This window comes from Burkholderia sp. ABCPW 111 (assembly GCF_000773065.1).
Classification (GTDB): Bacteria; Pseudomonadota; Gammaproteobacteria; order Burkholderiales; family Burkholderiaceae; genus Burkholderia; species Burkholderia savannae.
Map to the genome: position 1 here is coordinate 1 of NZ_JPWT01000055.1, position 57,671 is coordinate 57,671.

General features: G+C 61.5%; 42 protein-coding genes (1 of these 42 running past the window's edge). 23 read left to right on the top strand and 19 right to left on the bottom strand.

The annotated features are described in order from the left end of the window. A partial coding sequence (locus X946_RS08550) for a YadA family autotransporter adhesin (RefSeq protein WP_038746256.1) occupies positions 1–880 on the top strand: 880 nt, incomplete at its 5' end. A gap of 75 nt (positions 881–955) precedes the next feature. Here the strand turns inward: X946_RS08550 and X946_RS08555 are convergent. The 3 genes from X946_RS08555 to X946_RS33490 form a co-directional block, all read right to left on the bottom strand. Beyond that, positions 956–2,440, bottom strand: coding sequence for a PhoPQ-activated pathogenicity-related family protein (locus X946_RS08555; RefSeq protein WP_052145034.1), 1,485 nt, complete (start codon positions 2,438–2,440; stop codon positions 956–958). A 224-nt stretch (positions 2,441–2,664) separates the two neighbouring features. Continuing rightward, the gene (locus X946_RS08560; RefSeq protein WP_231752818.1) at positions 2,665–3,258 is read right to left on the bottom strand and encodes a YfaZ family outer membrane protein; all 594 of its coding nucleotides are present in this window, start codon (positions 3,256–3,258) and stop codon (positions 2,665–2,667) included. Positions 3,259–3,268: 10 nt separating this feature from the next. After that, complete coding sequence (locus X946_RS33490) at positions 3,269–3,604, bottom strand: hypothetical protein (RefSeq protein WP_152611657.1); 336 nt, start codon at positions 3,602–3,604, stop codon at positions 3,269–3,271. 238 nt (positions 3,605–3,842) lie between these two features. Between X946_RS33490 and X946_RS08565 the strand changes: the two genes are divergently transcribed. The 17 genes from X946_RS08565 to X946_RS08645 all read left to right on the top strand — a co-directional run bounded on the left by X946_RS08565 (position 3,843) and on the right by X946_RS08645 (position 28,795). Next, complete coding sequence (locus X946_RS08565; protein WP_038745851.1) at positions 3,843–4,397, top strand: fimbrial protein; 555 nt, start codon at positions 3,843–3,845, stop codon at positions 4,395–4,397. An 82-nt stretch (positions 4,398–4,479) separates the two neighbouring features. After that, entirely contained in the window at positions 4,480–5,205 is a 726-nt protein-coding gene (locus X946_RS08570) for a fimbria/pilus periplasmic chaperone (RefSeq protein WP_038745853.1), read from the top strand. Between the two features lie 111 nt (positions 5,206–5,316). Beyond that, positions 5,317–8,061 (top strand): fimbria/pilus outer membrane usher protein, encoded by a 2,745-nt coding sequence (locus tag X946_RS08575; protein WP_052145035.1) that lies wholly within the window; start codon positions 5,317–5,319, stop codon positions 8,059–8,061. Next, positions 8,054–8,626, top strand: a complete 573-nt coding sequence (locus X946_RS08580) for a fimbrial protein (protein ID WP_038745855.1) — start codon at positions 8,054–8,056, stop codon at positions 8,624–8,626. The genes X946_RS08575 and X946_RS08580 overlap by 8 nt, the downstream gene beginning before the upstream one ends. 31 nt (positions 8,627–8,657) lie before the next feature. Next, complete coding sequence (locus X946_RS08585) at positions 8,658–9,347, top strand: DotU family type IV/VI secretion system protein (protein ID WP_038745857.1); 690 nt, start codon at positions 8,658–8,660, stop codon at positions 9,345–9,347. 2 nt (positions 9,348–9,349) lie between these two features. Then, on the top strand, positions 9,350–11,026 hold the full coding sequence (locus tag X946_RS08590) for an OmpA family protein (RefSeq protein WP_038745859.1): 1,677 nt from the start codon (positions 9,350–9,352) through the stop codon (positions 11,024–11,026). A gap of 347 nt (positions 11,027–11,373) precedes the next feature. Then, positions 11,374–11,913 (top strand): type VI secretion system contractile sheath small subunit, encoded by a 540-nt coding sequence (gene tssB, locus X946_RS08595; RefSeq protein WP_038745861.1) that lies wholly within the window; start codon positions 11,374–11,376, stop codon positions 11,911–11,913. A gap of 34 nt (positions 11,914–11,947) precedes the next feature. After that, entirely contained in the window at positions 11,948–13,447 is a 1,500-nt protein-coding gene (tssC, locus tag X946_RS08600) for a type VI secretion system contractile sheath large subunit (protein ID WP_038745863.1), read from the top strand. 199 nt (positions 13,448–13,646) lie between these two features. Next, positions 13,647–14,129, top strand: coding sequence for an Hcp family type VI secretion system effector (locus X946_RS08605; RefSeq protein WP_038745865.1), 483 nt, complete (start codon positions 13,647–13,649; stop codon positions 14,127–14,129). A 127-nt stretch (positions 14,130–14,256) separates the two neighbouring features. Beyond that, positions 14,257–14,799, top strand: coding sequence for a type VI secretion system lipoprotein TssJ (tssJ, locus tag X946_RS08610; protein WP_081989447.1), 543 nt, complete (start codon positions 14,257–14,259; stop codon positions 14,797–14,799). 5 nt (positions 14,800–14,804) lie between these two features. After that, complete coding sequence (gene tssK / locus X946_RS08615) at positions 14,805–16,154, top strand: type VI secretion system baseplate subunit TssK (RefSeq protein ID WP_038746267.1); 1,350 nt, start codon at positions 14,805–14,807, stop codon at positions 16,152–16,154. Further along, the gene (gene tssL, locus X946_RS08620) at positions 16,151–17,452 is read left to right on the top strand and encodes a type VI secretion system protein TssL, long form (RefSeq protein WP_038745867.1); all 1,302 of its coding nucleotides are present in this window, start codon (positions 16,151–16,153) and stop codon (positions 17,450–17,452) included. Before tssK ends, tssL begins: the two co-directional genes overlap by 4 nt. Before the next feature lie 14 nt (positions 17,453–17,466). After that, complete coding sequence (gene tssM, locus X946_RS08625; protein WP_038745869.1) at positions 17,467–21,375, top strand: type VI secretion system membrane subunit TssM; 3,909 nt, start codon at positions 17,467–17,469, stop codon at positions 21,373–21,375. Positions 21,376–21,541: 166 nt separating this feature from the next. Beyond that, positions 21,542–22,117, top strand: coding sequence for a hypothetical protein (locus tag X946_RS08630; protein ID WP_038745871.1), 576 nt, complete (start codon positions 21,542–21,544; stop codon positions 22,115–22,117). 100 nt (positions 22,118–22,217) lie between these two features. Continuing rightward, a complete protein-coding gene (locus X946_RS08635) occupies positions 22,218–24,983 on the top strand; it encodes a type VI secretion system Vgr family protein (RefSeq protein WP_038745873.1) in 2,766 nt (921 codons plus the stop codon). A gap of 79 nt (positions 24,984–25,062) precedes the next feature. Then, positions 25,063–25,332, top strand: a complete 270-nt coding sequence (locus tag X946_RS08640) for a PAAR domain-containing protein (RefSeq protein ID WP_038745875.1) — start codon at positions 25,063–25,065, stop codon at positions 25,330–25,332. A gap of 13 nt (positions 25,333–25,345) precedes the next feature. After that, positions 25,346–28,795 carry an RHS repeat-associated core domain-containing protein gene (locus X946_RS08645; RefSeq protein WP_038745876.1) on the top strand — a complete coding sequence of 1,150 codons (3,450 nt, stop codon included), beginning with the start codon at positions 25,346–25,348 and terminating at the stop codon, positions 28,793–28,795. On the opposite strand, the gene X946_RS08650 is transcribed toward X946_RS08645, so the two are convergent. The 8 genes from X946_RS08650 to X946_RS08685 form a co-directional block, all read right to left on the bottom strand. After that, complete coding sequence (locus tag X946_RS08650) at positions 28,688–30,055, bottom strand: GlcNAc-transferase family protein (protein ID WP_038745878.1); 1,368 nt, start codon at positions 30,053–30,055, stop codon at positions 28,688–28,690. The genes X946_RS08645 and X946_RS08650 overlap by 108 nt on opposite strands. Before the next feature lie 26 nt (positions 30,056–30,081). Next, complete coding sequence (locus X946_RS08655; RefSeq protein WP_038745880.1) at positions 30,082–31,098, bottom strand: fimbrial protein; 1,017 nt, start codon at positions 31,096–31,098, stop codon at positions 30,082–30,084. A 61-nt stretch (positions 31,099–31,159) separates the two neighbouring features. Next, complete coding sequence (locus tag X946_RS08660) at positions 31,160–32,230, bottom strand: type VI secretion system protein TssA (protein ID WP_038745882.1); 1,071 nt, start codon at positions 32,228–32,230, stop codon at positions 31,160–31,162. Positions 32,231–32,248: 18 nt separating this feature from the next. Next, positions 32,249–33,298: a type VI secretion system baseplate subunit TssG gene (gene tssG / locus X946_RS08665; protein ID WP_038746270.1), complete on the bottom strand. Its 1,050-nt coding sequence runs from the start codon at positions 33,296–33,298 to the stop codon at positions 32,249–32,251. Beyond that, positions 33,295–35,175 (bottom strand): type VI secretion system baseplate subunit TssF, encoded by a 1,881-nt coding sequence (gene tssF, locus X946_RS08670; protein WP_038745884.1) that lies wholly within the window; start codon positions 35,173–35,175, stop codon positions 33,295–33,297. Before tssF ends, tssG begins: the two co-directional genes overlap by 4 nt. Position 35,176: 1 nt before the next feature. Then, entirely contained in the window at positions 35,177–35,695 is a 519-nt protein-coding gene (gene tssE, locus X946_RS08675) for a type VI secretion system baseplate subunit TssE (RefSeq protein ID WP_038745886.1), read from the bottom strand. Then, the gene (locus tag X946_RS08680) at positions 35,682–36,488 is read right to left on the bottom strand and encodes a type VI secretion system accessory protein TagJ (RefSeq protein WP_038745888.1); all 807 of its coding nucleotides are present in this window, start codon (positions 36,486–36,488) and stop codon (positions 35,682–35,684) included. Before X946_RS08680 ends, tssE begins: the two co-directional genes overlap by 14 nt. 19 nt (positions 36,489–36,507) lie before the next feature. Beyond that, positions 36,508–37,575 carry a TagK domain-containing protein gene (locus tag X946_RS08685; protein ID WP_038745890.1) on the bottom strand — a complete coding sequence of 356 codons (1,068 nt, stop codon included), beginning with the start codon at positions 37,573–37,575 and terminating at the stop codon, positions 36,508–36,510. A 483-nt stretch (positions 37,576–38,058) separates the two neighbouring features. Between X946_RS08685 and tssH the strand changes: the two genes are divergently transcribed. Continuing rightward, complete coding sequence (tssH, locus tag X946_RS08690; protein ID WP_038745892.1) at positions 38,059–40,725, top strand: type VI secretion system ATPase TssH; 2,667 nt, start codon at positions 38,059–38,061, stop codon at positions 40,723–40,725. Between the two features lie 400 nt (positions 40,726–41,125). On the opposite strand, the gene X946_RS08695 is transcribed toward tssH, so the two are convergent. Both X946_RS08695 and X946_RS30655 read right to left on the bottom strand, forming a co-directional pair. Beyond that, entirely contained in the window at positions 41,126–44,170 is a 3,045-nt protein-coding gene (locus tag X946_RS08695) for an ATP-binding protein (protein ID WP_038745894.1), read from the bottom strand. Between the two features lie 708 nt (positions 44,171–44,878). Then, positions 44,879–45,100, bottom strand: coding sequence for a hypothetical protein (locus X946_RS30655; protein ID WP_226377267.1), 222 nt, complete (start codon positions 45,098–45,100; stop codon positions 44,879–44,881). A 299-nt stretch (positions 45,101–45,399) separates the two neighbouring features. On the opposite strand from X946_RS30655, the gene X946_RS35040 reads away from it, so the two are divergent. Next, the gene (locus tag X946_RS35040) at positions 45,400–45,621 is read left to right on the top strand and encodes a hypothetical protein (RefSeq protein ID WP_156440057.1); all 222 of its coding nucleotides are present in this window, start codon (positions 45,400–45,402) and stop codon (positions 45,619–45,621) included. Positions 45,622–45,692: 71 nt separating this feature from the next. Here the strand turns inward: X946_RS35040 and X946_RS08705 are convergent, their stop codons facing one another. The 5 genes from X946_RS08705 to X946_RS08725 all read right to left on the bottom strand — a co-directional run bounded on the left by X946_RS08705 (position 45,693) and on the right by X946_RS08725 (position 52,347). Then, complete coding sequence (locus tag X946_RS08705; RefSeq protein ID WP_038745896.1) at positions 45,693–46,355, bottom strand: response regulator transcription factor; 663 nt, start codon at positions 46,353–46,355, stop codon at positions 45,693–45,695. Between the two features lie 537 nt (positions 46,356–46,892). Next, the gene (locus tag X946_RS08710) at positions 46,893–49,277 is read right to left on the bottom strand and encodes a fimbria/pilus outer membrane usher protein (protein ID WP_038745898.1); all 2,385 of its coding nucleotides are present in this window, start codon (positions 49,275–49,277) and stop codon (positions 46,893–46,895) included. Between the two features lie 359 nt (positions 49,278–49,636). Then, positions 49,637–50,335, bottom strand: coding sequence for a fimbria/pilus chaperone family protein (locus tag X946_RS08715; RefSeq protein WP_038745900.1), 699 nt, complete (start codon positions 50,333–50,335; stop codon positions 49,637–49,639). Between the two features lie 485 nt (positions 50,336–50,820). Continuing rightward, positions 50,821–51,468, bottom strand: a complete 648-nt coding sequence (locus tag X946_RS08720) for a DUF1120 domain-containing protein (RefSeq protein ID WP_038745903.1) — start codon at positions 51,466–51,468, stop codon at positions 50,821–50,823. 222 nt (positions 51,469–51,690) lie between these two features. Beyond that, a complete protein-coding gene (locus X946_RS08725; RefSeq protein WP_038745904.1) occupies positions 51,691–52,347 on the bottom strand; it encodes a DUF1120 domain-containing protein in 657 nt (218 codons plus the stop codon). A gap of 1,147 nt (positions 52,348–53,494) precedes the next feature. On the opposite strand from X946_RS08725, the gene X946_RS08730 reads away from it, so the two are divergent. Then, positions 53,495–54,190, top strand: coding sequence for a response regulator transcription factor (locus X946_RS08730; protein WP_038745906.1), 696 nt, complete (start codon positions 53,495–53,497; stop codon positions 54,188–54,190). A gap of 492 nt (positions 54,191–54,682) precedes the next feature. Here the strand turns inward: X946_RS08730 and X946_RS08735 are convergent, their stop codons facing one another. Next, on the bottom strand, positions 54,683–54,976 hold the full coding sequence (locus tag X946_RS08735; protein ID WP_038745908.1) for an H-NS histone family protein: 294 nt from the start codon (positions 54,974–54,976) through the stop codon (positions 54,683–54,685). A 752-nt stretch (positions 54,977–55,728) separates the two neighbouring features. Here X946_RS08735 and X946_RS08740 point away from each other — a divergent pair. Beyond that, positions 55,729–57,054 (top strand): MFS transporter, encoded by a 1,326-nt coding sequence (locus X946_RS08740; RefSeq protein ID WP_038745910.1) that lies wholly within the window; start codon positions 55,729–55,731, stop codon positions 57,052–57,054. Positions 57,055–57,125: 71 nt separating this feature from the next. Then, positions 57,126–57,671, top strand: partial view of a glycerate kinase gene (locus tag X946_RS08745; RefSeq protein WP_038745912.1) — the start only. Its footprint extends 621 nt past the window's final position; only the first 546 of its 1,167 coding nucleotides appear in the window; the start codon lies at positions 57,126–57,128; its stop codon lies off the right edge, out of view.

The window sequence follows — 57,671 nt, forward strand, 5'->3', positions numbered from 1 at the left end:
CAGTACGGCAACGGGTCAGGACGCCAAGGCGTCGGGCGAATCGAGCACGGCGACGGGTCAAGGCTCGCAAGCGACGGGTGACAACAGTACGGCAACGGGTCAGGACGCCACCGCATCGGGTGAATCAAGCACGGCGACGGGTCAAGGCTCGCAAGCGACGGGTGACAACAGCACGGCAACGGGCCAGGATGCCACCGCATCGGGCGAATCGAGCACGGCAACCGGCCAAGGTTCGCAAGCGACCGGCAGCAACAGCACCGCGAACGGCGCCAACGCAGCGGCGACCGGTCATCAAAGCACCGCACTGGGTGCCGGCGCGCAGGCCATCGGCTCACAAGGCGTCGCGGCCGGCTGGAATGCAAATGCGTCGGGGGATCAAGGTGTCGCAATCGGCGGGAATGCTTCGGCGCAGGGCAATCAAAGCATCGCACTCGGAGCCAATGCATCGGCGACGGGTGAGCACAGTATGGCGTTAGGCGCCGGCTCGCAGGCGGCGGGCTCGAATTCGGTCGCGCTGGGGCAGGGGTCGATTGCGGACCGCGACAACTCGGTGTCGGTTGGTTCGGACGGCGGTGAGCGCAACATCACCAACGTGGCGAATGGATGGCACGACACCGATGCCGTCAATTTCCGGCAGCTGCGCGAAGTCGCCCGTTACGCGTACAGCGGCATCGCGGCTGCCACCGCGCTTGCAATGATTCCGGACGTCGACGCCGGCAAGACGTTTTCAATCGGCGTCGGGACGGGCGGCTATCTCGGATATCAGGCCGTTGCAGTCGGCGCGTCGGCTCGCATCGGACAGAATCTGAAGGTTCGGTTGGGGGCGGGCATCAGCGCGGCGTCGACGACGTGGGGCGCAGGCGCGTCGTACAGCTGGTAGCGCGCCAGGAAGCACCGGGCGAGCAGCGGCAGGCAGATGTCGATCGACTTCTGCTTGCGCCGCTCGGCTCCGAAATCATGAGTGTGTATCGCGACCGGGTAACGTTCGGCAGCCGTCGCCGATTTGCGGAGGAGCCGCGTTCGGGTAGCCGTCGCCGAGAATATACGTCTGGCTCGTCGCGATGAATCCGTCGTCGAATGTCGCTTCGACGAAGTAGGCGCGCCATCCGCTTGCCGGCCGAGCGAGAACCAACTGCTGCGATGGGGCGCCGGCCGTCGCGATGGGCGACGACGTATAGCGGATGCCGCACGCGTAACGAAAATCGCGCGCCTGTGGATTCGTCGCTTGCCACAGCAGCAACTGCCTGGGTCGTTCCGACGTGCGCAGCCGAAGTATCGTTTGACCGTTCATTTCGGTCTGCACCGCATCTACTTGCGGCAGGGGCTTGCCGTGCTGAATGCGTTTAACGAAGGGGATGAGCGAATCGCGCGTGGCACGGCGAATATCGGAGTGCGAAGAATTTGGCACCATGCGCAGTGCCTTCGTGCCGGGAAGCTTGTCGAAATAGAGACGCGAATTGTCCGGCACGAAAAAATCGTCGCCGCTTGCGTTGACGATGTACTTCGGAACGGTCAGGCGCGAGCCGTGCCGCGTGCCTAGATACGACAACGGATCTTCGATCTGCATCAGCGATCCGAACGCCCGGCTGTCGAGAGTTTGGTCGATACCCTCGGCGTAATACGGATAGAAAGCCAGCGGCCAATTCCCGCCGTATGACCGATACATGTTGTCGAGCGCTTCGCGCGTCGAGAGCAGATCGATCGCGAAGGGGGCGATCGCATCGATGCGCTTGTCGCCGATGAGCGCGAGCCAGGTGGTCCAAGCACGTTTCGAAATGCCCGAGACGATGAAGCGACGAATGCCGAGCGCGGTCAGTTCGCGTTCCGCGAGCGACATCGCGCGCCAGACGGACGCCGCCATCGGCACGTGTAACGGCATGGCGGCGCGCGTATGCGGCGACTGCATGAAAAGAGTCCAGCTGTGCGCCACGCTATCGTCTTCCGCTCTCGGCTTGCCGTCGTCCGTGTAGGTCAAAAGCTGATTGGGCACATCGCTCACCGAAACGACTACCGCGCGCGTGTTCCTGGCGATATCCGTCAGCGTGTCCGGCAGGAAATCGTTTGGCGCGATGGGCTCTTTCCCGGCACCGGAATGCCGCGTACCGTTATTGGCGACCACGAGCGCGCGATGCGGCAGCGCGTCCTGAGGGATGTACAGCGTGACATCGTGCAGCCACGCGTCGGGTTGCACGAGCTGCTCCGGCGACCACGATTGCGAAACAAGCCGGTACGTTCGCTGTTCGACCCCGGGCAGTTGCACGATGCTCGTCATCGTATAGTTCAACGGCTGGCTTTCCACCGTTTGTCTGTAACACGCGAGCGTGTCGGTTAAATCGCGATGCGCGTCGGCTCGACACGGAACGGCCATCGACGCGGCCTCGGCGTGCGAATAGACGATCGACAATGTCGATAGGGAAATTGCAACGACAATCTTCTTCATGTCCGGTTCCTCCGGGTGGAAACGATGTGATTCCGAGGGCGATCTTCGACGAAGCATAGAGCGCGGTTGGCGTCTTCAATCGGGAATGTCGACGACTGTTCGAGCCGCTCGCGTCTCTCTTTCCTACGCCGCACACGAGGCGACAAGACGAACAGCATGCCGCTTCCAGCGGGGACCGGCGTGCGGGATGCTTCGCATGCCTATCCGTTCGATGGGCGTGCCCATCAAAATGAAAACCCGGCCGCGATGTACGGGCCGTTCGTCAAACGGGTGTTCTGCGCGCCGTTGCGCCCCTTGAGTTCCTCGTAGCGCCATCCCGCCTCGAGATTGATCGGCTTGAACGCCCAGCGAACGCCTGCCGAGGCTTGTGTGTAGGCGCCGAGCCCTGCGTTGAAAGCCGAGCGAGGCGTGTAGAACGCTCGCCCGACGAGCGACAGCGACGGCGTGGTGCGAATGCGGGCGATGACGCCGACGGGAGTCGCCAACCCGCTTCGACCATCGGCGGATCGGACATAGAGGGCCTTGCCGGCGGCCGTCAGCGAAACGGCGCCCAGGGGAACCCCGAAACTCAGGCCCGGGCCGATTGAATAGGCGCCGCCGCTGCGCGTTGCGTCGAATAGAAAACCGAATCCTGGGCCTGTCGGCGTACGGGACAGGCCTTGATAGCCGTCTCCGATGGCGACGTTGTAGTCGCTTGCGCGAGCGTGAGACACGAACGCCGAGACGACGGCGATCGACGATGCGACAAGCATGATTTTCGAGAAAACGCGCGGCCGGCTCGATCGGATTGCAAAAATTAACGATTCAGTTTGATTCACGGAATTTAGGCTATTCCAAATATAAAAAAATCATTAAATGATGAATGGTGAATTTGATGCGGCCGGCGTCTTTTGAGCGGGACTCAATATTTTTCGGGTCCGCCGTGCGCGCGGTTTCATCCCGGAAGAATTGATCAAAGTTGCAGCGCCAGTGGTGCTTCCTGTTGCGAGAACGAACGGAGCGCAATCCGGGCTGAAGCTCTGTAACGAGGGGCGGCAGACGGGAGCCTCGTGGCGCGCGCGCTCGCAGCCGCAAGGACGATGGCGTCTCGTCCGCCCTCTGCTCCAGCACAGAGCGAATCGAATGGGACAAGTCAGGAAAAACGAAATCATTGATGACTTGCATGGCGTGTGGTGGTGAGCCAATTTCGACATCGAATGTTAAAAAAGTTCCATTCCGAGAATGGAAATTTCGCTATTTATCCCGTTTTGAGACTTGTCAGATACCGCATTGAGGAGGCGATCGCTAACATCGTCGGGGATTCTGTTGGGTCCCGATGAGATTCCGTCGTCATTCGACGTGCCATCTCATGGATTGAGCCGACGAGGTCGGCGTACTTTCATTACTTGAGCAGGAGTATTGAGTGAAGAAGAAGGTCGTAAGTTTCGCTGCTGCGGCATTGTTGGGTTTTGTCGCGGCGCAGAGCGCATTTGCGGAGTTTGCGCAGTCGATCGATCAGGGGAAGGTCAATTTCAAAGGTGAACTGACCACCAACACGTGCACAATCGACGCCGACAGCAAAGACCAAATCGTGCAACTGCCGAGAGTTTCTACGAGCGCACTCGCGGCGCGAGGAAATGTTGCTGGTTCGACGTCCTTTGAAATCAAGGTTTCGAAGTGTGCTGCAGAGGTCAACAAGGTCGCCGCTCACTTCGAAATGGAAAACGTAGATCCCGACACGCTCACGCTGAAAAACGAGGCCGCGGGAGATGGCGCGGCTACGAATGTGTCGGTTCAACTGGTCAATTCCGACGGCACCGCGCTGCCGGTGGGTTCGACTGGTCGTTTCTTCGATGTCTCCGGAACGGAAGACGCTCGTGGGGCGACCATGATCTATGGCGGCCAGTACTACGCATTGGATAAAACCACTGCCGGTAAGGTCGAGTCGCACGCGCTCTTCACGCTCGCCTACGAATAAATAAAACGAACGGAGATCCAGGGAACCAGGCGTTCCCTGGAAATGCAATCAATCACGGGAGGTATGCGTGCGGTTATGGAAAATGAGCGTCGCCGCGGCGACCATGGCGTGCTGCCTCGCTTCGACATTGTCCCACGCTGCAATTGTCATCACCGGAACACGCGTCGTTTATCCGGAAAGCAGCCGCGAGGTCAACGTTCGGCTCACCAACGTCGAGCAGTCGCCGGTGTTGGTGCAGGCGTGGATCGACGACGGAAATGCGGGCGCGAGTCCGAACGAAATCAAGGTGCCGTTCGTCCTCATGCCGCCCGTGTTTCGCGTTGAGCCCAAGAAGGGGCAAACATTGCGCGTCATGTATACGGGCGACGATTTGCCGAAAGATCGTGAATCTGTGTATTGGCTGAACGTTCTGGAAATTCCTCCGAAGCCGACCGAAGCGGCCGACCAAAACCTGTTGCAGCTCGCGTTTCGCACGCGCATCAAATTGTTCTTTCGTCCGTCGGCGCTGGAAGACGGAAACGCAGCGCAGGCGCGCGAGCAGCTTACGTGGAAGGTGGTGCGCAACGACAAGGGCGTCAGCGTGCTGCGTGCGGAGAATCGTTCTCCTTACTACATCTCGATTAGTCAGGCGACCGTGAAAAGCGGCGACAGGAGCGTGCGGCTCGATCCGGGCATGGTCGCTCCGTTCGGCAGCAGGGAATTCGTGAGCAAGCAGGACACCTCGAGGCTGTCCGCGCATGCCGAGATTTCCTACAAGCTGCTCAATGACTACGGAGCGGAAGTGGCGGGTACGGCAACCGCGGAATAAGCGGCCGGACGAACAAGGTTCGACAAGGGGGAACGAGTGGTCCGAGCAGCAAGTGGAGGAACGTCGGCGGATGATCGCGGCGGCGAGTCGCGACTGTCATGTCGCCGCCAAATGATGATCGCCGCCGGGGCTGTTGCATGCGGCGTTGGATCGCTGTGTATTCAGGCCAACGCGGCGGAATTCGACGGCATGCGTGCTGGCGACCATTTGCGGCCGGATGCGGCGAGCGCGGCGTCGCCCGACCGAGCGCCGCTGACGAACGACCGGAAGGCATTGCTGGTCGCTTCGCATGCGTCCGCTTCAACCGCCGCGGCCGTGACTTTCAATTCGCGCCTGCTCATGGGCGGCGGAATCGATCTGTCGCGCTTCGAGCGGGGCAATCCGGTGGTGGCCGGCATCTACCCGGTCGACTTGACGGTCAACGGAGAAAGACGCGGGAGGCTGGACGTCGAGTTCCGCAACGTGCACGGCAGCGACAGCGCGGCGCCATGCTTTACGCGCGCGACGCTGGATCGGCTCGGCGTGGACAGCGACCTCGTCGCGAAACGTCTCGATGCCGCGCGCGTCGCGACGGATGCGGAACCGGGCCGGCAACCGGCGATCGCGGAGAACGCGTGCATCGGCTTGCGCGATGCGCTGCCCGACGCGACGTATACGTTCGACGGCGCCGAGCTCACGCTCGATCTGACCATTCCGCAAGTGGACATGCGCAAGACCGCACGAGGCTACGTGGACCCGTCCCGTTGGGACAACGGCATCAATGCCGGCCTGCTGCAGTACAACCTCAGCGGCTATGCGAGCGAAAACAAATTTTTCGGGAGCAATACGAGCAGCCTTTTTCTCGGCCTGCAAGCCGGCGTGAACATCGGGGCCTGGCGCGTTCGCCAACGTTCGAACTTGATGTGGGGAAACCGCAGTGCCGGCATGAGCTGGCGCAGTCTCGAAACCTACGTTCAACGGGACCTCACGGCGCTGCGCAGCCAGATCACGCTGGGCGACAGCTACACGACTGGCGAGATCTTTGAATCGTTCGGCGTGCGCGGCGTGCAGCTGGCAAGCGATGACCGGATGTTGCCGGTGTCGCTTCAATCCTACGCGCCGACGGTTCGCGGCGTCGCGGACACGAACGCGCGCGTGGCCGTGCGGCAGCGCGGCAGCGTGATCTATGAGGCCAGCGTCCCGCCCGGGCCGTTCGAATTCGACGATTTGCCGCCGACCGGATACGGCGGCGATCTCGACGTGACGATCACCGAATCGGATGGCAGGACGAAGCATTTCACCGTGCCGTTCGCATCGGTGAGCCAACTTTTGCGGCCGGGCATGCAACGTTTCAACGTTACCGTCGGCCAGTATCGAGACGCGCTGTCGAACGGCAAGCCGTGGGTCGCGCAGCTGACCTATCAGCGCGGCATGACGAATCTGCTGACCGGCTATGCGGGGCTGCTGTCGTCGACGGGTTATGCGTCGGGCTTGATCGGCGTCGCGCTGAACACGCCGATTGGCGCTTTCGCTTTCGATGTCACGTCTGCGCGCACGAACTTGCCTGGACAAGGCGCGCGCAGCGGCTTCAGCTCGCATGTGTCGTACGGCAAGATGGTGCCGTCCACCGGGACCAATTTTTCCGTGGCAGCTTATCGATATTCGACGTCGAATTACTACAGCCTTGCCGACGCCGTCATGGCGCGCTATGGCTACGACGCGCAAGAGCGCTCGTGGCGAAGCGATTATCGGGCGCGCACCCGCTTGCAGCTGAACGTCAACCAGAGAATCGGCGATCGAAGTTCCGCCTATGTTTCCAGCAGCCTGCTGAACTACTGGAACGGCCGAGGAAGGGATCTGCAGTTTCAGGCGGGATTTTCGAGCACCTTCAAACGCGTCTCGTATACGATCTACGCGCAGCGCAGCCGCTCGAGCGACGATCGCGACGTGACCCAGGTCGGCGTGAATCTGTCGGTTCCGCTCGGCAGCAACGCTTATACGAAGAGAAATGCGTTCAGTTCGCTGATGACTTCGCTGTCTCGCGCGTCCAACGGCGACAGTTCGGTTCAGGCGAATCTGTCGGGCAGCACGGCGCACGCGGTGCCGATCGACTACGGCGTCAACGTGTCGCGTTCGGTCAGCAGCGACAGCAATTTCGCGTCGCTCGGGGTGTACGGCACATATCGCTCGCCGTTCGGCACGTACAACGGTAACGCGTCGGTCGACAATCGCACGCGCCAGGCATCGTTCGGTGCGAACGGCGCGGTCGTCCTGCATCGCGGCGGCGTGACTTTGAGTCCGCCGCTCGGGGCGGCGGCAGCGCTAGTCGAAGCGAAAGGCGCGAGAGGCGGCAAGCTGATCAACGGGCAAGGCGCGTCGATCGATCGCTTCGGCTACGCGGTGATTCCCTCGTTGATGCCCTATCGGGCCAACACGGTCGCCATCGATCCGTCCGAACTGCCGGACGACGTCGAACTCGCGAATACGAGCGAGGAGGTCGTGCCTCGCAACAATTCGATCGTGTTCGTGAAGATGGAAACCAAGCGCGGCAGGCCGGTATTCGCGGCGACGGAAACCGAAGACGGGAAGCCGTTGCCGATGGGCAGCGAACTGTTCGACCTCGACGGCAAGTCGCTCGGCGGTGTCGGTCAAGGCGGGATGGCGTTCCTGCGCGGTATCGAGGGTGCCGGCAATCTGGTCGCGAAGTGGGGGGCGGGTTCCTCCGAGCGATGCACGATGCCTTACATGGTGCCGGCAGCCCAAATGGAAACAAAAAAGTCCCGGGCGATCGTTCGCATCCGTTTGCGTTGCGAGCCGCGGTTGCATGACGAGACGAGCCAGGCGTCATCCGACGACAACGGAGCACGGAATGACTGAAATGACCGCCCGGAAATTCATGAGAAGCGCGATGCGCCGATGGTCGGCGATCACGGCCGCCGCAACGTTCGCCTGCTCGGCGGCCTGCGCCGCGCCACCGTCCCCGACCGTGACGATCAAGTTCAACGGGCGCTACAACCCGGTGGCGTGCACGGTCGTGGACGGCAACGAGAACAAAACGGTGACATTGCCGACCATCTCGACGTCGGCGCTGACGAACGCGGGACAAACCGCCGGCGCGACCGCGTTCGATATTTCCGTGCTTTGCGACGGATATGCGGGAAACGTAGTGACCTTTTTTGAGAATGGACCCACGACGAGCGAGAACGGCAATCTCGACGTGGAAGACCCGAGCGACGGACAGAGCGCCACCGGCGTGCAGATTCAGCTCGTGAACGGCGACGGCTCGCCGATCAAGGTCGGCGACGTGTCGACGATGAAGGGGGTGTCTGTCCAAGCGTCGACGCCAACGCCGATCCCCTTCTTTGCGCGCTACTACGCAACCGGAAAGACAGGTGCGGGCAAGGTGCGCACCTATGTGACCTTCGTGATCCAGATGCACTGAGCATTCGAGATCCGTTTATTCGAGTCGAGACATGTCGATTGAAATGCCCGCGCAATCGTTGCGCACGCTGCTGCAGGACACGATGCTCCACATCGCGCTATTGACGGAGGGTGCGCGCATTTCACGCGTGCATGATTGGCGCGCGCGCTGCATCGCGCTCGTCAAGCAGTTCGAGCAGGCCATGCAGGATGGCGGCTATCGTGGCGGCGTCGCGAACGAATTGGGACTCGCGCAATGCGTGTTGCTCGATGAAATCACGATGCGCAGTCTGTCGTCCGAACAACAGGACGAGTGGCTGCGCGAGCTCCTCCAGTTCCGCTTCCATTCCACTCGGGATGGGCTAAGCAAAGTGCGTGCGCGAGTCGATCGTCTGCTGAAGATGCATTCGGCGAACGCCGAACTGCTGGAGATGTATTCGCTCTTCTATGAGCTCGGCCTTCTGGAAGACAAGAAAGGGATCGTGCTTGCGGACGATCCGGCATCCGAAGCGAAGCCGATGTTCGGCAAGAAAACGCCGGGAGCGGGCGAGGTTTGGATTGAGGGGGGGGTATCGCACGAGGCAGCGCGCGGGCGGTCTTGGCGAATCGTAGGCAGTTTGCTCGCGTTCGCCGCGCTCATGACGATGTGGCTCGTCATCGACGAGCGCTTGAGTCATGAGGTGGAGCAGGTGGGAGTCACGTTGGCGGATGAAGCAACGATTCATCGGGAATCGGGAGATTGAGCATGTCGCATCAGATTCGATTTTGGCTCGTATGGGGCGCCATTCCTGTCGTGGTGTTCGCGAGCCTTTGCCTGCCGTTGAACATGCAGCCTGAGTGGCCCCATGTGCTGACCATCGTTCTGATCATTGCCGCCGTCGTGCTGGCGATCGAGATATTCGAACGCATGCGTGCGACGGGAGAAGATCGAACGGTCGAAGCCGACATCGACGATCACGAACTGGCGGTGATCGTCGTGGCCGGCCCTCACGCCTCGTCGCTTTTCGACAGCAAAGGAGACGATGCGATGCTGCGACGCGAAGCCGGCGCACTCTGGCTGCGCGCCGATACCGTCGAGCAACTGCGAGACGCGATGGCGCGCATCAAGGCGTCGCGAGGTCGCTTTCCTGACGCGGCCGTGCTGCCGCTCGTATCGGAAAGCGATGACGAAAGCGAAATGAGGCAGACATTCGCGAAGTGGCGAGCCGAGCTTCGCGAATCGCTTTGCTACCCCGATTCGGAATACGTTCTGCCGTGCTATCTCGCCGTCTACACGTGTCTCGGATTCAAGGGCGCCGACGGCGCGCGCCCGAAGTGGGTGGGCGATGCGATAGAAATTGGCGTGAGGCAGGCGAATGCCGCGTCGAAAGCAGGCGAGCTGCTCGCGACGGTCCGACAACAGCTGCTTCGGCCGTCGCGAGCCGGCTCGTCGGCGCACAGCGCGCTGGGGCTTGCGGTGTTCGACTGGCTCGACGCCACGGCGTTGCTGTCGTCGATGTCCACGCTGGCGAACACGCCGCCGTTCATGCTGAAAGGACTGACGCTCGCGGACGTCGGCAGGCAGCCGATACGTCCGGGAGCATGGACGCGGTGGCTGACCGTTCGAACCGGCCTTCATATCCGCACGACCAAATCGTCGGCTTCGCCGCTTCCCGTGCCGCGTGTGGCGAAGGTCGCCGAAAGCGGTATTCGGGAGGGATGGAGCGGTGCGCGCGATATCGTTTCCTGTCGCGCAAGCTTGGTGCCGGCTCTCGTGTTTTCGACCGTTTCGACGCTTGGCATTGCCGTTGCGGTATCGGCCTGGATGAATTACCGCATGATCCAGCGCGTGGCGAGCGACATGGCCGAATATCGGAGCGCACCCGACGAGTGGATCGGGAAAAAGCGTTTCGTGCAGGCTCGCCTCGAGCACGATCGCTCGACAATCGTGCATACGTTGCTCAATGGGGTGCCGGTCGGGGTCGGCTGGGGGCTCTATCGAGGACAGGAGTTGCTGGTCAAGCTCGATACGGCGCTGGTTTCGCGGCGCGCGGAGTCGGTCGCGATGCGCATCGACACGGTGTCGCTGTTCGCGACCGGTGAGGCGAAGTTTTCTCCGGGCGCCGCGCGGCGTGAGTTACAACATGCATTGCGGTTGATTCTCGCCAATCCGGAGCAGCGCGTTCTGATCGTGGGTCATTCCGATAGTGCCGGATCGGAAGCGAACAATTTTCAGTTGTCCAAAGCGCGTGCGCGCGTGATTCGCGACTGGTTCGTCGATCAAGGCGTGCTGAAGACGCGCTTCATCGTGCAAGGGGCGGGCGACACGCACCCGATTGCCGGAAACGAAAGCCCCTGGGGGCGCGCACAGAACCGACGTGTCGAGATCTTGCTGATTCCGGATGTCGCGTCGGACAAGAAAGCGATAGACACGGAACTGTAGGCGCGGCCGCGCGATGCGGGCGGCGCGGGAACGCCGCGACGGCCGGATGCGCGCCGATCGCTCAATCGAATAGTGACGAGGTCCGAAAAAGGCGGCTGACGAGAGCCCGCCTCGGCGTCGCACGCGCTTTGCAAGCGCGGCTCGGCGCGCGCATTCACGAATCGATTCGGAAACTTTCAAACTTGTCTGATTTTGAACCGCCTTCCGCTAAAGGAGAATTTGATACGACGTCAACGCCATTAAGAGGGGAAATTGAAGGCGTGACGTTCGGCGAATTTCTATTGCGCGGGCAATGCAGAGGAATACTTGTTCGTTGATTTTCATTCCGACTTCAAGCTGGAGAAGATATGGCTATATCCAATAGTTCACAGAAATTTATCGCGCGCAATCGCGCGCCTCGCGTCCAGATCGAGTACGACGTCGAGATCTACGGTTCCGAAAAGAAGGTCGAGCTTCCTTTCGTGATGGGCGTGCTTGCAGACCTGTCCGGCAAGCCGATCGAGCCTTTGCCGGCAGTCGGCGATCGCAAGTTCTTCAACATCGATATCGACAATTTTGACGAGCGCATGAAGGCGATGAAGCCGCGCGTGGCGTTCTCGGTGCCGAATACGCTTTCGGGCGACGGCCAGTTGATGGTCGACATCACGTTCGAAAGCATGGACGACTTTTCCCCCGCGGCGATCGCCAAGAAGGTGGACGCGCTGTCGCAACTGCTGGACGCGCGCACGCAGCTTGCGAATCTGCAGACCTACATGGACGGCAAGTCGGGCGCGGAGAACCTCGTGAGCAAGGTGCTCAAGGACCCCGCGCTGCTGAGCGCGCTCGCGAAGGCGCCGAAGCCCGCGGCGGACAAGGCGGAAAGCAGGGAATCGAAGGAAAAGCACTGATTCCCGAAACCGGAATCGATTCATAGGAGAGAAAATGGCTGCACGTGAATCTCAGGCGCGCTCCGCCGATGCGCAGATCGCTACGCAATCGGACTTCAATGCGCTGCTGTCGCGCGAGTTCAAACCGAAGACCGAGCAGGCGCGCGAGGCGGTGGAACACGCCGTCAAGACGCTGGCCGAGCAGGCGCTCGCCAATTCGGCGACGTTGTCGGACGACGCGTACAAGAGCATTGAAGCGATCATCGGCGAGATCGATCGAAAACTGTCCGAGCAGATCAATCTGATCCTGCATCACGACGATTTCCAGAAACTGGAAAGCGCGTGGCGCGGTCTTCATCACTTGGTGACGAACACCGAGACGGACGAGAAACTCAAGATCCGCTTCATGGACGTCTCGAAGGACGATCTGCGCCGCACGATGAAGCGATACAAAGGCGTGGCCTGGGACCAGAGCCCGTTCTTCAAGCAGATCTACGAAGAAGAATACGGCCAGCTCGGCGGTGAGCCGTATGGGTGTCTCGTGGCCGATTACTACTTCGATCACACGCCGCCGGACGTCGATCTGCTTTCGTCGATCGGCAAGGTGGCGGCCGCCGCGCATGCGCCGTTCATTACCGGCGCATCGCCGTCGGTACTCCAGATGGATTCGTGGCAAGAGCTGGCCAATCCGCGCGACCTGACCAAGATCTTTACGCAGAACCTCGAATATGCGCCCTGGAATTCGCTGCGAAATTCCGAGGATGCGCGTTACGTTGGTTTGGCGATGCCGCGTTTCCTTGCGCGTTTGCCGTACGGAATCGGCACGAATCCTGTCGACGAATTCGATTTCGAGGAATCGACGGACGGTTCCGATCATCGCAAGTACGTATGGGCGAATGCCGCGTACGCAATGGCGGTCAACATCAACCGCTCGTTCAAGCATTACGGCTGGTGCACGCTGATTCGCGGCGTCGAAAGCGGCGGCGTCGTCGAGAACCTGCCTTGCCATACGTTCCCGACGGACGACGGCGGCATCGACATGAAGTGCCCGACCGAAATCGCGATTTCGGATCGTCGCGAAGCGGAGCTCGCGAAGAATGGTTTCATTCCGCTGATCCATCGCAAGAACACGGACTACGCGGCCTTCATCGGCGCGCAATCGCTGCAGAAGCCCGCCGAGTACTACGACCCGGATGCGACGGCGAACGCGAACTTGTCCGCTCGCCTGCCGTACCTGTTCGCATGCTCGCGCTTTGCGCATTACCTGAAGTGCATCGTGCGCGACAAGATCGGTTCGTTCAAGGAGCGCGAGGACATGCAGCAGTGGCTCAACGAATGGATCATGAACTATGTCGACGCCGATCCGGCGAATTCGTCGCAGGAGACCAAGGCGCGCCGTCCTCTGGCTGCGGCCGAAGTGGTCGTCGAGGACGTGGAAGGCAATCCGGGCTACTACCAGGCGAAGTTCTTCCTGCGTCCGCACTTCCAGCTGGAAGGGTTGACCGTATCGCTGCGTCTAGTCGCGAAGCTGCCCTCGGTCAAGGAAGCGGCGTAACGGATGCCGTCCGGACGATCGTGACGGCGGGCGTACTCGGCCGCGTCATGCACGCCATTGTCGCGGGCGTACGCCACCGGGCGGCGCAAGAGCAAGCCGAATGGCGATGACCGTTGTTCGGCGGAGCGATGGGCAGGCGCTCGTTAAATCTCTCTGGCTCAGTAGTACTGAAAATTAACGCAATAAGAAGGAGTATGCCATGTCGCACGACATTTTCCTCAAGATCAACGGTATCGACGGTGAGGCGGAAGACACAACCCACAAGGGTGAAATCGAGGTCTTGAGCTGGTCGTGGAACGTCAGTCAGCAATCGAACATGCACCTGGGTTCGGGGGGCGGCGCGGGCAAGGCGACGATCGATGATCTGCACTTCGAACATTACATCGATCGCGCGAGCCCGAATCTCGTTCAGTACTGCTTGCTCGGCAAGCATATCGACGAGGCTCGGCTCGTGGTGCGCAAGGCGGGCGGCAGCCCGCTCGAGTACGTCAAGCTCACGATGAACGATGTGCTCGTCACCCAGGTGAGCCCGTCCGGCGTGGCTAAGGACGAGTCGCGCCCGCGCGAGGTCGTTCGGTTGTCGTTCTCCCGCCTGAAGCAGGAGTACGTCGTTCAGAACGCGCAGGGCGGCAGCGGCGGCGCAATCACCGCGACTTTCGACATCAAGAAGAACGCGGCTTAACCCTCAACGCCGGTTATCCGGAACGGGCCTCGTCGGCAACCGGCGAGGCCCGGAGGCTGCTGTCCATGGCGCTCGCGATACGGGCGCCACGAACAGCGGCTTGCCCCGGTGCGACAGGATCATCCAGATGGTTTCCCAATTTTTCTTTCGCCGCGAAGCGGCCAGGCGAACCGCTGTCAGGCGGATTGCGGCGGCAGCTGTGTGCGTGTCGCTCGCGGCTTGTGCCAGCGGGCCGGCACACAAGGAATCAGCCGATCTGACCGTGAAGATCAAGGTGAGCGACGGATCAAACCCGGATGAGTACGAACGCCCGGCACCCGTGATGGTGCGGCTGTACGAACTGAAATCGGCCGGTGCATTTGAAAACGCCGATTTCTTTACGCTGCAGAGCGACAGCCGGAAAGTGTTGGGCGACGACGCGATCGCCGTTGATGAATTCGTGATGCGCCCGGGCGACACCCGAGACGTTCATCGACGCGCCAATTCCGCAGCGACGTCGATCGGCGTGCTGGTCGGTTATCGAGAACTCGGCAAATCGGTGTGGCGGGCGGTTCATAAGCTACGGCCGGTTCCGGAGGACGCATGGTACCGGGCATTCATGCCGAGAGCGAAGGTCAAGTTGAACGTCGATGTCGGGCAGCGGACCGTATCGATTACAGAATTGGAATGATTGCGATGAGTTGGCATAACAAGGTGGTGTGGAACGAGGGGCTATTTCTTCTTCCCCAGCTGTTTCAGCAACAGGAACGTTACTTCGAATACTTCGCACACAAGCGAGCCGCGGCCCTCAGCCCGTTTTTCTGGGGATTCAGCCGCTATGAAATCGATCAGGAGTCGCTATCGTTCGGCAAGCTCGTCTTCAAGAGCGGGACGGGAATATTTCCCGACGGAACGCCGTTCGATGTGCCGGGGCACACGCCGCCGCCGCCGCCCTTGACGATCGCTCCCGAGCATCAGGACCAGGTGATCTATCTCGCGGTGCCGCTGCGTTTGCCGAATACGGAGGAAACCGCGTTCGGTGAACAGGCGGGATCGCTTGCGCGCTATTCGGCGTTCGAGATCGAATTGCGCGACAGCAATGCGATCGGCCAGGGGCCCAAGCCCGTGCAGCTCGCGAACATGCGGCTTCGGCTGATGCCTGAAAAGGAGCTGACCCAATCCTGGATCGGCATCGCGTTGACGCGCGTGAAGACGCTGCACGCGGACGGTTCGGTCGCGCTCTACGACGGCGATCACATCCCGCCCGTCAGCCAGTATGGGGCCAGCCCGCTGCTGCGCGAATGGGCGACCCAGTTGCACGGCCTCGCGAAACTGCGCGCCGACGCGCTCGCGACACGTCTGTCCGGCAGCGACGGCCGCGCGGGCGCGGCGGCTGAAGTGGCGGATTACCTGTTGCTGCAGGTGCTGAACCGGTATGAGCCGCTGCTCGAACACATCTGCAGGATTCGCGAGATGCCGCCCGTGACGCTCTATCGCGAGCTGTCGATGCTGGCGGGCGAACTGTCGACGTTCGTGCGTCCGCAAACGCGCCGGCCGCGGCCGACGCCCGGCTACGATCATGCGCAGCTGTACGCGAGCATTCGTCCGCTGGTCGACGAAGTGCATTACCTGTTGAACCAGGTTCTGATTCGCGGCGCTCAGCCGATTCCGCTCACCGAGCAGCCGCACGGCATTCGCGTGGCCACGATGCTGCCGTCCGAGCTTGCGGGCTATTCGAGTCTCGTGCTCGCGGTCGGCGCGCAAATGTCTCCGGACGTATTGCAGCAACAGTTCGCATCTCAAACGAAGATCAGCCATCCGCAGCGGCTGCCGGAGCTTATCCGCTCTCATCTGCCGGGCATGACGATGATTCCGTTGCCGGTGCCTCCGCGGCAGATTCCATTCAACTCCAGCTATATCTATTACGAGCTTTCCCGCACGGGGCCGTTCTGGGAACAAATTGCGCAGCAAGGCGGACTCGCGATGCACATCGCGGGCCATTTCCCTGAACTCAAGCTCGAACTTTGGGGAGTGCGTCACAAATGAGCTCGGGCGCCTTTGACGAAGCCGCGTTCGATTTCCTCACGTCGGACGAAGGCGGTGCGAGCGCCGCCGCGGATCGCGCGCGATCCGCGCCGAAGGCGGCTGCTGCGGAGCCGGTGCGCGACGGGACGGCTGCGTCGGTCAACGTTCAACATCGTCTCGACGAAGTTCGCGCGGCCGCGAATCCGTTCCTCGAAGCAGGGAATCCCTTGCTGAGGATGCTGGCCGACATGCCGGCGACGCTCGACACGTCCGAAGCCGTCGCGAGCCTTCGCACGCTTCTCGTGCGCGAGGTGGCCTTGTTCCAGAACTTGTGCGAAAAGGCCGATCTGCCCTGGAAGCACATGGCGGTCGTGCGTTATTGCCTGTGCACGGCGCTGGATGAGGCGGCCAATCGCACGCGCTGGGGCGGCGGCGGCGTGTGGGCTTCGCAAAGCTTGCTCATCACGTACGAAGGCGAGGTCGACGGCGGCGAGAAGTTCTTCCTGCTGATCGGGCGCATGGCGACCGATCCTCAGGAGTACGTCGACATTCTGGAAATTCTCTATCGCGTGCTAGGTCTCGGGTTCGAGGGGCGCTACAGCGTCGTCGCGGACGGCCGGCGGCATCTCGAACAGATTCGCCAGCGTCTGTGGACGCTCATTACCGGCGCGCGCGACGCGCTTCAGCCGGAATTGTCGCCGCATTGGCGCGGCGCCGAGCCCGGCAAGCTTGCGCTGTTGCGCAGCGTGCCTGCGTGGGCGACGAGTGCGTTCGTGTTTCTGTTGCTGTTCGGTTTCTTCGCGTTCTATCAATATCGGCTGCTCACCGAACGCAACGCGCTCGAAGCCCGCATTCTGGCGATCGCGAAGGGCGAGCCAACGGCGCCCGCGCAGCGCTTGCGCCTGTCGGTGTTGCTCAAGAACGAGATCGCGCGCGGTCTATTGACCGTCGACGAAGACGATAGGCGCAGCGTCGTGATCTTCAGGGGGGACTCGATGTTCCGTTCCGGCGAGAGCCGCGTGCTTCCCGAGATCGAGCCGATTCTCGACAAGGTTGCGCAGGAAGTCGCGCGCGTCGGCGGCAAGGTCACGGTCACGGGGCACACCGACAACCAGCCGATTCGGCGCGCCGATGTCCCGAACAATCTCGTGCTGTCGGAAAAGCGCGCGGCTTACGTTGCGCGAATCCTGGTTCAGCGAGGCACGCCGACCGATCGTATCCGCTCGGAAGGCCGGGGCGACGCGCAGCCCGTTGCGGATAACGCGACGCCTGCCGGCCGATCCCGCAACCGGCGCGTTGAAATCGCGGTCACGCTGTAACGCAGGAGTCCGGCATGTCTTACCTGAAACGTTTTTTTAAGTTCGTCTTTTCGTGGCAGATGCTCGCATGCATCGCGGTGCTGTTCGTCTCCGCCGCCGTATGGTTCGTCGGCCCTTTGCTCGCGTTCGACGAGTTGCGGCCCCTTGCGGGCGTCGTGGTGCGCGTCGCCGTCATCGTCCTGCTGGCGGCGCTCCTGGCGTTCCGGCTGATGCGGTGGCCGCTCAGCCCCGTCGGCGTCGCCGCGGTGTGCCTGTTGATCTGGCACGCCGGGCCGCTCTTCGCGTTCGGCGATCGTCACCCGTTCGCCCCGGTATGGGTGCGCGTGCTGATCGTCGCCGTGATTCTTTTCTGTTACGCCGCGTATGGCCTCTACCGCCTGTGGCTGGCGGTGCGGACGAACGACGCGTTGCTCAAGCGCATTCTCGATCCGGCGGCGGGCAAGGCCGACACGGCGGGGCGAGCGGAAATCCGTGCCGTGAACGTGGCGGTGTCGAAGGCGATCGGTCAGTTGAAGCGCCTGCGCGGCGGCGCGCTCGGCTGGCGGCGCTTGCTCGAAAGCGGGCGCTATCTGTATGAATTGCCGTGGTACATGGTGGTCGGCGCGCCGGGTGCGGGCAAGACCGCGGCGATCGCGCGTTCCGGTCTGAAATTTCCGCTCGCGGATCAAATGGAGGCGTCGTCAGAACGCGCGCGCGGCGGCACCGTCAATTGCGAATGGTGGTTCGCCAACGAGGCCGTGCTGATCGACACGGCGGGCCGTTACGTCCGGCACGACGTGCCCGGCGACGAGCAGGCGACGGCCGCCAACGAAGCAGAGTGGAAGAGCTTTCTCGGTTTGCTTCGCAAACATCGGCCGCGTGCGCCCGTCAACGGCGTGGTCCTGTCGGTCAGCGTCGAGGATCTCGTCGCACGGACGCAGGCCGAGCGTACCGCGCATGCGGCCGCGCTGCGCACCCGCCTCGGCGAGTTGCATCAGGAACTGGGCATTCGCTTTCCCGTATACGTGATCGTCACGAAGCTCGATTTGCTGCCGGGCTTTCCCGAGTATTTCCAGTCGTTGACGGCCGAGGGGCGAACGCAGATCTGGGGGTTCACGCTGCCCTACGACGCGGACAGCGGGAAGAGCGCGACCGGCGTTCTGCGCGAGCATTGCGTCGATGAAATGAAACGACTGGAGAGGCGTATCGACGCCGGGCTGAATAACCGGCTGCTCGAGGAATACGAAAACGATCGCCGCAAGAGGCTGTATGCGTTGCCGCAGGAATTCAGGAGCTTGTCGGCGGCGTTGACGGAAATGCTCGGCCTCGTGTTTCTCGATTCGCGTTACGACGACGCCCAGTTGCAGAATACGCTGCGCGGCGTCTATTTCACGAGCGCCGAGCAGACGGACCAGGTGATGGCCGCCGATCGCGAAACCGTCCTGCAGCGCTTGAAGCGCCAGCTCGGCAGAATGCTCGGCGGCGACGCAGGCGGGCAGGCCCGCGGCCATGGAGCGACGACCGGCAGCCGCAGCTACTTTCTGCGCGATGTGTTCCAGCACGTGATCGTGCCGGAGGCGCATCTGGTTCGGCCGAACGTAACGTGGGAGGTGCGCTTTCGCCTGATGCGCTGGGCGGGACATTTGCTCGCCGTGGCGCTGTTCGTTTGGCTGGCGAGTTCGCTTGCGGTGAGCTACGACAACAATCGCGGTTATCTCGACGCGATTTCGGAGAAGACGACCGCCCTCGCCGCACGAGTCGACGCCTACAACAAGGTGCCGAAGCCGGCAGCGGTTGCGGGGGTGCTGGACGGTTCCCGCGATCTTCCGCGATACCGGGATCTCGATCTCGATGCGCCCGGCGCGAGTTTCCGCTACGGCCTGTACGTCGCGCCCGGCATCGTCGACGCGTCCGACGCGACCTATCGGAGCCTGTTGCGCCGGATTCTCCTGCCGCAGATCGTGCGGCGCGTCGAGAATGTGCTGAGTGCGCAGATCGATGCGAAGAATGCGGACGAGGTCTATCGCACGCTGACGATCTACTTGATGCTCGACGACGCCGCGCGCCATGACGCGAAGGCGGTGAAGGATTGGGTCATGCGCGACTGGGAGCGGTCGGACAGCGCGGCCGAGATGGGCGGACGCAATTTGATGGCGCGGCACCTGGATGCGCTGTTCGTCGACGGCAAGCCGTTCGAGCCGAGCGGACGCCAGAACGCGGCGCTCGTTCAGCGCGTCCGGCTTTTTCTCAACGCGAATCCGGCGCCGAGGCGGCTATACGAGCGCGCGATGGCCGCGATCGAGAACGAGGCGCCGGAGAACTTCACGCTCGCGCGCGCGGTCGGGCTTCAGGGTGCGGGGATCTTCAGGCTCGTCGACGGCTCGCGATTCCAGCGTGGCGTGCCCGGCTTGTACACGTACGATGGCTACCATCAGGTGTTCAGCGCCCGGCTGCCCGAATTTCTCGCCCAAGCGCAAAGCGACGATGCATGGGTGATGGGGAGCGCCGGCTCCGCCGCGCGGTGGGGCGACGCGATCCGCAACGCGAAGGTCGTCGCAGGGCGGTCGTCGCTGGCCGACGACATTCGCCGCCAGTACCTGACGGATTACGGCAACTATTGGCAGCAGTATCTGGCGGACATTCGGCCCGCCTCGTTCGGCGAAGACGGCGCGGGCGGCACGCTCGCATTCGATTTGGCGACGCTGCGCGCGCTCGCCGCGCCCGATTCGCCGCTCGTGAGACTGGCGCGCGCCGTCGTTCGCGAAACATCGTTGTCGGTCGTCGATGCACGGGAAGATGCGTCGCTGGCCGACACGGCGCTTTCGGCCCTCGGGCGACGATCCGGCGCGGCGAAGGAAGTTGCCGACGGCGCGCGGAAACTCGCGGCGCGGCGGCCGGAACAGCGCCTCGAGAAGGAACTGGTGGACAACCGCTTCGCGGCGCTGCGCGAGATGGTGACGGGGCAGGCGGATACGGGAAGCGGCCCGACCATGACGGACGCGCCGATTTCGCCGGGCGGCAAGGCGCTGCAGCTCGACGCAATCCTCACGCTGATCAACGAACAGTACACGCGCCTCGTCGTGGCCGACAACGCGCTCTCCTCGCAGAGCATGCCGCCCGCGCTGGACATCGGCACCACGTTGCAAATGGAGGCGGAGAAGCTGCCCGCGCCGCTGCGAACGGTGCTGGGCGGCATCGCGGCGCAAGCGGCCGACAAAGTCGGGCGCGAAGCGGGTTCGCTGCTCGCGATGCAGGTGGATTCGAGCGTCGGCAAGGCGTGCCGCGCCACCGTCGAAGGCAAGTATCCGTTCGCGCGGAGCAATCAGGAAGTCGACATCGAGGATTTCAACCGCCTCTTCGCCGCGGGCGGCCTGTTCGACGAGTTTTTTCAGAAGGCGCTTGCGGCGCACGTCGACACCAACTCCAAGCCGTGGCGCTATAAGGCGCTGAATCCCGGCATGCCGCCGATTCGGGGGCCGAGCCTCGAGCCGTTTGAGCGTGCCGCCGCGATTCGCGACGTGTTCTTTCGCGAACAAGGCGCAAAGCGGATGGCGTGGAAGATGGACGCGAAGGTGGCGTCGATCGACCCCGAGATCACAGAGCTGATCGTCGACGTCGACGGCCAGTCGCAGCGCTATGTGCACGGTCCGGTCCTGCCGTTCTCGGTGGGCTGGCCCGGCCCGCGCGGCGGCGCGATTGCGGAAATCACCGCGAAGCCGCGGATTCGGCCCGATACGTCGACGATCGCAACGACGGGGCCCTGGGCGCTGTTTCGCCTGATCGAGCGCGGACGGTTGACGGGTACCACATCGGCGAGCCGCTTGATGCTGGATTTTGATTTCGACGGCCGGCGCGCGGCCCTCGAACTCAGAACGAACGCTCAGATGAATCCGTTGACGAGCGGCTTGCTGACGAATTTCCGCTGCCCGGGGAGCATCAGTTGAGCCGATGCGGCGCGAAGCGCGCCATCGGCCGCGCGTGCGTGGGCGGTGCGCATCGTCGCGGAGCCGCGATGCCGAGCGCGCGGGGTGGCCGGCGGCGCGAAAGCGGGATGCACGGAGCATTCCGCCGTGAAGCAGAGCAGGGTTTTCATGACGTTTGCGCACATTCATGAACATACGAAACGCCGACATCTACACCTACACGTTTGACAAGCTCCCGAGCCGCCACGAATTCTCCACGCAGGCGCTCGAGCGGGCAATCGCGTCGAACTGCACGACACTGCGCACGCGAATTCGCGAGTATCGCGAGATCGTCGCGTTTCGTCGGCAGCCCCATTCGAGAAAGCTTGCGCGAGCGTTATGGATCGCCGCGTGGCGCATGCCGGACGTCGACGGCGAAATGGTGGCCGCGTTGAGCAGTTGCGGCAACCTCGCGACGATCGCCGGCGTCCTTGGCGAATGGCTCGGCGCCCACGCGACGCCCGTCGGGCGGGTGGCCGCGATCGATCCGCCCGGAGCGGGTGACGAGATACCCGGGCCGCGGGCGGTCTACTGCATGCGATGCGTGGTCGAGTTTGGACGGAAGGTGGTCGACGCCCGCGTGTCGATCGATCTCGATCTGGCTGCGGACCATCTGGTCGACGCCGCGTTGAGCATCGGCGCGAATCTGCTCGTCGACGTGCTGCTCAGACGCGCTCGTGTGCGCATCAGACATCCGTCGAGCGTAGGCGGAATCGAATCTTGAACGGTGCATCGAATCGGTTCGGCAGCGGGCGACGCATCGGTGCGGACGCGCGCCTCGGTCCGGACATTTGTTTTTAGGTAAGTGGGAGCTAGAAGACTGCATGTCAAACCATCTTTCGAAGGGACGGACGAATCAGAACCGCACGGTGATGATCCGCAGCGGCGCGATGCCGCGGCTGCTCGGTCAGCCGGCGCTCGAGTTCCTGTCGTTGCGCGGTGAAGAGCACCTCGGAAAGCTCTACACGTACGAACTGCTCCTGCGAACGCCTGACGATTTCCACGTTCCGCTGGCCACGAGCGCGAATCTCGACCTGAAGGCGATGATCGGCACGGAGATGACCGTCGGCATTCAGCTCGACGGAATCGGAACGGGCGCGCAAGGGGGCGTTGGCGCGGGAGCGCGCGAAATCAGCGGTCTCGTGGTCAAGGCGGGCTTCCTTCGCGGCGAAGGGCGCTACAACGTCTATCGTATCGAGCTGCGGCCCTGGCTGTGGCTCGCGACGTTGACGAGCGACTACAAGATTTTTCAGGACAAGAGCGCCGTCGAGATCATCGACATGGTCTTGCACGACTACCCTTACCCGGTCGAGAAGCGGCTCGACATCGACAAGTATTCGGTGGCGGGCGAGAGCGCCCGAAACGAGCCGCGTGCGTTCCAGGTGCAATACGGTGAAACCGATTTCGACTTCATCCAGCGATTGATGGAGGAGTGGGGGATCTATTGGTTCTTCGAGCATTCGGACAACAAGCATCGCCTCGTCTTGTGCGATCACATCGGCGGGCATCGCAAAGCGCCGAGCGAGGCCTATCACGAGATCGCGCATCATCCCGAAGGCGGGAAGATCGACATCGAGTACATCAACTATTTTTCGACGGACGAAGCGTTGCGGCCGGGCCGCGTCGTGATCGACGACTTCGATTTCACGCGTCCGCTCGCGAGCCTCGTGACGTCCAATCACCAGCCGCGGGAAACGAACTGGGGGGAAGGCGAGCTGTTCGAATGGCCGGGCGACTACACCGATAGCAAACATGGTGACCTCATTAGCCGCGTGCGCATGGAGGAGCGCCGCGCTACCGGGTCGCGCGCATACGGCCGGGGCAATGTGCGCGGTCTCGCATGCGGCCATACGTTCGTGTTGTCGAAGCACAAGCACGACGACGCGAACCGCGAGTATCTCGTCATCGAATCGGCATTGATGTTGACCGAGGTTGCGGACGAAACGGGCAGCGGTTACCGCTACGAATGCGACAACGAATTGGTCGTGCAGCCGTCGAACGAGGTGTTTCGGATGCCGCGCGAAACGCCGAAGCCGACGACGAGCGGGCCGCAGTCCGCGATCGTGGTCGGACCGCCCGGCCATGAGCTATGGACCGACGAATTCGGCCGCGTGAAGATCCGATTTCTGTGGGATCGCTACGCACGCAACGACGCAACGGATTCCTGCTGGGTGCGCGTGAGTCAGGCGTGGGCGGGCGTGAATTTCGGCGGCATCTACATTCCGCGGATCGGTCAGGAAGTGATCGTCGGATTCATGAACGGCGATCCTGACCGGCCGCTGATTCTCGGCAGTCTCTACAACACCATTACGCCGCCGCCTTGGGATCTGCCCGGCGACGCGACGAAGAGCGGGTTCAAGAGCAAGTCGATCACGGGTGGCCGCGAGAACTACAACGGCATCCGTTTCGAGGACAAGCTGGGCGCCGAGGAATTCCACATGCAGGCGGAAAAGGACATGAACCGCCTGACGAAGAATGACGAGTCGCACACGATCGGCAAGAATTTTTCGATCGGCGTCGGGCTGACCCATACGCGAGCGGTGGGCGCCATGTTCAGCAGCATCGTCGGCGGAGCCGCGAGCTACGCGGTGGGCGGCGCGGAATCGACGATGATCGGCGGTGCGTATGCGTTGAACGTCGGCGGGGCGCATGCTGTCGCGGTGGGCGGCGCATCGTCCGTTTCCGTTGGGGGCGCATACGCGCGCAACGTCGGCGGCGCGTATGCGCTGACAGTCGGCGGCGTGTTGTCGATCGTCTGCGGCGCGTCTTCGCTCACCATGACGGCCGATGGCACCATCAAGCTCGTCGGCACGAAGATTCGCATCATCGGTAGCGATGAAGTCGTCGTGCAAGGCGCGCCGCTGCAACTGAATCCGGGCGATTCGGATTGCTGCGGCGGAGGCGGAGGAGGCGGTGGCGGCGGCGCGATTCCGCCGATTCCGGTGCCGTCGTTTTTCCTCGATATCACGAAGCCGATTCTTCCGCCGCCGCCACCGCCGCCGACGGAGGTGCCGCCGCCAAGCGAAGCGCCCCCGCCGACTGAAGAGCCGCCTCCGACTGAGGAACCGCCTCCGACCGAAGAGCCGCCTCCGACTGAGGAGCCGCCTCCGACTGAGGAGCCGCCTCCGACCGAGGAACCGCCTCCAACCGAAGAGCCGCCTCCGACCGAGGAACCGCCTCCAACTGAGGAACCGCCTCCGACCGAAGAGCCGCCTCCAACTGAGGAACCGCCTCCGACCGAAGAGCCGCCTCCGACCGAAGAGCCGCCTCCGACCGAAGAGCCGCCTCCGACCGAGGAACCGCCTCCGACCGAAGAGCCGCCTCCGACCGAGGAACCGCCTCCAACTGAGGAACCGCCTCCGACTGAAGAGCCGCCTCCAACCGAAGAGCCGCCTCCAACCGAGGAACCACCTCCGACCGAGGAACCACCTCCGACCGAAGAGCCGCCTCCGACCGAGGAACCGCCTCCGACCGAAGAGCCGCCTCCGACTGAGGAGCCGCCTCCGACCGAAGAGCCGCCTCCAACCGAGGAACCGCCTCCAACCGAAGAACCGCCTCCGACCGAGGAACCGGGCGAGTCGTGGGCGTAATCGAGTTATGGCTGCGCTTCATGCAAGCGCAGCGCACGAATGCACTTGTCATTCTCATTCCTGCAGGAGATTTACGAATATGAGCAATCCAGCTGCCCGAGTAGGCGACGCGATCGGCCACGGCGGCGCGATCGTCACCGGTTCCGGCGACGTCTTCACGAACGGGATTTCGGCCGCGTACGTAGCGGGCAGCGTTGCCGTATGCGCGCTGCACGCGTCCGCGCAGGCGATTGCTGCGGGATCGGGAACGGTATTCATCAACAACCTGCCTGCGGCATTCGTCGCCAGCGTGACCTCATGTGGCGCGCCAGTCGTCTCGGGATCGGGCGACGTCTTTATCGGCTCGTGAAGGGGGCGCTGACATGAGTGGTATTGGAGGGTTGGCCGGCGTGCTGGCTGGTCTCGAAGGCAACTTGATGGAATCGGTGGGCGTCGCTCCGGCAATCGGTCGCTATCGGCATCAGCCGGGGAACTGGGGGGCGCGCCATGGCGTCGAGCGTGCGCTGTCCGGGCTGCTGTGCCGCTCCGTCGACATGAAGTCGGGCAACAAGGTTTGCCTCGCGGACGATGAAATCGACTTCACTTTGCCCGGCCGGTTGCCCATCTCATGGGCGCGCTTTTACTCGAGCGCACTGAAGGAATCGGGGCCGCTAGGTTGCGGCTGGCGCACTGGATGGGAGGTCACGCTGCGCCGAGACGGAGAGCGGCTGATCTATACCGACGATCAGGGCCGCGTTTTGACGCTGCCGATGCCGCGCTGCGGCGCACAGATCATCGTGTCGTCCGAGCAACTGCACTTCGCGCATTTGTCCGATGGGCGAATGGTCGTTGCCGACCTCACGCCGCACTACCGCGTGTTCGGTGAATTCGACGAGGAGGGCGTCGCGCGGTTGAAGTACATGGAAAATCTTCGCAAGGAGCGGATCGGTTGCATCTGGGATACGCACGGCCGCCTGCAGCGCATGCGAGGTACATGCGGTCACGAACTGAAGATGCACTATGATCGCAACGGCTCCCGACTGACCGGCATCGAGTGTGTCGACGGAGGCCCGACCGGTTTTCTTGTCCGGTACGGCTACGACGACGATGGCCGCTTGACCAGCGTGCGTAATCGTATCGGCGACGTCGTGCGCCGCTTCGCATACGAGAACGATCGGATCGTCGAAGAGGTTGGCTCGCTCGGACAAACCACCCGTTATGCATGGCAGACGATCGACGGCACGCCACGAGTGGTCGAGCGAATGACATGCCGCGGCGCCCATGAGCGCTGCACATACAATTTCGACGAGCCTGACAGCCAGGCAACCGACGTGTTTGGTCACACGGCTCATTGGCAGTTCGGAGATCATGGGCTCGTGCTGGCATATGTCGATTTCGACGGCCGACGCCATGCGTTCGGCTATGACGGCGCCGGGTGGCCGACCGAGCTTGAATTGCCGGGCGATCGTCGAGTTCGCATGACATTCGACAACCTCGGCCGCATCACGCGAGAAATCGATTCGCTCGATCGCGAGCGCTCGACGATCTATGCGTTCGCGACGCGCGAGCCGATCACGATTCGCACGAGTAACGGTCAGCTGTGGCTGTGGCGGTATGACGATCTGCTGCGCCCCGTTTATCGGCAATCACCGTCGCGAGGGGCCACGCAAATTGCTTACGCGGAGCACGAAGACGGCGAGATTCACACATATGCATCCGGGCAGCATGGCGCGGTCACCGTCGAATACGACCGATGGGCGTGCGTGATCCGCCAGGTTGAAGCGCACGGTGGCGCGACGATCTACCGCCGCGACGAAAATGGCCATGTCGTCGAAATCGTCGATCCGCTCGGTGGAACGACGAAGATCGAGCCCGACTTGCTCGGGCGTCCGCTGACCGTGACTTTGCCCGATGGCCGCTGCGAGCGCCTGGTCTGGAACGCAGGCGGGCAAGCGACCCTGTTGACGGGGCCCGACGGCCAGACCAGATATTGGCATCGCGACCAGCACGGCTGCGTTGTGCGCGCGACCGACGAGGAGGGGAACGTGACTGCACACGAATACGATGCGCACGGCCGCAGAATCCGGACCGTGAGCGGGAACGGCGCGGTGCAGATGCTGGCGTGGGACCCGATCGGCCGGTTGACGTCGATCATCGATGCGGATGGCGTAACACGCACGTTCGACTATACGATGGCCGGCTGCCTCCAGCAGATCACGACCAATGCCGGTTCGTCGACTCGTCTCGAATCGTTTGCACATGACTCGGCGGGTCGCCTGATCGGCCGCGAGACCGAGCATGCGCGCTATCGCTACGCTTATACCAGCAAGGGGTGGCTCGAGACCGTCGGCTGCCTGCCGACCGACGCGGGCGAAGCGATCGGCGTCGAGCCGGATACGATCCGTTTCGAATACGATCAGTCAGGACGACTGACGGCGGAGCACGGAGCGAGCGGTACGCTTCGCCATGAACGCGACGAGGCGGGCAGGCCCGGCGCCGTGATTCTGGCGCACGGGCATGTCGTGAAGCTCGAGCGCGACGATGCCGGGCGCGTCGTGTTGATTGGTTTGGCGAGCGGCAGCGAGAATCGCGGGATTGCCGCGTTACGTTATGACGAGCTGGGGAGACAAGTATTGCGTTCTCAGGGCGAGCTGTACTTGCGTTCGGTTTTCACGCCGACGTCCTCGCTCGAGCGCTGGTTCGCGATGACGGTTATCCGGACGCCCGACAACGAAATGCGGGCGGGCGAAGTCGAACGTTGGCGCGAATTCCGGTACAGCGTCGCCGGCAATCTCGTTCAGGTGGACGATCGCTTCGACGGACGGACGTACTACGATTATGACCGTCGCGGCTGCTTGCTCAGGTCGGTGTCGGACGAGCTCGGTATCGAATATTTTACGTGGGACGCAGCAGGGAATCTGCTCGAAACGCCGCGTGTCGGATGGGAGGCCGTCGTCTATCCCGATCACCGTCTGCGCGAATGCCGCGGCTATCGCTACGAATACGATGTGTGGGGCAACGTGACCGGCAAGCAGGGCGCGGCGGACGAGCAGTCATTCACGTGGGACGCCGACGGCAGGCTGATGGAAGTCCGTGGGCGGCAGGTGTGCGTGCGGTTGCGATATGACGCGCTGGGGCGCCGTGTCCGCAAGTGCGTCGAGCACTTGCGGACAGATCCGCTCCGCTCGGAGCCGCGTACGGTCGACACGCGTTATGTCTGGGAAGGCGAGCGCCTGTTGCAGGAATCGACGCAGGCAGCGGTCCGGACCTATCTGTATCAGCCGGCCGACGACGGCCTCGTCGGCTATGCGCCGCTGGCGTGCGCGGACCAGAAGCGCAACGAAGACGGCACGCTTGAACCGATGCGCGTGTACCACTATCAGACGGATTCTGCAGGTACCGCCGTTACGCTGACCGACGAAGCGGGCGTGCTCGCGTGGAGCGGCCGCTATAAGGCGTGGGGTACGTTGGCTCCGCCGACCGCGCTGCAGCCCCAGGTTCGCCAGCCGCTACGGTTCGCAGGACATTACGCGGATGACGAAATCGGTTTGCATCTGAACGGGACACGATACTACGATCCCGACGCCGGCCGCTATTTGAGCCCCGATCGTGCCGCGGAAGCTGGGACGAGCCCGTATCGTTATGTGTCCAATCCGCTGATCGCGTGCAATCCGACGGGGCGCGCGGTGCCGCTGACCCGCCCGCCGGCGGGTCGGCACACGGCGTCATGCTCGGATCGATCGCTTGATCCGTCGAAGCAACTGACCGGAGGCATCGAAGAAGTCGATCAAGTAATCCGCCGGGAGCCGATTCAGTTCGGTCGTGAATACTAGGTGCCGATCGAACCATTCATGCGATTGATGTCGGCGGAATTCGCCTGCATCAATCGTCTCGGTATGCAAGGGGAATTCGTCCGTATCGCGTGCGGATATTTCACAGCGATGGAGTCGTGGCAAGACGTCGCTGAACCGGCTTTGGTGCGCCCAAGTACGAATGTCGTGTGCCCGTTTGAGCGTCGCTTTCCATTCCTCCTCGGATGCGTAAGCGGTCGCGCCGTGCTCGGGTATGAGTCCATCGATGAGCGCTTGCTGAACGCCGCGATGCGCGAAGCTGACGCCGGCGTAAGCTTCGTAATCGCGGAGCGTGCGTGCCGTGCCGAAGTCGTACGGTTCGAATTCGATGCCGTTGCGCGGTGTGCCGTCGACGCCGAGTAGCGCGCGGGTGCGCGCGAGCGAGCGAAAATCCAGTTCCTCCCAGTTCTGCTTGACCGTTCCATTGGCCATGGTTTCGGCAGTATGGTCTTGCCAGAACCTTGGGCGTTCCTTGCGCGAGTACTCATGCCATGCGATCACGCGATGCGGATGATACAGGTCGTATCCATGCGTAAACGCGCGTGCCGCAATGGAGATTTCCTCGCCGAGGAAGAACAGGTGGGGATCGTGTTGCACCGCCGTCGAGAAATGCCCGTCGGCGAATGCGAAATGCGCGCTGTAGAAGCGCGCCGGAACGGGATGTCGCCTCTTCTCCCAGTTCGGAATGGCTTTCGAGCGAAACAACACGATGCCTTCCGGGGTGAAACGGTGCAAATACATGATCCGCGGCGCCTCGTGAGGGGTGACGACCGTTTCGCGCGGTTTGTCGGGCTGGTAACCCGGCAGATAGGCGGTGAGAACCGGCTTTCGGCTGAACGGACGGAGCGATTCGATCATCTCGATCACTTGGTCATCCCATCCGTCCACGAAACAATGATGCGAGTCCAGCTGCAGCGTGTAGCGCTCGTCGTTGTAATGTTGCTGAATCAGGTTGCGCGCCCAACAGGCGCCTTGTGATTCGTGGTGAGGTACGTCGATGAGTTCGATCGATGCGCCGGCATAAGTCAGTGTGTGGATCGGATATCGACCGCTCGTGTCGGTGCGCCATTGCGAAAAGCCGTGCGCAAAAAATTCTCCGACGGTTTCATGCAACGTGTATTGTCGGCACACGACGATACGCAATGCTTCCGGGCGAACCGCTCGTTCGATCAAATCGACCAGCGTCGGGATCAGTTGAGGATCTCGATAGCTCGCCATTTGGACAAAAATTGACTGGTCCATGGTGTCGTGTCTGCTTATTGCTGATGTCAGAGAATGGTGAGCGTGATAACGGAGGTTGCGTCGATCTTCCCCGCAGTGGGTGCTTGAGTACCGGTGCGCAGCACGGTCGCCTCGAGATCGAAACTGTGTTCCATTGGAGCATCGGGCTTGACTGGGAACCCGCTGTTGGGATCGTTCGGCTTCAGGATGTATTGGGTCGCCCTGTCGCGCAGACGGATTCCCAGGTGCTGCGCGCCCGTGTTCTGGATCAGGCTCGGGTCGTCGCTGTCCGGGGTCGCCTGCAATGTGGCGACGATCGACTCGGGAGGCGTCGGCCCGGAACAAAGCACTTTGAATTGCACCGGTTTCGTCGGGCCCTCCCCATCTTTGATGTCACGCGGGCCGAATTGGCCGAAGTCGACGTTGAGCGTCCTGCTGTCGACTTGGCAGCTAGGGAGCACCCGAAGGAATACGTTACGGCCCATGATGCTGATGACCGCTTGACCATCGTCGCCCGAGACGCGGCCGATATTCCCGCTGAGTTGAACTTCCGAGAAACTCGGAATATCGTTGCTCGTCTTGATCAGTTGAACTCGAAATATGGCTCCCGGCGGCATCGAGATATAGTTGTCCTTTACATCGCTCCAAGGGTTCTTATAGGGCAAATGCGATTCGGGCGGGCTGCCGACTACGCGAACTTGAGTGAGACGGAACCCGACTCCCGGAACATTGGTTTGAAAAACGTGATCCGCTATTTCCGTAGACGACGATGTCAGATCGAAGTTGATCGTGCCGGACGGTACCGTGCACCAGATGAACGCGAACGCGTTGTAGGATTCGCTCTTGCCTTCGGCGATGATCTCGCCGATCGCAAGATCGGGATCGACGTCGATAGTCGTTGAACCAAAGGAGACGTTGTACGTCGTGTGTTTTCTTGCGTCTCTTCCGTTGTTCTGGATGTCTTCGATATTTTTATCGCTGAGAACGCGGCAAGTTGCGAATGCCCCGGAAGAGGAGGCAAGAATCGTGACGAAGAGAAAAAGTGCCGAGAGTGATGTTTTCATGCAGTGAACGAGAACAAGCCTGGAAGAGGGGGAAGCAAAGCCGACAGGTCTGGCTGCCGACTTACACGTCGACCGCATCCCACCGCGCGAGCAGTTCGGCGGGAATCGCATTGGCGATTTCCGAAAAGCGCTTGCCGACCATCCGCTCCGACTGGCGCAGCAGCACGATCACCGGGCTGCTCGGCTCGTTCTGCTCGAACCAAAGGCGCGTCGCCTGAATGGCCGCCAGCGCGCCCCAGCGATCCATTGGCGGTTGCGGGCTTGCGATCGGCGATGCAGTGGGCGCTTGCGTGCCGGCATCGCCTGCCGGGCCGAACGTATCGGCGGCGCGCGAATGCGCGGCGTCGCCGTTCGCCGGCTTCGCATCGCCTTGCGGTTGAGCGGCGTTCGCCGAATACGGCGATTCCAGTTGCGCCTGTGCAAACGGATACAGCAGTTTCGCGATACCGGACAGGTCGGGCGCGTCCTCGCCGAGCGATTCACGGGTCGAGGCGCTCAAATCAGCCACGATGCGCTGGGCTTCGGCGAGCGCGACGATCGTCTTGTCGCGCCGGTTCCACCATTCCTTGAGTAGCCGGCTGGCCGATTCGGGCGCGAGTGCGTCTTTCACGCGCGTCACCGCGAGCGCCTTCTCGATGTCGCGCAGCTGCAACTGCAGGCCGCTTGCCTTGGGCAACTGAATTTCCCGGATATCCGCAAGCGTTGCATCGGGGTCAGCGAACGTTGCGATCGCATTCGCATAGACCACGGGATCGCGTTCGCCTTCGAAGAACGGGACAGGGTGTAGCGCTTCGCCGTAACGTGCGAGCATCTCGTTGAGTAGCGCGAGGCCGTCGCGCAGCCCCTCCGCGCCGCTCTGCCGGATTCTGCATCGCGTCAGGATCACGACGAGCCGAATGTCCTTCGTGCGCAGCAGCAGCGCGCGGCAATCGCGTTCGGCCTCCGCCCAGTTTGCGGGCTGAGGCGCTTCGACGAACTCGCCATATTGCGCGTCTTTCTTCGGTGCGATCGCGGATTGCAGCATCACGAACGCCGGATCGTATTCGAGGTCCGGCCCGCAGGGCGCGTCCTGCGAAACGGGCGCGAGAAGATCTGCGTAGCGCAGCGTTGCAGCGGATATGGTGGCATTCATCGAGGAGCAATCTCCAGATCAGGAACAGTATTTTTCCGGCTCGAACACCATGCCCACGACCGGCTTGCCGTCCCTCGATTCGCCGAGCCAGGTCGAATAGCCGAGACGGTGCGTGGTGTCCGTGCGGGCGGGCGGTGCGGCGCGCGGCTTGACGAGCAGCTTGATCTCCCAGTCGTATTCGTGGCCGATGAAGGCGCGCACCCAATCGACCAGGGTAGGCAGATCGTTGCCGTGCGGCGTCAGGCGAAGATATTGGTCGAGATCGAGCGGACCGATGACCAGCCGGAACTTGTGCTGACAATCGGGAACCATGTCGCCGAGCAGCGCGCCCTCGCCCATGACGGTCGATGCGGCGCGCGCGCCAAGCAGGCAACGCTCAGGCTCCGCAATCCGGATCCAGTGGAAGACGTACTCGTCGACGACGATCGGCACGCCGAAGTAATGCGACAGCGTAGCGGCCACTCCGTCCGGATTGCGCGCCTCGCGGACGAGATGCGCGCATGCGGCGTATCGCGCGTGCGTGGGCGGGTGCGTGCGCGCGGCTTCTTCGGGATCGGTGCCCATCAGGCTGCCGATATAGAACGAGAACGTTTCGCGCTCGGCGCGATCGAGCGATACGGTTGCTTGTGACGACGCCCACGCGCGATAGAACAACGCGAGCGCGCGGTGGTGAAAGAGATTGGAGAAATGCGCGATCGCGTGATCCTGATAGCTCTCGGCGCGGTTGTACGCGAGCTCGGTCATGTGAAGCGGCAACGGCCCTTGCGGCCCCCACAGGCCGAGACCGAACAGCTGAATGTCGAGACGACCGCGCTGCACGTCGAGCGATGCGATCTCGCGCGGCGCGAAGGCCATCGACGGACGTTGTCCGATGCGAAACGGCTCTTCCCTCGGAAGACACGCGGTTCCGGGCAGAGGCATTCGCGCATCGCGCGCGGCGATTGCGCGCAACAGGCTCAGGAAGCCGGCGCGCCACGGCGCTTGCGGATCGAACCATGCCCGCAGTGCATCCGGATGCAGCGGCGAGCGGGCGTCGACGGGCTGGGTGGCGGGCGGCTGAGCCGTCATACCGCGCCCCTTCCGCCCATTCGCGGTTTCCATCGCGTGACAAGACCACGTTGCATCGAGCGAAGCTCAGTCTCGGTGAAAACATTGATCGAGACGTGGCGCGTGAGGTACTGCTCGAGCACGAGACCGAACAGGTATGGGCTCAACCCCGAGAAGCCGCTTTCGTCGACGGTCAGTTCGCATCGGACGCCGCGCCCGTAAACCAGTAATCCGTGACCGGGCAGACGCCGGACGACCGGCTCCGTGCGCGCGCCGACCAGACTGTCGATCTGCGTGGCCTGCTCGCGTTCGCTCGTGCCGACGAAGAGGCGCAACATGTTGCGCAACGCTTGCCCGCCGTCGCGGTGGTCGAGCTCGGCAAGCGGCATGTAGTTGAAGCTGAGCTGGCGAATCAGGCGCCATGCGGTTTCACCTGTCGCGTATGGCTCGCGCGGCGCGCTCGGCGGGTGAACCAGGCTCACGCCTTCGATCGGTACGGAGTCTTGCATCGTCAGATCGTTGACGCCATTGCGCGGGATCAATCGGGGAAGGTCGCGGTTGGTGACCCATGCGTCGACGGACAGGTAACGAATGTCGTCGGCGTACGGCGCTTCGGCTTGGTCGACGAGCGACACGTAGACTTCCGTTCCGACGTATGGCGTGCGCGTTCCATACTTGCGCGCGTTGGTCGACGTCGTTCTGGGTTCGCGCAGAATCGAGAAATACCGGCCGTAATTGCCGATGTCGCTATGCAGCGTCTGATAGAGCGGATTGAAGGTGACTTCCGTCGACGTTTCGGCTTTTTGCCCGAACACGCGCGATACCGAGAACACTTCATAATCGAGCGGGCGGGTGCGGTCCGGTATCAGGTGGAAAGCCGTTTGGGCGCGATTGATTTCCACACGGTCGGTTCGCTTCGGGAACAGATTGACGATGGGTGCGCAGAATAGGAGAAAGCGCGCGGCCTCGACGTGCGTGACGAGCTCGTCAGGCAAGCGATCGAGCAACAGCACGATTTCGGCTTCCTTTCCGTCGACGCGCGACAAGCCGGCGTTCAATTGCGTCAGCGCGAAGAAATAGAAGCGCTGACGGCAGGTGAAGTATTCGTGCAGCAGATTGTGCCCATGGAACGTGTTCCATACGAGCGGCAACAAGCTTTGATCGGGCGACAAGCCCTCGAAATCGACCGCGTTCTTCGCAACGACGACGCCTTCGCCGCGCGCGGCGCCCTGCGCGCGCACGACCGACGCGACGCTGCTCGCGTGAATCAATTCAAAGAGATGGGAGGCGATGCGTTCGTCGCCGCCGATATATAGCGAGAGGCGATCGAGTCCCGTAATTTGCGAAAACTTGATTTCGCCGACGGTGCGCACGCGCAGCCGGAGCGCGCCGCGCAGCCTCGTGTGCGGCAGCAGGCTGCGCTGAAGATCGGGAAGATCGGGCGGCACGGCGGTCAGCGTCGCGCCGGCGATCTCGATAGGCCAGAGCGTGATGTCCTGGCCGGTGCGGAATTCGCATGCGGTCTGCTCGCCGGGCGGGATCGACGAGCGCAGCATGCTGTGACGCGGAACCTTGAACCCCTTGCTGAAATCGCCCTCCCGCAAGCTTGGACGCAGGCGCGCGACAGCCATCGACGGCGTCGGCGCAACGTAATTCGGATAGGTGACTTCGAGCAGGCGTTGCGTGAAGCGAGGAAACTCGGCCTCGAGCTTGAGTTGCGTGCGTGCGGACATGAAGCAGAACGCCTCGATGAGTCGTTCCACGTATGGGTCCGCCACTTCGATGCCTTGCATGCCGAGCCGGCGCGCGATCTTCGGGTGTTGCGCCGCGAATTCCGCGGACAACTCCCGCATGTAGGTCAATTCGCGGTTGTAATGATCGAGAAACTGCGGGTCCATATCATTTTCCGTTGAGCGTGGTCTTGTCGAGCGTGACTCGATTCGACTCGAGGTCGAACGTGCTCTGGATGCGCAACTCCAGCGGATACGGCGACCATTGCACGAGCGCGCTGATTTCGAACGTCAATTTGTTGTAGCTGGCACCCTGTCGCGCTGCGAGCGGCCTGATCGCCAGGGAGTCCGCGATGAGGCGCGGCTCGAAATGGACGATCGCGGCGCGCACGAGGCGATCGATCGCTTCCCGGTTCCGGTCGTGCAGGTAGCTGCCCGACAACGGCGGCACGCCGTAGTTGACGACAGACGCCGAAACGAGCGGATAGCGGCCGGCATCCACCTCGTCGTCCAGATTGCTCGTGTTGAGCAACAGGCTCAGATCTCGCTGGACGATGCGACGCATTTCGTCGGCGCTCGGCGCATAGGCGTCGGGCGATTCGCTGAAGGAATGCGGCGCGTCGTCTTGCAGCCGGTCGAGCAGCGAGGGAAGGTATGCGGCCCGATGCCGTCCTTCAGGATGCCGCATCGTCGCCTTCGCCCGTGAAGCGGCATCCGCCGATCTGGAGCATGCCCCAGTCGCCCTGGTCGGTGGTCCACGTTCTTTGTCCGAGAGCGACGACGTTGGTGATGCCGATGTCGCTCCAGGTCGTCTCGCTGGCCAGACGGATTGCGGTCGTGCCGCTTTCCGATCCCGGATAGCGGGTCGGCGCATAGCCGCGGAGAACCGTGGCATCGAGCATGAGTGCCGTGACCGGACGCCAGACCAGGTCGGTCAGCGTACCGGCGGGCGCAAACGTGATCGACTTCAGCTGTTCGAACGGAATCCACCGATAGCCGCCCGCAACCGCTATTTCGAAGATCGGACCGAGACGCGAGTCGCTGTCGGTCAGCCATGCGAAGCGGCCCATTTCGGCGCTTTCCCCGCAGGTGACGGGTGCGGAATCGAACGCGGCCTCGCGCAGCGCATCGGCGGCTGCGACGTCGCCTGCGCCGAGCTTCCCATTGGCTTCGAGGAGCGTATCGACCCAGGCGGGCTGCGCGTCGATGAACCCCGGCGTTCGCTTGCCCGCAAACACGTCGGCCCGGAACATTTCGCATCGGATCAAGCCGCGATGCAGTTGCGCACGCGCCTCGCCCTGCGGTTCGAGTTGAGCCCAGGTTTGCAGTTGCTTGAGCGCGCGATCCCATGCGCCGTCGATGCAAAGCAACTGAAACAATAGCCAGCGTTCCCGCGTGTCGGATGGCTGCTTTCGGACCGCTTCGACGGTACGCGCCTTGATTTCTTCGAAAGACCGGGTACGCAGCGCGTCGTGCAGCAATTCGTCGTGCAGATCGGAGTTATGCGGAGATTCGGATCGATTCGTCATGCGGTTCTTCCTGTTGGATGTCCGTTTCGGCGGTCAGCGTCGGAAAGTGACTGTCCACGCTCATCAAGTGATGCTCGTGCCTGGCAAGCAGCGCCGCTTGCGGGAAATGTGCTTTCTTCCTTCGTAGTGGCGCGAGCAGGAGCAGCACGTCGTGTCGCTCTTCTTCGGCAAACAACTCTTCGGCGCGAAACGGATTCATCTCGTCCAGCACGTAGTCGATGTTTTGCCGATTGCCCAGCAGATCGCCCAGCAACGATCCCTGGCGGTAGCGGCCCGGCGCGTCCAGAAATGGGTCGTCGGGAACGGGGGCGGCAATGTGGGGACGCTCGATCGACTTGAGCTCATGGGCGTATGAGCGCTCGTGATGGATCAGCGCGTGCCGGTATTCAGCCAGCAAATGCGCCAAAGGATCGATGTCCGTCGAATCGAGCGCGGGCGGCGCCGGGTCGCTGAGCGCTTCTTCGTCGAGAATGACAAGCGGCGCGGCGCCGCCCGCCGATGCGCGGCCATACGGATGTGGCGCTACGGGCAAATTGGCCAATTCCGCGAGATCCGCGAAATGCGCCGGTTCGCTTCGCGGCAACGCGTTGCCGAGCGCAATCAGATCGACGGGCGGCGGCTGGGACGCAGGCTGCTCGCTCGAGCGTGCGCCGCCTTGAATGGTCAATTCAGCGGCGGCGACGGCGATGACGTCGCCATGCTCGAGATGCCGGCCGGCACCGGAAGCGACGGCCTCGCCATTGACGCGACAATCGACTTGAGCGCAATGGTTTTCCATCCGGAGCGAGCCATCGGGATCGGCTGCGAATACGATGCTGTCGTTCAGGATGCCGATGCATGCATCCGGCGCAGCGAATCGGTTCGTCTGCACGAAATAGGCGCAGCCGGCTGCGCCAATCGCATGTTGCTGCAAAGGCGAGACATCGCGCCCGTCGTGGCGTGCGAGCGTGACGAGAGGCGTCGATATATCCGATTCTTCGTGATGCGCAAAAGCGTGTCGCGAGCGATCCGATTCCAGTGGTGAGCCGTTTTTCGACATGACGATTGAGCGGCGGGCGCGAGCTGCCCGATTGGCGGCTTGTCGGCGCGCATCCGATTCATGCGGGATGCGCGGTCCTGGGTATCAAGCGAGACACGCCGATCTTATCGTGGGTCGAATTTTCAACATATGAGAATAGTTCTAAAAGCGGGTGATTATCGAGATTGCATTTGCCCGGATGTTGCATACGTTTGAAAAGGAGCGAAGCATGCGCGGCGCGAGATCGCGCTGCTGAAGTCCGGATGCTTGTGACGGGCGGTCACCGCGGGCCTCGCGCCGGCACCGGCGCATCTGTTGCCATGACTTCAATGAGTGATAAGAAGCTCGAGATTTAATACTCGTCTCATTGAGCTTCATCGTCTGTCGCGATTAATGTCGTGCCTTTCCCGGCGAGTGCGCTTGCACGAGACGGAACCGGAAGCGGGACGCGATTTTCCGGTTTTGCATGCAGGCTTCGCATATTCACGAATTCACGATCGAGACATGACAGTTTCAAGACAGGCACTTTTCGGCAAGCTCGGCCATTCGCTATTTCGCAGCATCGAGTCGGCGACGGCGTTCTGCAAGCTTCGCGGCAACCCCTACGTCGAACTGGTGCATTGGCTGCATCAGATTCTTCAGGCCGCTGACGGTGATATTCAGCGAATCGCTCGTCACTGCGACATCGACATCGGCGCACTGGATCGCGACATGGTGCGCGCGCTCGATGAGTTGCCGGCGGGCGCGAGCTCGATTAGCGATTTCTCGCACCATATCGAGGCGGCGATCGAGCGCGCGTGGGTGCTGGCGACGCTGGACTTCGGTGATCGCCGGATTCGAGGCGCGTGGCTGCTGGCTGCCTTGTTGAAAACGCCGGAGTTGAGGCGCGTGCTGTTATCGATTTCGCCGACGTTCGGCAAGATTCGTGTGGACGATCTCGACGCGATGCTGCCTGCGTGGATCGACGGTTCGCCGGAAGCGAGCGAGACGCCGTACGACAACAGCGATTTCGGCGCGGTGGCCCCTGGCGAGGCGTCAGGCGCGTTGCAGCAGAAGGGCGCCGGTTCCCCGCTCGAGCAGTATTGCATGGACCTCACCGCGCGGGCGCGAGCGGGGCAGATCGATCCCGTTGTCGGCCGCGAGCTGGAGATTCGAACGATGATCGACGTCCTGTTGCGCCGCCGCCAGAACAACCCGCTGCTGACAGGCGAGGCGGGCGTGGGCAAGACGGCCGTCGTCGAAGGGCTCGCGCGCGCGATCGCCGATGGCGATGTGCCGCCGAAGCTAGCCGATGTGCGTCTGCTGAGTCTCGATGTGGGCGCGCTTCTGGCAGGCGCGAGCATGAAGGGAGAATTCGAGGCGCGCCTGAAGGGCGTGCTGGAAGCGGCAACAAAGGCGACGCAGCCCGTCATTTTGTTCGTCGACGAGATTCACACTTTGATTGGCGCGGGCGGTCAGGCGGGCACCGGAGACGCCGCGAACCTGCTCAAGCCCGCGCTCGCACGCGGCACGCTTCGAACGATCGGCGCGACGACGTGGGCGGAATACAAGCGGCATATCGAAAAAGATCCGGCGCTTACGCGCCGCTTCCAGGTATTGCAGGTTCCCGAGCCCGATGAGGCTGCTGCGGTCGACATGGTTCGAGGACTGACGCGAACCTTCTCGCGTCATCACGGCGTTGTCGTGCTGGACGAGGCGATTCGCGCGGCGGTCAAGCTGTCGCATCGCTACATTCCGTCCCGTCAGCTGCCGGACAAGGCGATCAGCTTGCTCGATACGGCATGCGCGCGCGTCGCGCTGTCGCAACATGCGCCGCCGCGCGAGCTGCAGGACGTCCGTAGAAGATTGGAAGCGGCGAGGGTGCGGCTCGAATTGCTCGACGGCGAGCAGCGCATCGGCATTGGCGACGAGATCGCGCTCGCAGCGTCTCGCGAGGAAATCGCCGCGCTCGAAGTGCGAGAGCAAGCGATCGATGCTTGCTGGCGGCAGCAGATCGACGCGGCTCAGGCTCTGCTCAGCGCACGCGAAGCGGCGGGCAACGATGCGGACCGGCCGATCGACACGCTGCGCGAGCTGGAGCGGGCGCTCTCGAATTTGCAGGGCGATTCCGTGTTCGTTTTCCCCGAGGTCAACGAAGCGATCGTCGCAGAGATCATGTCCGACTGGACCGGCATTCCGGTCGGCCGGATGGTGACGGACGAAGTGTCCGCGGTGCGTGCGTTGCCCGATACGCTCGCTGCCCGCGTGATTGGTCAGCCGGACGCGCTGCATCAGATTTGCGATCGGGTGCAGACGGCGCGCGCCGGATTGACGGACCCGAAGAAGCCGCTCGGCGTGTTTCTGCTCGCGGGGCCGTCGGGCGTCGGCAAGACGGAGACGGCGCTGGCGCTGGCCGAGGCGCTGTACGGCGGCGAGCAGAATCTCATCACGATCAACATGAGCGAATATCAGGAGGCGCATACGGTATCGGGGCTGAAGGGGGCGCCGCCGGGTTACGTCGGATATGGCGAGGGCGGCGCGCTGACCGAGGCCGTGCGCCGGCGTCCCTATTCGGTCGTTCTCCTCGACGAAATCGAGAAGGCGCATCCGGACGTGCACGAGATGTTCTTCCAGGTGTTCGACAAGGGCTACATGGAGGACGGCGACGGCCGATATATCGACTTCCGCAACACGACGATTCTCCTCACCAGCAACGCGGGTTCCGAACTCTTGGCCGGACTGTGCTCGGACGAGGCTTGCGTTCCCGATGCGGACGCGCTCTGCGCCGCACTCGCTCCGGAATTGCTCAAGACGTTTCCCGCCGCCTTTCTGGGCCGCGTGACGCTGGTGCCCTACCGTCCGCTTGCACAGGAGACGCTATCGCGCATCGTCAGGCTACATCTCGATCGGGTAGTGGTGCGAATGGTCGAGAATCAGGCGGTCCGCCTGACTTATTCGGACAACGTCGTCGATTACATCGTCGATCGTTGCCTCGTGCAAGAAACGGGTGCTCGCTTGCTGATCGGCTTCATCGAGCAACATGTGTTGCCGCTGCTCGCCAAGCACTGGCTGGATTCGCTGTCGTCCAAGCGCGTGCTGGCGAGCATCGATCTCGGAATCACCGATCCCGGTGCGGTTCCTGCGGAAGCGTTTGCCGTGCACGCGCTTCACGGCGACGCGCAAGATCGGTAGATCGGTAGATCGGCGCGGCACACGCCGAGCGAGATGCTCGGCGTTAGGTTGCAAGCACTTGCTTCGTCGAACGAATCGAACCCGGAGAAAAAATGACGGGTTGGCGGGGCCGCCAACCCGTGTCTCACCGCTGACGATTCATTGCCCAAGCTGCGCCGTCGATGCGGGGAGCGGTGCGACAGGACGTGTACGCGGCGGGTTGCACGGCTAGCATGTCGAGGGCGTTCGCGCGCAATCCTGTCGGCAGCGGTGTCGTGCGTTCAGCCGGTCGTTTTCGGTGTCGCGCGCAATGAAATCGAACGTCGGCGCCGCGCGCTCCGGGTCGATCGCGGGTCGATCATGCTCGCGCGGTGCGTGCCGGTTGCGGCCGGCGTGGCGCATATGCGGGGCAACCATCGTCCTACAAGCGCTCCAACGCATCCAAGAGCAAGGATTCCAGCGTTCGCCACGCCGCGCGCAGCGTGTCCAGATCCTCGATTTCTGCGATCTCCTCGGCGGCGGAACAGCGGGCGATGAGAAAGCGGTTTCCGGTCAGCGCGAACCCTCCCTTGATCGAATGAAGTTGCTCTCGGACCGTTTTGAAATCGCGCGATGCGAGCGCTTGACCGATCTTGTCGATGGACTGCAACGTTGCGGTGCGCAAGGCCGCCGCGACCGCCGGCGGCAATGTGCGCATCCGCAGCTCGGCGTTGACCGGAGCGGACGCGGTGTCGGCGCGGATTTCCGCTACCGCCGTGCGCGCGGCGTGCCGTTGCAGTACCTTGTCCAGGGTGTTCAAGGACAAAGGCTTCAGGACGATTTCCGCGATGCCGACCTTCTTCGACCGCTGATAATCTTCGGCGGTCGCGTGAGCGGTCATCGCGATGATCGGAACGTCGGCGCGCATCTTGTTGGCGAACATCGCGAATCCGAAGCCGTCGAGCTCGGGCATGCCGAGATCGGTCAACACGGCGTCGTACTGATGCTCGCTGAACGCGCGCAAAGCGTCGCGTCCGTTTTCGACCACGTCCACCCGATGGTCGAGCGCCTCGAGCTGATCGCGCAATAGCGCGCGATTGGCCGGATGGTCCTCGGCGACCAGGACGTGCAGCGACGCGCGAGCGTGCGTTGACGCATTGCGGCGCGGCGCGGTCGGCATATTCGGCATGGCCGCCGCTTGGCGGGCCTCGTGCAAGGGCAGAATCACCGTGGCCGTGGTGCCGAACTCCGGCAGGCTATCGATTTCGATCGAGCCGCCCATGATCGTTGCAAGTCGCTGGCATAGCGGCAATCCGAGGCCCGACCCGCCGAAGCGACGATGAATCGACGCATCGGCCTGCGTATAAACGTCGAACAACGTTGCGATGCGGTCCGGCTGGATTCCGATGCCGGTGTCGCTGACCCAGATCTCGATGGCGGAATTGCCCGGCCCGGCCTTCGCACGATGGACATCGATGGAAATATGTCCGCTATCCGTGAATTTGATCGCATTCCCGATCAAATTCGACAGTATCTGGCGGATGCGCGTCGGGTCGCCGGAGTAGTAGTTCGCGACGCCCTCGCCGACGCTCGAAAGCAGTTCAAGGCCCTTCGACTCGGCGAGCGGCGCATATGCGTCGACGATATCCTGCAGGAGCGCGTGGATATCGAACGGAATGTTCTCGAGCGTCATCTGGCCGGATTCGACCTTGGAAAGATCGAGTATGTCGTTGATGATGTGCAGCAAGGCGTTCGAGCACGATTCAACCACCTGAAGGCGCTCGCTCTGCTGCATGGAAAGCTGCGACCTGCGCAGCAATTCCAGATTGCCGATGATCGCATTGAGCGGCGTTCTGATTTCGTGGCTCATCGTGGCCAGGAACGTGGACTTGGCCTTGTTCGCCTGGTCGGCCGCGATGCGTGCTTCCTCCAGCTTCAGCTCGCTTTCTTTGCGCAGGGAGATGTCCAGCAGCGTGCAGAGCTGAACGTTCGCGCCGCGATAACGGGCGGCGACGACATTGGCTTGCAGGTAGATCGGATTGATTTCGTCGCGCTCGATGGCGAGATCGTGTTGCAGCAGCGCGCCGTCCTCGCTGTCGGGGCGGCCGGTCGCGTATCGATAGGCCTTCCAGAGCCGAATGTGCAGCGGTTCGCCGCTCGTGCGCGCCGAAAGTTCGAGCATCGCGTTGTTCTGCAGCAGAACGCTGCCGTCCTGGGCGGAAAGCAGGCCGAGCCCGACGGGCGCGGTGCGCAGGATCGTACGATTGAGCACTTCGCTTTCCAGCAGTCGCTGGGCGCGGCGGTAATTGGGAACGAGGCCTTTGCGATCGAACTGGATCGCGAAGAGCCACAGCATGCCGATGATGCCGGCTACGAGCCCTGTCATGAGCGCGAAGCGGGGCATCATTGCGGCCGCGATCGTCTTCCACGAATAGGCGTGGACGAGCACCCAGTCGGTGCCGGGCAACTGATCGCTGGTCACGAACATGCCGTCTTGGTAACGTTCGACGAGACCGTCGAATCCATCGCCGAGCGACCGGATGCTCAACGCGGAATCCGTCACGCCGCCGTTTGCGCCGGACTGGTTCGACGAACCGATGATGACGTTGCCTTTGCGATCGACGATGGTGAACGTGCTGCCGGCCGACGCGTCGTTCAGGTTGCTGTAAAACATGTCGAGCGGCAGGCTGCGCACATAGATTGCGAATAGTTTCCCGGTCGCGTCGATGGCTGGCTGGACGATGCGGATCATGGACTTGCCGGTGAGCGGATCGGGGTGCGGCGGCAGCCAGACGGTGCGTCGATCCGCGCGCAGCGGGATGATGGCGCTTGCGTCGCGAAGATAGCGGATGTCGCGCATCGCGTCGCCTATCACCATGGACGCCGAATGCGATTCCAGAAATGCTTCGGGTGACTGATCTTCGCGGGACCACAGAAGCGAGAGGTAGGTGCCGTCGGGCGAGAACGAGTAGCCTTCGACCCGGTCGTCCGGCAGCGGCGATTGACCGTCTCCCATCAGCAGTTGCGTTTCCAGGAGCGCGAGGTACGGCGCAAACGTGCTCGCCGGGCGATCCGGCGCCGGTATGCCGAGGGCGAGCGCAGCCGGCGCGCCTTGCGGCGTGTACAGGACGGCATGGCCTTGGTGCGCGTCGAAGCTCGAGAGCAATTCCGGCGACGGTTCGATGTGTCTGTTCCACAGGCCTTCGGCATGCATCACCGCACGCATGAGCGCCGTACGTCGAATTTGTAATTTTATTGTAAGTTTAGATTGCTGGATCAGAAATTCGTAGCGTGCGTTCGACACGTAGTCCATCGCCTCCATTCGGATCGCGAGCAGCAGGCAAAACAGGATGAAAACAGATACTCCGAGCGCGCCGCCATAGGTGAGTAGACGTTGGTACGTCAGCATCTTTCGCGGGTCGAACAGCGCTTTGCGGTGACTCAGCTTGAATGGCTGGATCAGCAGTTTCTTCAGTTTTCCTGGCATATCGAGGCGTTGACTTGGGCGTGCGAGACGAGATCGGGAATGCGGATACTCGATTGAGATTTTTTGCGAATATTCCGTTCGCTAGCGTTCCCGGATAAACAATAGAATCTCTCCGTATACTATTCCCTTTCACGGCATCGATCTTTTGTAATTCGTATTTCCGAAATGAAAGAAATTTGAAATATTCGGCGGTCGACGCGAGAAATGACGAAAGAGCAAAAGTATGATGAATAGGCTGCTGTGATGCCTGCCGTGATGGCGAGGCTACTCGGCGTGTCGAATTTTATGAGCTGATGCCGACCGGCGCTCTCTTGCCTTTCGAACTGTCTGGCCAGCGATCGAGTCTCACGCAGGCAACGCGGCGCAAAGATCCGGCGGGCGCGTGGAGCGTTCGCCGAAGCGTGTCGTTCGGCGGGGAGGCTATGCGGAGGCGGGATGATCCGTCGGTCGGCTTTGCTCGAATGGCGGCGGCCACGCAACGGTCCGTCGCGCTCGGTGTTGCGCGTTCGCGTCTCCTGGAGCCTTCATGGGAGGTCGGTGCCGACATGGATTATCGCGCAAACCCCTGAAATTCGGCCGACGTTCTCGACGCGTTCATGTTACGTCGCTCGGGCCGGACTTGGATTGCTCGACCATTCGCGTGCTACCGGCATCGTTGACGTAAAGCGCGAACCGCATATTTCGCCGCAAGTGCGACGAGGACGAAATTCAGCATTTGGCGCTGCCGGCGCGCAACACCGTTCCGGTTTTGACAATCTCCTTCCATTCGGCCTGCGCCTTGCGTCGCGCGGAAGGTGAGAGGAATATGAAATTGTTGAGAAGCACCAGGAATTCTCGCCTCTCCTCCTCCGGTAGAGCTGAAAAATCGAGCATTATGGATGCAACCTTTTGTGAGTTTGACATCGGATAGACCTCGGAAGATTGACTCAATCAGCTCCGGTCGAGGTGCGTTGGCGTGCGCAAATGATTGGTTATGATTCGAGTTTTGTCGAATGGAATCGGGTTGGGCACGACCGGGCATGGTGTGAATCGATCGAGTTGAATGATCGAAATATACGGACCCGATATCCGAGGGTGTATTGGACAAAACAAAAAATGAGTGTGAAGCGAGGCGTATTTGTATTAATCTCATGCGCGTGCGAGGCCATGTAAGTCGAGTGCGGCGAGAAAGCGGCCGGAATTTGATTTCTATTGAGAGGCCGCGGCCAATCACGACGTGTTGTCGATCGATGACGACGGCATCGGTCATTCGTCGTCGGCATTCCGAATATCGCAAATTGATGACCATGCGGATGGCGGGCATGGCTGTGCGAGGGCGCGAAGTGTGTCGTGAGTTGTCCGATATCCGGCTCCTCGCAGGAATTCGATGCAATGTCGAAGAAGAAAAGCGCGGCGCTGTCGAGGCCGAAGTTCGAACGAGCGACGAAGACATGCAACGCGCGCTACCGTGATTTTGCGGCGGCGAACGCTCATGAGCGACGTCAGCGAACGTCATAAGGCCGTTCATCACGACAGCAACCGATCAATGACTGGTCGTGTCTTCGACCAGTTTCACCTTCAGCGCATATTTGAGAAGATCGATGTCGCTGTTGAGGCCAAGCTTTCGCATGGCATTGGCTTTTTGAGAGCTGATGGTTTGTTTGCTTCGCTTCAGGCGGTTGGCAATTTCGTTGACCGACAAGCCGGACGTGAACAGGCGCACGACTTCCATTTCCCTCGGCGATAACGGAACGCTTCCGTCCGGCGACTTGCCATGACCGCTGTTGACGATCGTCTCCATGGTCGGAGAAAGGTAGGAACCCTTCGCATAGCTGGCGTGAATTGCTGCAATGATGTGTCCGACCTCGTCCGATTTGCTGAGAACCGTTGAAATGCCGTGTGAAATCAGATTGTGGATGATCGCGGGGTTGCTGATCATCGTGAGCGCAATCAAGCGGGTGCTCGGATATCGCCTTTGGATATACGAGAACAGAGAAATGCCGTCTCCGAAGTTGTCGTCCGGCATGTTGTAATCCGAAATGACAACATCGCAAGGATATTCATTGAGCGCAGACAGCAGTTCAGTGGAATTTCGGCAGGCGCTCACCACTTCTATCGAGCTGACAGGAGCCAGCGCGTGAAGCAGGCCGGTCAGTACAGCGGGATGGTCATCCGCGATGATGACCTTGATGGAAAAAACAGTCATCTTGATTTTAAGTTACATGGTTTGCGAAGTTTTGTGAAAGCGCGTGACATTTTTGAGATTGACTGAAATTCCATCTCGATATTGGGCTTTTTCTATCGATCTTTATCAATTCGATAATTTGAGATTCATTTGACATTGGCGGCTCGGGTGTTGAAAATTCATGTTGAAAATCGTAAGGCGAAGCCCGAAAATAGGCGCATCGCGGTTTGATGCGCTGGATATGGAGCTTCAATAAAATCACACTTCGAAGCCGATGAGGCCATCATCATCGATGATTAATCGACGTGTAAGATGAAGATTAAATTACAAATGCCGGCGGTGCCATCGGACATGTATTAAAGGGTTGAATTTGTCAATATTTTACAAATTCAATCGCGGGAAGAGTTGTGGATCTCGTTTTGTTCATGAAGGTGAAGATGGATTGTGCAATTCTGCCTGTGAAGGATATGCGAATTAAGAAGGCGCATACTTGGCATGTGCGCCTTGGCGTCGGGTAGCGTGACGCGCGATGCGAGGCTGGTTGCGGACGATCGCTGATCAGCCGCATGATCCTTCGGCTTCTTCATAAGGTTGATCCGGATCGAACAGTTCGGGCGCGTCATAAGTAACGCGGCATTCGCTTCGGTTGACGCCTGACAACCTGATCGGCTTGCCGATGTCGTCATCGGATAGGATGAAATTTCCGTCTCCGACGATCGTGCCGAGGAATTGCCCTTGCTCGTCGAGCACGGTGGTGCCGACCGGTGCGGTGGCCCCTGTCGAATCTCGTATCGTCAACATGAGTTGTCGCGTTTCGGTTGCGTTGATCGTGCGTGTGAGCACGCTTCCTCGTCTGAGTCCGATGTCTACGGTCGTCGTGTCTAGGCGCACATTCATGGGGAGGCTTTGCGTATCGAGCCGAAGCTGGGCTTTCGTGTAGGGCGTCACTGAAGGAATGATCGCGGTGCCGAGCGGATTGGTGATGGAGGTGCCGCCGGGAGCGCTGATTCGCAGCCCCTTCTGGTTTGGAACCGATACGATGGCGAACGTATCTCCGATTCGACTGGAGGCCGTTCCGAATAGTCCGTTGGCGTATGCGATGCCTCCACTTACGGACACGTAAGTAGACCGTGAATTGGTCGTGCTCTGAGCGACGCCTGCACCGATCTGAGCAAGACCGGTGTTCATGCTGAAGGATGCGTTCGCGGTCTGGCCGTTCTTGTCGCCCGATGCGCCAATGGAATAGGAGCCGTTTCGTCCCAGCCGATTGCTGTAGGACGTGCCGAACGTGAGATCGCCGCGCTGCGACCGGGCGCTTCGTGCGCTCAAGGAGCCGCCGCCAAGCGGAATCGACACGTTGGCGTATACGCTGCTGCCGTATTTGGGGCTGATTTGTGCGGCAAGGCTGACGTTCGCACGGCCGATCTTGCGGCCGATGCTCAGCGTGTGAGACAGGGTGCTCGAAGCGCCGAAGAAACTGTTGTACGAAAGTCCATACGTAAAACTGCCCCAGCGAGGATGCGCCCAGTTTACCGACGCGTTCGCCGAATGCTTGGTTTGGCCCGCTCCGGTGGCGTCGCGAAGCGATCCGAGTGCAACATCGGGCGTGGTATAGCGATTCGAGCGCGAAAGCCACGAGGCGGACGCGAACACGTTCCCTCCGATCCGGGTCGAGCCTTGCAACTCGAATTGGTATCCTTGACCCACGCCGGCGGCCCGTGAATAGCGCACTCCACTTGCAAGCCATGCCCCGGATTCCGCCGAGAGTGTTCCTTGGGCGCTCGCATGAACATAGCCGGGGGCGGCAAGCGCGGCGGTCGACACGCGAAGATTGTTGAACGCCGAGAAGGAGACTTCGCCCGTGGCGAAGATCGTGGGCGTGCGCCTTCCGTCGGAATGGCCCGCGTCCTGATAGCGGCCGATGGCTGCCTGCCAGGTCATCGGCTGCTTCGCGTCGGCATAGCTCATGCCGACGGGCATCTCGAAGCGTCGCTTTCGCCCGTCCTGTTCGGTGATTTCGATCTGGAGATCGGCGTTCTGCGCGACGTTGCCGATGTCTGACAGCATGAACGGCCCAGGCGGGACGATCGTGCGATAGACGACACGGCCGCGCTGACGTACTTCGACGGTCGCGTTGCTTTCCGCGATGCCCTGAATGGGAACAGTCAGTTGTCCTCCGCTTTGCAGGCTGTCCGAACCGATTTGAACGCCGAGCATCGGCAGGCCGCCCAGGCTTTCGCCTGCGGAAGTGAACTGGCCGATCTGCGCGATGGCGCCCCACGCGTCGACGGTACGCGCGAGGTAGGTGTCCTGCAATTGATACGAGAATCCATTGCTGGAATTTGTCAGCGATCCGCGATTGCGGAAAGACCAGTTTCCGATATTGAAGCCGGGCTCAATTCGCGCCTGAAAGTAATGACTGTTGCCGAAACGGGTATCGAAGCGCTGCGCGAAGACATCGTAATTCAGCAACATCGCCTTACCGCCGGAGTGCAGTCCGTCGTCGCGCCGCTTCGGATCGAACGCTTTCTCCGGCACGGTCATGTCGATTCGGAACTGCCCCGGATGGAGTTTCATGTGAAATTCCGGCCACATTTGCTCGGGGTCGACGCAACCGGCCAGGTCGGACGGTTTACGCAATCGCAGCGTGCCCAACAGTGCGGCGTCGAAGCACGGATCGCCGTCGTCATCAAATTGAACGTTCGTCGTGTAAGTCTGATGGGCGTTGAGTGCGATCGTGACTTCCTGTCTGCCGGGGAGAAAGCGCGAATCGCCGCTGAAGAATTTTGCGATGTCGGCGGAATAGCCTCGCGCGATCAGCGTTTGTGTGTCGAATTCAACAGCCACGCTGGACGAAGGCGACGAGACGGCGAGCGCGTCGCTGCTTCCCCATCCAATGAAGAGGAGCAAGCTAAGCGACAGGATCGACCGTCTTGCGTGCACAACGTATCTCCCGGCAGCGGTGCTGTTTGAGTTGGCGAGGGAAGGGGGCCGCGTTGATTCGCAAGCCCTCTACAGGTGAAAGGCGCAACTGGCCGTGCGCGCCGGACGGAAATGGCGCGAGCCGCATCGACACATGAGCCGCGTGCGTGGCGGCGATGCGGGCGCAGGGTCAATGGCCGGCATCGCTCGAACAAGAGCGTTCGTTCCGCGACGAGCGCGCGGGTGGCCATTAATGTGAATGATCGTCGCGTCGCGAGGCGAAATCGCCCGGCGGCGCGAATGCAGCGGACTGGGGCGAGAGACGAGAGTTGGCTGGTTGACGTCGGCGAGGTGATGTTGCCGACTTTCGCTCCGCCAAATTAACGCTGGACCGGCATCGTGACTGCGGGCAATACGAGGCCGTAGCGGCTGAGCGGAACGATCTCGATTTTGTCGGCGGCATCGTCTATTTCAACAGTTCGAGACTCGCCAGGCATCAGGTAGGCATGCGGGAGCGCGACCGTCTTGTTCGCGGGCAACAGCTTGACGCTTGGCGCGAGGCGGATCACGTGCGTGCTCGGATTGCTGAGCGTCAAATGTCGATCCGCAAGGCTGAGCTTCAAGTTATCCCAAGGGGTTTTGGAAACGGGAACCGCGCCGGCTTGAACCAAAAAGCCGATTTCCTGGCGTACCGGCATCACGAGCGAGCCGCGGCCAGTTTGCGATACCCCTTCGAACGATGCCTTGAGCATGTACTCGTGCTCGAGTTTGGCCCCCTTCTTGAGCGAAAATTTGATCTGCTGACTTTGGCCGGGATCGATGCGTGCGATTGGCGGCGCAATCAGAATGCGTTGACTGAGTTTGTCTTCGCCAAGATCTTCGAGCTTGCTGACGAGCAGCATGGGGCTTTCGCCGTCGTTTTTGACGTTGAAGGCGACGCGTTGATCCGTTTCGTTGAAGATGATGGTTGGATTTTCCAGGGTAAAGGTGGCTGCGTGGGATTGCAGGCTGCATGCGGCGAAAATCGATGCCACGAATGTTTTGATACGGAAAGCGCGAAAAATAATGTGGGGGAGCATAGGTGAATTCGTCTTAAGGCGTTGATGATGCGGAAGGCTGGTAAGCGGTGGTGCTTTTATATTGATTAGACATACGGAATGTTATCTTTTGCGCTTCGGGCATGGAGTAGGACGAGTCCTGTTGTCCGGTGGGACAAGTACTAGTTCGCTTGATTCATGCTTCTGGTGGGGCGGGTGGAAAGCGAGATCGCTGAAGGTGAAGTTTTCTTTGGAGTATGGGCGGCTATGGACTCAATCGGAAATTGGTCTTCGTTTGTCAAATCAAATTAATCTTGAGGAATGTCTCGGCCTTGCATATTGAAGATGCCGATTTTTTCGGAAACTAAATAATTATCTGGAGGGTGATGCGAGAGGGATATTGGTGGGGTGCGCCTCCTCGAAATCGATGAAGATGGTGTGCGCACTAATGCGGTAATGACGATAAATGATCGGGTTTTCGCATGATTGCCAGATGGCATGCGGGCGCCATCCGGGGTGAGTTATATTTATAGGCCGAAAGCGAATGCCAAAGTTGTCGAGCCATCTAGGTCGATCGATTCGGTGAGCGGACCCGCCATAATGCTTGTTCCAGCCAGGTAGGCATTGACTGTCAGGTCAGCCGTAAAATTTCTGCCTATAGCAAGACTATTTGGCGACCCCCAACCTTGAATTATATCCGAATGACGGACATAGATGTCCGTGTCGCTTGTCTCTAAAGTATTAAATAATTTCGTTGCTTCGCCGTCAACGGTGGGGTTTGTCATTTTAATTGTGTAGTAACCTAGCTTGCCTGTTTTGTTGACCATGCCAAGGCCGAACGTGTTCAACGTCCTACTATCGTGCGATGAAACGCTGGCAGATTCGCTGCGATTGTCCGTTACCTTGAAAGTCATGAAGGTGTTGGCATCGCAATTTACGGACCAAGCTTTTGTCATTTTTCCGAGATCGGTATGACCCGTGCCGCTCGTTATTGTCGTCGGCAAGATCTTTCCGTAATCGTATATGCCGTTGTTCGCAACGGAGACAGTGCAGCTCGGCACGTCAATTGTGCCCTTGACCGTGAGGTCCAGGTTTGGTGTATCAGCTTGAATATTAGCCGACCAAAGTTGCGCGACGATAATTGAAATCGCGCAAAATGTGATTTTTGGTTTCATGGGAAATTTGATGTATTTAAGGTTGGCTTGGATTTTATTGCATTGAGATTATTCGTTTTGTAACGAGTGCGATCGTATGTGTGGTACCCGGTATGTTGGGACGACCGTCTCTTGTGCTTTTTGTATTTTAACGAGGCGCGGGGGATAGTGGGCTGTAATCAGCCGCGAAACGCGATCGATGTTCGGGCGCATCGATTGTGCCCGAACATCAGTTTGAGACGGTTAGAGGCCGAACGCGAAAGTCAGCGTTGCGGAGCCGTCCAGATCGACTGCGTCCTTCAGCGCGCCACCCATCGTTTCGGTGCCGGCGAGAACCGCTTCGACCACCATGTTCGCGGTGAAAGTCGTTCCGGCCATCTGCGATGCGGCGCTTTCGCTTGCCCACCCGTGCGTGTAGTTGGCGAGCTTGTTCAGTTTTTGAGACGCTGCGATAACGCCCGTACCACCGAGAGACGTGTTCGGCGTTGCATACACTCGTGCCTTTTGGCCATCGACCTGCGCATCTTGCATCGTCACCGTGTAGTAGCCCAATTTGCCGTTGTCGTTGACCGTACCCAGGCCAAATGCGGTGTTGTCCGTCGAACTCGACGAAGCGCTGCGATTGTCCGTCACTTTGAAGCTCATATACGTTTTGGCATCGCAGTTCACGGTCCACGCCTTTTCCATCTTGGTAAGCGCCGTAGTCGCCGTACCGCTCTTGATCAGCGTCGGCGAAATTTTCCCGTAGTCGTATACGCCATTGTCGGCCGCGGCGACGGTACAGGCCGGCACGTCAATCGTGCCCTTGACGATAAGGTCTTGAGCCGGTGCTGCAGCATGAGCTGCCGTCGTGCCGAGCATGGCGATGGACAGCGCGAGAAGAGAGGTTTTCAGTTTCATGGATTCGAGTTCCCAAGTAGAAAAAAGCCCGGAGGCCGGCATATTCCCGATAAACCAGACGGTCGTTGCGGAAATCCGTGACTGAGATGCTAATCAACGAGGTTTGTCCTAACACTGGGACAGGTCCTGTTTTGGATCGAACTCGTCCTAACCCGCGGGCGCGCAACACCGCGAAAAATACCTGTGGACACGAGCCGCGCGTCCGGTGTGCGGTTGGCAGCCTGGCGCCACGCGCAGGAATGCCGCCGAGGCGACTGTACGGAGTGCAGAGCGAGCGGAGAGGATCGCAGCGGCAGCCGCCATGCGGCATGAACGCAGCTTTTGCCGGTGCGGGATTGCAGTGCATGCCGTCCGGGATTGTCGTTTGGATGCTTGTCGCACAAGCGTTGCAAGAAGGAGGCGATAGGCAGGGCAATGCATGCGCGTGAGAGCGTCGTACCGTCGAACATCGCTCGCTTTGCGATCCCGTCGCTTAGTTCGAGCGTGGGCGCCGTACTCAACTCACGGGCCCCGTAAATCGGAAGAGCGCTTCGAAGGCGTGCCAAAAGCGTCTGTACGGTCGCCGCGCGCCGATGGAAATTATTATGTGACCCTTAATGTGGGTGTGACTCACGCTATAGGGGGCGATTCCGGAGCGTGATTTCGGTCGGGTAATTTCGGAATGGATGCGTCGATACACGATCCTGGTGGGCTGTATCCGGATGCTGTTTGGACGTGGCTCGCAGCCGTGTGCGCCTCTTGTGCATAGTGCAGCAGGACGATCGGTCAATTCGACTGTTCTTGCGCGGCGCCACATCGAGCTTAATCAATTCGACGAGACAGGTAAAACTTACGCGGCGCGCAGTAATTGTTAAATATTGTTTGTAATGAAATTGCCGAGTGTTTTGTAATTATAATGTAAACATGTAGGCAGTAGGCCGCTAGATTCATGTTGTCGTGAATTGAAAATTATAAAGTGCATCAACTTATTGAGTTTTCAATGAAGTGGTGAGCGAAGATTGTTTGCCGCGCGCCACGTTGCTTGTCTAGCGGCAAAAATGGAGATCGACGTTATATAAACCCTATTCGTTCTGAACAGTTGATCGATTGATTCGGGATCGAATGAGGCGCGTGGTCGATATGACGTTGATACAAATTTGGGGGTGAAATGAAAATCGATTTGATTGTCGCTGACGACCATCCCGCACTGATAGCCGGAATAGAGCATGCGCTGAGCAGATCCAGTGCGATCAGAGTCGCAGGCACGGCAAGCAATTCCACTGAATTGGTCGATCTGCTCGCGTGCGAGCGATGCGACATCCTGATTACCGATTACGCCATGCCTGGCGGCAGCCACGGTGACGGCCTTGGGCTGCTTTCGTTCCTGAGGCGCCATTACCCCGATTTGAAGATCATCGTATTCACGGCGATCGACAATCCCGCGCTCATCGCGTCGATGGCACGGCTGGGCGTGCGTGCGATCGTGAACAAGATGGACCATATCGACAACCTGATTGCGTCGGTCCAGGCCGTCTACGCGGGAGCAACGTACATTCCGGCGGACGTCGATGCATTCGTGTCGTCGCGAATTGCCGACGACGGGCAAGCGCTGTCGATCGAGCGGCAGCTCTCGGCCCGGGAATTGGAAATCGTGCGTCTTTACGTATCCGGGCTTTCCGTCAACGAAATCGCTGCCTATCTTCATCGCAGCAAGCAAGCGGTCAGCACGCAAAAGATGAATGCGATGCGAAAGCTTGGCATCGAACGCGATGCGAGCCTGTTCCGCTTTGCGTATGAAACCGGCCTCATGGCGGCCGGCGTGCCGTCCGGCGCTCCGGTCGGGGTGCAGGCGGCGGCGTATTGATTGCCGCTTCGCCGCGACGCCGGATCGTTCCGCTCGTCACGCTATTCTCATGCGGCAGGCGTCCTGTTTCGCACAACGACACGCGGAGCTCGCGGTCGCGACGCAACATGCGCGGTTCGGGTAAGCAAAGCGCTATCGGGCAACGAATCGCTTAATGCGCCGGCGCTTGCATGGAGCAGCCATGTTGCGCCTTGCGCTGCGAGCCGTGCGCGAATGCGTGCGCGGCAACATGACAGGCCCGCGATCACCGGCACCCGCTCAACCGGAAGGCGGTTTCCGTCGCCTCGTCACGTATCGCCGCGTGCCTCTTTTTTCGACGGCTGCAATGCTGGCCGACGCTCGGCTTGGCCAGATGCCGAACTGCCCGGAGAGCGGCAGCCGGATCGGCGCGCGACTCCGGCCGAATCTCCGACCGAATTCGCCGAGCGACGCAATCGCGCCTTTGTGCCGGCCATCACGCTCGACGGTACCGCGCGGTTCGGCGCCGCGATTTCATCCCAAATGATCGTTGTCCTGGTGGCTCGACAATTCGAAAACCTTCCTGTCCTTTCCGCGTATCCATGCCGGTTCTCGCCCGAGCCCGGTCCACGTCGAGCCGCTGACCGGGTCGTAGTACTTGGGTTCGCGCTTCTTCTTCGAAGAAAATACTTCTTGAGGCGTAAAGCCGAATTCCGCGACGCATTCGCGAATCTCCTGGAGCACTTTGGCTGAAATCGCCTTGCGTTCCCGGTCCAGGGATGCCTGAAGCGATTTGACGTGTTGTTTGTACTCTTGATAACTGTTCATGCCTGAATTCTTTCGATCGAATACGATATTCGATTGGTGAGGTATGCCGTTGAATAAACTCGATATTGTTGGATGGTAATTTAAAGATTGATCATTTGTAATGGGACAAGTATGGATTAAGGGCGCTTTAAATCGCGATTGCCGAAATTCAATCGCCGGCTTCCGTCCTTCCTCGGGCGTCGCGCAATGGCGATGATGTTCGTGGTGCGGCCGGCAGCGGGAACGCCGAGCTGATTCCGGCCGGCCGCGGCCACTTGCCGAAAATGCCGCGACGAGGCGCAAGCGGCTTGGAGGCTCCGCGATGTGCGGATCGTGGGCGGCGCGGGCCGCGATAGCGGTCATTGGCCGTCGGAGGTCGCTGAGGGGAAGCGTCGCGGTGATTGAACGAACGGCACGAGAAGCGGGGCACGTGTGCGCCGTTCATCGTCGACGCCGACGCAATGGCTGCGCCGCGCGCAAAAGCAGCGCCGCCGACGCTCGAGACTTTCGGCATGGAGCAACGCGTCGTCCATTCCGATGAACGGAGAAGCGAAAAGCGGAAAAGCGGAAGACCGGACCAGAGGACGAGCGATTCGCGCACACCGCGGGCAACGCCGGCGCGCACAGAGGCGGATGGGCAGATCGCCCCGCATGTACATTTGCACTATAAATCTCGCCTGAATGTCACGTCTATAGTGCATTCGCCCGATGAATCCCCGGCGCGACGTCCCTACCATACGGCTCACACGATATAAAACGATCCGGAGACGCGCATGACCCCTCCCTCCTCCGTCGCGGCGCGGCCCGCATCGGACCCGCTGAACGACGGCTATCGCAAGGTCGCGTTCCGGCTGATCCCGCTGATCTTCGTCTGCTACCTGTTCAACTATCTCGATCGCGTGAACGTCGGCTTCGCGAAGCTGCAGATGCTGAGCGACCTGCAAATGAGCGAAACCGTCTACGGTCTCGGCGCGGGCATTTTCTTCGTCGGCTACGTGCTCGCGGGTGTGCCGAGCAATCTGATCCTGCGGCGCGCAGGCGCGCGCGTGTGGATCGCGATCATCATGATCGTGTGGGGCGCGCTGTCGTCGGCGCTGTTGTTCGTGAAGACGCCGGCGTCGTTCTATACGCTGCGCTTTTTCACCGGCATCGCGGAAGCCGGGTTCTTTCCCGGCATGGTGCTCTATCTGACGCAATGGTTCAGCGCCGAGCATCGCGGCCGCGCGATCGCGCTCTTCATGTCGGCGATCCCGATCTCCGGCGTGATCGGCGGCCCGCTGTCGGGCTGGATGCTCGACCACTTCTCGGCGGGCCAAGGCGGGCTCGCGGGCTGGCAGTGGCTGTTCCTGCTGCAGGGCGCGCCGACGATCGTGCTCGGCGTCGCGGTGTTCGTGTTTCTGCAGGACCGGATCGAAGACGCACGCTGGCTGTCGGGCGACGAGAAAGCCGCACTCAACCGCGCGATCGCGACGACGGCGGCCGACGCCGCCCGCGCGTCGTCCGGCCAGCCGCACACGTTGCGCGACATCCTGCTGAACGCCGCCGTCTGGAAATTCGGCATCGTCTATTTCTGCATCCAGATGGGGGTGTACGCGATCAACTTCTGGCTGCCGTCGATCATCCGCTCGCTCGGCGTCGGCGGCAGCGGCGCGATCGGCTGGCTGAGCGCGATCCCGTATCTGTTCGCGAGCATCGCGATGATCGCCGTCGGCAAATCCGCCGATGCGCGCCAGGAGCGCCGCTGGCATCTGAGCGTGCCGATGGCGGTCGGCGTCGCGGGGCTGCTGATGGCCGCGCAGGCCGGCAATGCGATCGTGCCGGCGATGATCGGCCTCGTGCTCGCGACGGCGGGCGCGCTCACCGCGCTCGCGATGTTCTGGCCGCTGCCGACGCTCGTGCTGACGGGCACCGCCGCGGCGGGCGGCGTCGCGCTCATCAATTCGCTCGGGCAGATCGCCGGGTTCGTGAGCCCTTACATCGTCGGCTGGATCAAGGACGCGACGCAGCGCACCGATCTCGCGCTCTACATCCTGTCGAGCACGATGGTGGTCGGCATCGTGCTCGTGATGCGCACGCACGCGCGCCGCGCCGGCCGCTGACGCGGGCCACGCCGCGCCTTTCGTTCCTGCATTCGCGCGCGAGCCGCGCGCGCCACCGAAGAGGTTCGCTGATGAAGATCGTGATTGCTCCCGACTCGTTCAAGGAAAGCCTGAGCGCGGTCGAAACGGCGCGGCAGATCGAGGCCGGGTTCCGCGAAGTGTTCGCCGACGCCGACTACCGGTGCCTGCCGATCGCCGACGGCGGCGAAGGCACGGTCGACGCGCTCGTCACGGCGGCGGGCGGCGAGCGTCGCGCGGCAATCGTCGCCGATCCGCTCGGCCGGCCGGCGCGCGCCGCGTTCGGCATCCTGCCCGACGGCACCGCGGTCATCGAGATGGCCGAGGCGAGCGGTCTGCATCGGGTGCCGCCCGAGTCGCGCGATCCGCGCGTCACGTCGAGCCGGGGCACGGGCGAGCTGATCCGCGCGGCGCTCGACGCCGGCGCGCGCCGTTTCATCGTCGGTCTCGGCGGCAGCGCGACGAACGACGGCGGCGCGGGCATGCTGCAGGCGCTCGGCGCGCATCTCGCCGACGCAGACGGCCGGCCGATCGGCCCGGGCGGCGCGCCGCTCGAGCGGCTCGCGCGCATCGACGTCGCCGGTCTCGACGGCCGGCTC

What these genes read in the sequence shown, in the direction of transcription:
- X946_RS08555 (WP_052145034.1), bottom strand. Translation starts at nt 2,440, where the DNA reads ATGAAGAAGATTGTCGTTGCAATTTCCCTATCGACATTGTCGATCGTC.
- X946_RS33490 (WP_152611657.1), bottom strand. Translation starts at nt 3,604, where the DNA reads ATGCAAGTCATCAATGATTTCGTTTTTCCTGACTTGTCCCATTCGATT.
- X946_RS08570 (WP_038745853.1), top strand. Translation starts at nt 4,480, where the DNA reads ATGAGCGTCGCCGCGGCGACCATGGCGTGCTGCCTCGCTTCGACATTG.
- X946_RS08575 (WP_052145035.1), top strand. Translation starts at nt 5,317, where the DNA reads ATGATGATCGCCGCCGGGGCTGTTGCATGCGGCGTTGGATCGCTGTGT.
- X946_RS08580 (WP_038745855.1), top strand. Translation starts at nt 8,054, where the DNA reads ATGACTGAAATGACCGCCCGGAAATTCATGAGAAGCGCGATGCGCCGA.
- X946_RS08585 (WP_038745857.1), top strand. Translation starts at nt 8,658, where the DNA reads ATGTCGATTGAAATGCCCGCGCAATCGTTGCGCACGCTGCTGCAGGAC.
- X946_RS08590 (WP_038745859.1), top strand. Translation starts at nt 9,350, where the DNA reads ATGTCGCATCAGATTCGATTTTGGCTCGTATGGGGCGCCATTCCTGTC.
- tssB (WP_038745861.1), top strand. Translation starts at nt 11,374, where the DNA reads ATGGCTATATCCAATAGTTCACAGAAATTTATCGCGCGCAATCGCGCG.
- tssC (WP_038745863.1), top strand. Translation starts at nt 11,948, where the DNA reads ATGGCTGCACGTGAATCTCAGGCGCGCTCCGCCGATGCGCAGATCGCT.
- X946_RS08605 (WP_038745865.1), top strand. Translation starts at nt 13,647, where the DNA reads ATGTCGCACGACATTTTCCTCAAGATCAACGGTATCGACGGTGAGGCG.
- tssJ (WP_081989447.1), top strand. Translation starts at nt 14,257, where the DNA reads ATGGTTTCCCAATTTTTCTTTCGCCGCGAAGCGGCCAGGCGAACCGCT.
- tssK (WP_038746267.1), top strand. Translation starts at nt 14,805, where the DNA reads ATGAGTTGGCATAACAAGGTGGTGTGGAACGAGGGGCTATTTCTTCTT.
- tssL (WP_038745867.1), top strand. Translation starts at nt 16,151, where the DNA reads ATGAGCTCGGGCGCCTTTGACGAAGCCGCGTTCGATTTCCTCACGTCG.
- tssM (WP_038745869.1), top strand. Translation starts at nt 17,467, where the DNA reads ATGTCTTACCTGAAACGTTTTTTTAAGTTCGTCTTTTCGTGGCAGATG.
- X946_RS08630 (WP_038745871.1), top strand. Translation starts at nt 21,542, where the DNA reads ATGAACATACGAAACGCCGACATCTACACCTACACGTTTGACAAGCTC.
- X946_RS08635 (WP_038745873.1), top strand. Translation starts at nt 22,218, where the DNA reads ATGTCAAACCATCTTTCGAAGGGACGGACGAATCAGAACCGCACGGTG.
- X946_RS08640 (WP_038745875.1), top strand. Translation starts at nt 25,063, where the DNA reads ATGAGCAATCCAGCTGCCCGAGTAGGCGACGCGATCGGCCACGGCGGC.
- X946_RS08645 (WP_038745876.1), top strand. Translation starts at nt 25,346, where the DNA reads ATGAGTGGTATTGGAGGGTTGGCCGGCGTGCTGGCTGGTCTCGAAGGC.
- X946_RS08650 (WP_038745878.1), bottom strand. Translation starts at nt 30,055, where the DNA reads ATGGACCAGTCAATTTTTGTCCAAATGGCGAGCTATCGAGATCCTCAA.
- X946_RS08655 (WP_038745880.1), bottom strand. Translation starts at nt 31,098, where the DNA reads ATGAAAACATCACTCTCGGCACTTTTTCTCTTCGTCACGATTCTTGCC.
- X946_RS08660 (WP_038745882.1), bottom strand. Translation starts at nt 32,230, where the DNA reads ATGAATGCCACCATATCCGCTGCAACGCTGCGCTACGCAGATCTTCTC.
- tssG (WP_038746270.1), bottom strand. Translation starts at nt 33,298, where the DNA reads ATGACGGCTCAGCCGCCCGCCACCCAGCCCGTCGACGCCCGCTCGCCG.
- tssF (WP_038745884.1), bottom strand. Translation starts at nt 35,175, where the DNA reads ATGGACCCGCAGTTTCTCGATCATTACAACCGCGAATTGACCTACATG.
- tssE (WP_038745886.1), bottom strand. Translation starts at nt 35,695, where the DNA reads ATGCGGCATCCTGAAGGACGGCATCGGGCCGCATACCTTCCCTCGCTG.
- X946_RS08685 (WP_038745890.1), bottom strand. Translation starts at nt 37,575, where the DNA reads ATGTCGAAAAACGGCTCACCACTGGAATCGGATCGCTCGCGACACGCT.
- tssH (WP_038745892.1), top strand. Translation starts at nt 38,059, where the DNA reads ATGACAGTTTCAAGACAGGCACTTTTCGGCAAGCTCGGCCATTCGCTA.
- X946_RS08695 (WP_038745894.1), bottom strand. Translation starts at nt 44,170, where the DNA reads ATGCCAGGAAAACTGAAGAAACTGCTGATCCAGCCATTCAAGCTGAGT.
- X946_RS35040 (WP_156440057.1), top strand. Translation starts at nt 45,400, where the DNA reads ATGACGACGGCATCGGTCATTCGTCGTCGGCATTCCGAATATCGCAAA.
- X946_RS08705 (WP_038745896.1), bottom strand. Translation starts at nt 46,355, where the DNA reads ATGACTGTTTTTTCCATCAAGGTCATCATCGCGGATGACCATCCCGCT.
- X946_RS08715 (WP_038745900.1), bottom strand. Translation starts at nt 50,335, where the DNA reads ATGCTCCCCCACATTATTTTTCGCGCTTTCCGTATCAAAACATTCGTG.
- X946_RS08720 (WP_038745903.1), bottom strand. Translation starts at nt 51,468, where the DNA reads ATGAAACCAAAAATCACATTTTGCGCGATTTCAATTATCGTCGCGCAA.
- X946_RS08725 (WP_038745904.1), bottom strand. Translation starts at nt 52,347, where the DNA reads ATGAAACTGAAAACCTCTCTTCTCGCGCTGTCCATCGCCATGCTCGGC.
- X946_RS08730 (WP_038745906.1), top strand. Translation starts at nt 53,495, where the DNA reads ATGAAAATCGATTTGATTGTCGCTGACGACCATCCCGCACTGATAGCC.
- X946_RS08735 (WP_038745908.1), bottom strand. Translation starts at nt 54,976, where the DNA reads ATGAACAGTTATCAAGAGTACAAACAACACGTCAAATCGCTTCAGGCA.
- X946_RS08740 (WP_038745910.1), top strand. Translation starts at nt 55,729, where the DNA reads ATGACCCCTCCCTCCTCCGTCGCGGCGCGGCCCGCATCGGACCCGCTG.